Origin of the sequence: Psychromonas arctica (genome assembly GCF_038155225.1) — a bacterium.
Classification (GTDB): Bacteria; Pseudomonadota; Gammaproteobacteria; order Enterobacterales; family Psychromonadaceae; genus Psychromonas; species Psychromonas arctica_B.
In genome coordinates, this window is the sequence record NZ_JBAKBA010000003.1 from 1 (window position 1) to 57671 (window position 57671).

Annotated in this window: 49 protein-coding genes (1 of these 49 running past the window's edge); 32 read left to right on the forward strand and 17 right to left on the reverse strand. The window is 35.4% G+C overall.

The window, feature by feature from the left end; all coding sequences use genetic code 11:
- Positions 1-525 precede the first annotated feature (525 nt).
- The 3 genes from V6255_RS02005 (at position 526) to V6255_RS02015 (ending at position 4645) form a co-directional block, all read left to right on the forward strand.
- Positions 526-1989: an O-antigen ligase family protein gene (locus V6255_RS02005; protein ID WP_341626647.1), complete on the forward strand. Its 1464-nt coding sequence runs from the start codon at positions 526-528 to the stop codon at positions 1987-1989.
- A gap of 79 nt (positions 1990-2068) precedes the next feature.
- Positions 2069-3784 (forward strand): right-handed parallel beta-helix repeat-containing protein, encoded by a 1716-nt coding sequence (locus V6255_RS02010; protein WP_341626648.1) that lies wholly within the window; start codon positions 2069-2071, stop codon positions 3782-3784.
- A gap of 45 nt (positions 3785-3829) precedes the next feature.
- A complete protein-coding gene (locus tag V6255_RS02015) occupies positions 3830-4645 on the forward strand; it encodes a polysaccharide pyruvyl transferase family protein (RefSeq protein ID WP_341626649.1) in 816 nt (271 codons plus the stop codon).
- Here the strand turns inward: V6255_RS02015 and V6255_RS02020 are convergent.
- From V6255_RS02020 to V6255_RS02035, 4 genes are read right to left on the reverse strand one after another with little or no spacing between them, the layout of a single operon-like run.
- Positions 4632-5759 carry a glycosyltransferase family 4 protein gene (locus V6255_RS02020; RefSeq protein ID WP_341626650.1) on the reverse strand — a complete coding sequence of 376 codons (1128 nt, stop codon included), beginning with the start codon at positions 5757-5759 and terminating at the stop codon, positions 4632-4634. The genes V6255_RS02015 and V6255_RS02020 overlap by 14 nt on opposite strands.
- Positions 5760-5764: 5 nt before the next feature.
- The gene (locus V6255_RS02025; protein ID WP_341626651.1) at positions 5765-6901 is read right to left on the reverse strand and encodes a glycosyltransferase; all 1137 of its coding nucleotides are present in this window, start codon (positions 6899-6901) and stop codon (positions 5765-5767) included.
- Entirely contained in the window at positions 6902-8803 is a 1902-nt protein-coding gene (locus V6255_RS02030; RefSeq protein WP_341626652.1) for a glycosyltransferase, read from the reverse strand. It lies immediately after the preceding gene.
- A 10-nt stretch (positions 8804-8813) separates the two neighbouring features.
- A complete protein-coding gene (locus V6255_RS02035) occupies positions 8814-9866 on the reverse strand; it encodes a polysaccharide deacetylase family protein (RefSeq protein WP_341626653.1) in 1053 nt (350 codons plus the stop codon).
- Positions 9867-10259: 393 nt separating this feature from the next.
- Between V6255_RS02035 and V6255_RS02040 the strand changes: the two genes are divergently transcribed.
- Together V6255_RS02040 and V6255_RS02045 are read left to right on the forward strand one after the other, a co-directional pair.
- A complete protein-coding gene (locus V6255_RS02040; protein WP_341626654.1) occupies positions 10260-11765 on the forward strand; it encodes an exosortase C-terminal domain/associated protein EpsI in 1506 nt (501 codons plus the stop codon).
- 58 nt (positions 11766-11823) lie between these two features.
- The gene (locus tag V6255_RS02045; protein ID WP_341626655.1) at positions 11824-13791 is read left to right on the forward strand and encodes an alginate lyase family protein; all 1968 of its coding nucleotides are present in this window, start codon (positions 11824-11826) and stop codon (positions 13789-13791) included.
- Positions 13792-13894: 103 nt separating this feature from the next.
- Here the strand turns inward: V6255_RS02045 and V6255_RS02050 are convergent, their stop codons facing one another.
- A complete protein-coding gene (locus tag V6255_RS02050; RefSeq protein ID WP_341626656.1) occupies positions 13895-15013 on the reverse strand; it encodes a GNAT family N-acetyltransferase in 1119 nt (372 codons plus the stop codon).
- A gap of 203 nt (positions 15014-15216) precedes the next feature.
- Here V6255_RS02050 and V6255_RS02055 point away from each other — a divergent pair, with 203 nt between their 5' ends.
- Both V6255_RS02055 and tyrA read left to right on the forward strand, forming a co-directional pair.
- Positions 15217-16284, forward strand: a complete 1068-nt coding sequence (locus V6255_RS02055) for a 3-deoxy-7-phosphoheptulonate synthase (protein WP_341626657.1) — start codon at positions 15217-15219, stop codon at positions 16282-16284.
- A 10-nt stretch (positions 16285-16294) separates the two neighbouring features.
- The gene (gene tyrA / locus V6255_RS02060; RefSeq protein ID WP_037050809.1) at positions 16295-17422 is read left to right on the forward strand and encodes a bifunctional chorismate mutase/prephenate dehydrogenase; all 1128 of its coding nucleotides are present in this window, start codon (positions 16295-16297) and stop codon (positions 17420-17422) included.
- A 162-nt stretch (positions 17423-17584) separates the two neighbouring features.
- Here tyrA and hpf read toward each other — a convergent pair whose 3' ends face one another.
- A complete protein-coding gene (gene hpf, locus V6255_RS02065; RefSeq protein WP_025566070.1) occupies positions 17585-17995 on the reverse strand; it encodes a ribosome hibernation-promoting factor, HPF/YfiA family in 411 nt (136 codons plus the stop codon).
- 370 nt (positions 17996-18365) lie between these two features.
- Between hpf and V6255_RS02070 the strand changes: the two genes are divergently transcribed.
- Genes V6255_RS02070 through V6255_RS02090 form a run of 5 tightly spaced genes read left to right on the forward strand, consistent with a single transcriptional unit; the run spans position 18366 to position 25820 of the window.
- Positions 18366-20138 carry an extracellular solute-binding protein gene (locus V6255_RS02070; RefSeq protein WP_341626658.1) on the forward strand — a complete coding sequence of 591 codons (1773 nt, stop codon included), beginning with the start codon at positions 18366-18368 and terminating at the stop codon, positions 20136-20138.
- Entirely contained in the window at positions 20138-21220 is a 1083-nt protein-coding gene (locus V6255_RS02075; protein WP_341626659.1) for a microcin C ABC transporter permease YejB, read from the forward strand. The genes V6255_RS02070 and V6255_RS02075 overlap by 1 nt, the downstream gene beginning before the upstream one ends.
- Positions 21220-22269, forward strand: coding sequence for an ABC transporter permease (locus tag V6255_RS02080; protein ID WP_425355896.1), 1050 nt, complete (start codon positions 21220-21222; stop codon positions 22267-22269). The genes V6255_RS02075 and V6255_RS02080 overlap by 1 nt, the downstream gene beginning before the upstream one ends.
- A complete protein-coding gene (locus V6255_RS02085; RefSeq protein WP_341626660.1) occupies positions 22266-23858 on the forward strand; it encodes an ABC transporter ATP-binding protein in 1593 nt (530 codons plus the stop codon). Before V6255_RS02080 ends, V6255_RS02085 begins: the two co-directional genes overlap by 4 nt.
- A 39-nt stretch (positions 23859-23897) precedes the next feature.
- Positions 23898-25820 (forward strand): transglycosylase SLT domain-containing protein, encoded by a 1923-nt coding sequence (locus tag V6255_RS02090; RefSeq protein WP_341626661.1) that lies wholly within the window; start codon positions 23898-23900, stop codon positions 25818-25820.
- A gap of 121 nt (positions 25821-25941) precedes the next feature.
- Here V6255_RS02090 and V6255_RS02095 read toward each other — a convergent pair whose 3' ends face one another.
- Entirely contained in the window at positions 25942-26370 is a 429-nt protein-coding gene (locus tag V6255_RS02095) for a type IV pilin protein (protein WP_341626662.1), read from the reverse strand.
- A 510-nt stretch (positions 26371-26880) separates the two neighbouring features.
- Positions 26881-27333, reverse strand: coding sequence for a transcriptional regulator ArgR (argR, locus tag V6255_RS02100; protein WP_160060398.1), 453 nt, complete (start codon positions 27331-27333; stop codon positions 26881-26883).
- A 197-nt stretch (positions 27334-27530) separates the two neighbouring features.
- Between argR and V6255_RS02105 the strand changes: the two genes are divergently transcribed.
- From V6255_RS02105 to cysG, 4 genes are all read left to right on the forward strand, one after another.
- On the forward strand, positions 27531-28286 hold the full coding sequence (locus V6255_RS02105; RefSeq protein WP_341626663.1) for a transporter substrate-binding domain-containing protein: 756 nt from the start codon (positions 27531-27533) through the stop codon (positions 28284-28286).
- 169 nt (positions 28287-28455) lie between these two features.
- On the forward strand, positions 28456-29391 hold the full coding sequence (gene mdh / locus V6255_RS02110; protein ID WP_341626664.1) for a malate dehydrogenase: 936 nt from the start codon (positions 28456-28458) through the stop codon (positions 29389-29391).
- Positions 29392-29492: 101 nt separating this feature from the next.
- Entirely contained in the window at positions 29493-29888 is a 396-nt protein-coding gene (locus tag V6255_RS02115; protein ID WP_160060401.1) for a CBS domain-containing protein, read from the forward strand.
- Positions 29889-30123: 235 nt separating this feature from the next.
- On the forward strand, positions 30124-31542 hold the full coding sequence (gene cysG, locus V6255_RS02120; protein WP_341626665.1) for a siroheme synthase CysG: 1419 nt from the start codon (positions 30124-30126) through the stop codon (positions 31540-31542).
- A gap of 139 nt (positions 31543-31681) precedes the next feature.
- Here cysG and glgA read toward each other — a convergent pair whose 3' ends face one another.
- The 4 genes from glgA to rsmC all read right to left on the reverse strand — a co-directional run bounded on the left by glgA (position 31682) and on the right by rsmC (position 36925).
- Positions 31682-33160, reverse strand: coding sequence for a glycogen synthase GlgA (gene glgA, locus V6255_RS02125; protein WP_160060403.1), 1479 nt, complete (start codon positions 33158-33160; stop codon positions 31682-31684).
- A gap of 76 nt (positions 33161-33236) precedes the next feature.
- The gene (gene glgC / locus V6255_RS02130) at positions 33237-34460 is read right to left on the reverse strand and encodes a glucose-1-phosphate adenylyltransferase (protein ID WP_341626666.1); all 1224 of its coding nucleotides are present in this window, start codon (positions 34458-34460) and stop codon (positions 33237-33239) included.
- Positions 34461-34515: 55 nt separating this feature from the next.
- A complete protein-coding gene (gene glgC, locus V6255_RS02135; RefSeq protein WP_341626667.1) occupies positions 34516-35742 on the reverse strand; it encodes a glucose-1-phosphate adenylyltransferase in 1227 nt (408 codons plus the stop codon).
- A 133-nt stretch (positions 35743-35875) separates the two neighbouring features.
- Positions 35876-36925 (reverse strand): 16S rRNA (guanine(1207)-N(2))-methyltransferase RsmC, encoded by a 1050-nt coding sequence (gene rsmC, locus V6255_RS02140; RefSeq protein WP_341626668.1) that lies wholly within the window; start codon positions 36923-36925, stop codon positions 35876-35878.
- 172 nt (positions 36926-37097) lie between these two features.
- On the opposite strand from rsmC, the gene V6255_RS02145 reads away from it, so the two are divergent.
- The gene (locus V6255_RS02145; RefSeq protein ID WP_341626669.1) at positions 37098-39011 is read left to right on the forward strand and encodes an EAL domain-containing protein; all 1914 of its coding nucleotides are present in this window, start codon (positions 37098-37100) and stop codon (positions 39009-39011) included.
- Positions 39012-39080: 69 nt separating this feature from the next.
- On the opposite strand, the gene V6255_RS02150 is transcribed toward V6255_RS02145, so the two are convergent.
- Complete coding sequence (locus tag V6255_RS02150; RefSeq protein WP_341626670.1) at positions 39081-40022, reverse strand: 1-aminocyclopropane-1-carboxylate deaminase/D-cysteine desulfhydrase; 942 nt, start codon at positions 40020-40022, stop codon at positions 39081-39083.
- 285 nt (positions 40023-40307) lie between these two features.
- Here V6255_RS02150 and V6255_RS02155 point away from each other — a divergent pair, with 285 nt between their 5' ends.
- The 5 genes from V6255_RS02155 (at position 40308) to V6255_RS02175 (ending at position 44359) form a co-directional block, all read left to right on the forward strand.
- Complete coding sequence (locus tag V6255_RS02155) at positions 40308-40640, forward strand: YnfA family protein (RefSeq protein WP_341626671.1); 333 nt, start codon at positions 40308-40310, stop codon at positions 40638-40640.
- A gap of 19 nt (positions 40641-40659) precedes the next feature.
- The gene (locus V6255_RS02160) at positions 40660-40878 is read left to right on the forward strand and encodes a DUF6500 family protein (protein WP_341626672.1); all 219 of its coding nucleotides are present in this window, start codon (positions 40660-40662) and stop codon (positions 40876-40878) included.
- 525 nt (positions 40879-41403) lie between these two features.
- A complete protein-coding gene (locus tag V6255_RS02165) occupies positions 41404-42483 on the forward strand; it encodes a TRAP transporter substrate-binding protein (protein ID WP_341626673.1) in 1080 nt (359 codons plus the stop codon).
- A gap of 67 nt (positions 42484-42550) precedes the next feature.
- Positions 42551-43054 carry a TRAP transporter small permease subunit gene (locus V6255_RS02170; RefSeq protein WP_341626674.1) on the forward strand — a complete coding sequence of 168 codons (504 nt, stop codon included), beginning with the start codon at positions 42551-42553 and terminating at the stop codon, positions 43052-43054.
- Positions 43055-43066: 12 nt separating this feature from the next.
- Positions 43067-44359, forward strand: coding sequence for a TRAP transporter large permease subunit (locus V6255_RS02175; RefSeq protein WP_341626675.1), 1293 nt, complete (start codon positions 43067-43069; stop codon positions 44357-44359).
- A 690-nt stretch (positions 44360-45049) separates the two neighbouring features.
- On the opposite strand, the gene lipA is transcribed toward V6255_RS02175, so the two are convergent.
- From lipA to V6255_RS02195, 4 genes are all read right to left on the reverse strand, one after another.
- Complete coding sequence (gene lipA, locus V6255_RS02180; RefSeq protein ID WP_137297521.1) at positions 45050-46018, reverse strand: lipoyl synthase; 969 nt, start codon at positions 46016-46018, stop codon at positions 45050-45052.
- On the reverse strand, positions 46008-46661 hold the full coding sequence (gene lipB / locus V6255_RS02185) for a lipoyl(octanoyl) transferase LipB (protein WP_341626676.1): 654 nt from the start codon (positions 46659-46661) through the stop codon (positions 46008-46010). The genes lipA and lipB overlap by 11 nt, the downstream gene beginning before the upstream one ends.
- A gap of 25 nt (positions 46662-46686) precedes the next feature.
- The gene (gene ybeD, locus V6255_RS02190; protein WP_341626677.1) at positions 46687-46956 is read right to left on the reverse strand and encodes a DUF493 family protein YbeD; all 270 of its coding nucleotides are present in this window, start codon (positions 46954-46956) and stop codon (positions 46687-46689) included.
- 113 nt (positions 46957-47069) lie between these two features.
- Positions 47070-48227, reverse strand: a complete 1158-nt coding sequence (locus V6255_RS02195; protein ID WP_160060415.1) for a D-alanyl-D-alanine carboxypeptidase family protein — start codon at positions 48225-48227, stop codon at positions 47070-47072.
- 387 nt (positions 48228-48614) lie between these two features.
- Here V6255_RS02195 and V6255_RS02200 point away from each other — a divergent pair, with 387 nt between their 5' ends.
- The 10 genes from V6255_RS02200 to V6255_RS02245 all read left to right on the forward strand — a co-directional run.
- Positions 48615-48953, forward strand: a complete 339-nt coding sequence (locus V6255_RS02200) for a P-II family nitrogen regulator (RefSeq protein WP_160062322.1) — start codon at positions 48615-48617, stop codon at positions 48951-48953.
- 30 nt (positions 48954-48983) lie between these two features.
- Positions 48984-50201 (forward strand): ammonium transporter, encoded by a 1218-nt coding sequence (locus tag V6255_RS02205; RefSeq protein ID WP_160060416.1) that lies wholly within the window; start codon positions 48984-48986, stop codon positions 50199-50201.
- A 163-nt stretch (positions 50202-50364) separates the two neighbouring features.
- Positions 50365-50943, forward strand: coding sequence for a hypothetical protein (locus tag V6255_RS02210; protein ID WP_341626678.1), 579 nt, complete (start codon positions 50365-50367; stop codon positions 50941-50943).
- A 224-nt stretch (positions 50944-51167) separates the two neighbouring features.
- Entirely contained in the window at positions 51168-51494 is a 327-nt protein-coding gene (gene fliE / locus V6255_RS02215) for a flagellar hook-basal body complex protein FliE (RefSeq protein WP_341626679.1), read from the forward strand.
- A 40-nt stretch (positions 51495-51534) separates the two neighbouring features.
- Positions 51535-53244: a flagellar basal-body MS-ring/collar protein FliF gene (gene fliF / locus V6255_RS02220; protein ID WP_341626680.1), complete on the forward strand. Its 1710-nt coding sequence runs from the start codon at positions 51535-51537 to the stop codon at positions 53242-53244.
- Entirely contained in the window at positions 53237-54286 is a 1050-nt protein-coding gene (gene fliG / locus V6255_RS02225; protein ID WP_341626681.1) for a flagellar motor switch protein FliG, read from the forward strand. The genes fliF and fliG overlap by 8 nt, the downstream gene beginning before the upstream one ends.
- Positions 54287-54353: 67 nt before the next feature.
- Positions 54354-55412 carry a flagellar assembly protein FliH gene (fliH, locus tag V6255_RS02230; protein WP_341626682.1) on the forward strand — a complete coding sequence of 353 codons (1059 nt, stop codon included), beginning with the start codon at positions 54354-54356 and terminating at the stop codon, positions 55410-55412.
- 1 nt (position 55413) lies between these two features.
- On the forward strand, positions 55414-56745 hold the full coding sequence (gene fliI / locus V6255_RS02235) for a flagellar protein export ATPase FliI (protein WP_341626683.1): 1332 nt from the start codon (positions 55414-55416) through the stop codon (positions 56743-56745).
- A 12-nt stretch (positions 56746-56757) separates the two neighbouring features.
- Positions 56758-57213, forward strand: coding sequence for a flagellar export protein FliJ (gene fliJ / locus V6255_RS02240; RefSeq protein ID WP_160060423.1), 456 nt, complete (start codon positions 56758-56760; stop codon positions 57211-57213).
- A gap of 199 nt (positions 57214-57412) precedes the next feature.
- Positions 57413-57671: the 5' end (the start) of a flagellar hook-length control protein FliK gene (locus V6255_RS02245; RefSeq protein WP_341626684.1), read on the forward strand. The gene runs 1367 nt beyond the window's last position; the window shows 259 of its 1626 coding nt (coding positions 1-259); the start codon lies at positions 57413-57415; its stop codon lies off the right edge, out of view.

The following is a 57671-nucleotide window of genomic DNA, read 5'->3' on the forward strand; positions in this document are numbered from 1 at the left end:
GTGGCCCCCTATACATGCTGAGTAATTATTGAGCATCAAAGATCAACACGCCCTAGTAAGTAAGATGAAATTTTATTGTAAAGTGACGACATTAACAAAAAATTAAAAGTGATTTCTAATGTTTTTTAAGGGGGAGTTATCTCAAATAATTTTTTAGGGCTTTTTGTGATGTGATTTTTTATTTTTATAAAAAGCAGATGTTTGAACGTTCAGTCATTTAAGTTAATAAATTGGTTTTAGTGTGGTATATAATTGGAAATTAAATAGATATGTAGGAATATTATTTTTTCATGTTTTTTAGCATGCCGGTTTGCCTTATATTTCTGTCGATGAATATCGATTTAATACAAATATTTACTTGTTACTTTGATTTTTAATGCGACATCTAATGTTTTTTATTTAAATCAATATTAAGTGTTTTTAAAATCTTTTGTAACTGATTTAATTAAGCATGAATTTTAAACCAAAAAGTGTTTTCATCTTTACTTTGGTGGAGCACATTTTGTCAAAAAATGGAGAAAACCATTGATTCGAATTACTTTATTAACACTACTTATTATGTATTTATCTGCTTTTGCTTGGAAAGACTGGTTTAAGGCTGCCTGTTGGCTAGTGTTATTAATGGCTATTTTTCAACATCCTGATACGCCAAAATCAATCGCAGGGGTACCTGGTTTAAATCATTGGAATTTTTTATTTTTAAATGTCGTAATGTCTTGGCTTGTTAATCGTAAAAAAGAACAACTAACTTGGGAAATGCCTAAACATTTGAATTTTTTATTGTTTTTTTATGCCTTTTTTATTGTATTAAGCGTTATTCGATATTTAAGTGACCCGTCTGGAGTGCTTGAGTTAGATGCCACTTTTGGTGTTTCTTATGACCTTGGGGTCTCTGCAATCAATGAATATTTAATTAATTGTTTTAAATGGGTGCTTCCTGCTTTAATTGTTTTCGATGGTTGTAAGACTCGGAAGCAATATAATTTTTCCGTTGTGATGCTTGCCTTAATGTTTGTTTTGTTAGCTTTACAAGTGATTAAATCAATGAAATTTGGCTCATTAGGAATGAGTGGTGAACAGCTACAAAGGCGAGCATTGAAGGTTATTTCTCGAAGTGTTGGTTATCATCGTGTGAATATGTCAATGATGATGAGTGGAGCATTTTGGTTAGTATTTTGTTTGAAAGAGTTTGTTAGCAATAAAGTTCATTTTTATATAATAATACCTTCATGCATTAGCATATTATTAGCGATGGCAATGACAGGAGGAAGAACTGGTTATGCAACATGGGCAATACTTGGTGTTGTTTATTGTTTATTTAAATGGAAAAAGTATTTGTGGTTTGCACCTTTAGTACTAGGCTTAGTTTTAGTTATAGCACCTTCCGCTATTGAGCGGTTAACTCAAGGTATTGTATCTCAGCCCGATAATGAGATTGTAAATGAACAAATTGATTTTTCTACCAGTGATGATGTCGATCTTCAATCGGTAACGTCAGGGCGAGTAATTGCTTGGCCTCTTGTATGGGAATCTATAAAGAACGCACCTTTTTTAGGTTATGGTCGAGAGGCAATGAAAAATATTGGTATTACACAACAAATCATGATCGAACATGGAATTGGTGAGACTTTTCCCCACCCTCATAATTTATATTTACAGTGGTTGCAAGATAATGGTTTTATTGGAGCCCTCCCTGTTTTTATATTTTATTTTTTAATGGTTAAATATTCATGGAATTTATATAGAGATAATACTGAACGCATTTATGTCGTAACTGGTGGCATGTCTTTAGCCTTAATACTTGCTTTTTTAATTGCAGGGATGGGGAGCCAAACTTTTTACCCACGAGAAGGCGCAGTTGGAATGTGGGTTGCTATGTTTTTAATGCTAAGAGTTAAATTAGAAAGAGATAAAGTAAATAAAGGTTTGATAAGTGATTTAATTACCCCTAATGATAAGTATAAAAGTAAATATTTTGTTTTTAAGTAAATTATTTAGGGAATATGTAGTGGTTTTGGAGACTGCTACTCAAATAGATACGATATAAATATTAAAAAGGATAAATATAATGCGTGTTCTTAATTGTCTAAACATCATAAAAATGATGTCTTTTATTTTTGTAAGTACAAGCTTTACTGTTTGTGCGTATGAATTACCAAATGGTGTGCCAAATCCTATTGATAATTGGGGGACAAGCGACACTGGAGAAATTGTCAATCCTATATCAGGTGAAGCACCAGAGTCTTGGGAGGTAGCTAGTGAGTCAGGTTTACCTGCTTATTATATTGATTCTAGTTCTTCTAATGCGACAAACTCTAATAATACTTATGGTAGCCCAGACAAACCACGCAGTACTATTCCTGAAATAACTTATGAAGCTGGTTCATATATTGAAATACACGGAGGTCCTTATAACGGGGGAGGACAAATCATATTTAATGCAAATGGGGCTCCTGAAAAACCTATTTGGATACGAGGTCTATCTTCTAGTGAGCTCGGTAATATATCTGGTGAAATGATCGTTAAAGGACAATATGTTATTTTAGAGAATTTAAATTTTATAAAACAAAAACTAGGATTCCGTTCTAATAATAGTAGCTATGTACATCATGCAACAATAAGAAATAGCTTCTTTGAAGGTACAGGTGAAGTAGCAAATAGTTCATCTGCAGTTATTGCTGTAGAGGGGCGTAAAGACAAAAGATTTCATGATATTATTATATATAACAATACTATACATAGTTATGGGAAAAGTTTTATAGATTCAGACCCTTCACTTGGAGAAAGTATTGAAAATGATTATCATGGTGTAAAAGTGACTAAAAATTCCGATCGAATTTGGGTTGTAAAAAATGAGATCTATAACCTTGGTGGTGATTCTGTTCAAATAGGTAATGCAACAGTAAATGATGGAGAAAGAAGTAAGGGCGTCTATATTACCGATAATGATTTTTATGAAAATTTAGAAAATGGTGTTGATATTAAAGCTGCTGATGATACTTTAATTATTAATAATCGCATATGGGGCTTTGTGAGACACAAGAATAATAGCTCATCAGGCGGTGGGATTATTATTCATAGTAAAGCATCTAATACTTGGGTTGTAAATAATGAGATATTTAATAGTGCCGGTGGTATTGCTGCTACAGATAGTTCATTGAACACTTGGGTAATTGGTAATGTAATTAAGAATATACAACATCCTGAGTGGGATACAGATTGGGCTGGAGGCTTATATGATAGTGGAAGTGCTATTCATTTCCGAGGAGGATCCTCAGGCGGCGCAATCAATAATACCATTATAAATTATGATAAAGGAATAGAAGCTGCATCGGGTGAATATGTGTTCTTAAATAACATACTGTTTAATCGAAATAATGAAGCTGGAAATGATTTGTTTGTAGAGTCCACTGATAATGATGTTTTAGTTAAAAGTAATTTGGTTTTTTCAGAATCAAGCTCATTAAAAGAAAATAATGTTAATTGCTTGTTATGCTTATATCAAAACCCTGATTTTTCTGATTTGTTAGTAGATGAAGCTCTTTCTTCTGATTCAGCTGCACTTGCATCCGGTTATGATATGCAAAGTTACTTAGATCAATACCAAGACGTTTTTGAAACTGTTTTAAATAAGGATATATATAATAATAACAGGTTTGTAGGTAGCATAGACGTAGGTGCTGTAGAAAATCAGTTTTCATCGGAAATAAAAGATGCAGGAGTTGGATTGCCAAACGCAGCTGAAATTCTTGATATTAAAGTAATTAATACAAATAATGAATAAACAAGGAGAATGCAGATAATTTAAATTTATCTGTACTAATGTGCGATGAAAGAAATATATGTAAAATGGTTTCAAAGAAAAAGTAAATTAGCATTATTTGGTATTAAGCCTAAAAATTTTGGTGATGATTTAAACCCTGTATTAATTGAAAAAATATCAGGGAAAAAGGCTGTTCGTTTAGATAAAATACCTAAAAAAAATCATAAGCCTTGTCATCTAGTTGTTGGTAGTATTTTACATTGGGCTGATGGAAATACGCTTGTTTGGGGAGCTGGTTTTGCTACAGAAGGTAGTAAAGTTATTACTCCACCGTTAGGTATTCATGCAGTAAGAGGGCCATTATCAAGGCAAGAGCTAATAAAGTCAGGATTGAAATGCCCAGAGGTTTATGGTGATCCTGCTTTGTTACATAAACGTTTGTTTAATGTGTCGGCCACTAAAAAATATAAACTAGGTATCATTGCTCATTATGCAGAAGCTAAAAATGTCTTTTTTAAAGAATGGTTAATGGCCCAAGTGAATCATCTTGATGATGTTAAAATTATTAGTGTGGCGGATTCTGTTGATAATGTTATTCACCATATTAATGAATGTGATTATATTGCATCGAGTTCATTGCATGGAATTATAATTGCTGATAGTTATAATATACCTAATGTTCATGTTAATTTTAATGGGTTTGTTCCTCATACTCAATTTAAATTTTATGATTACTACCAATCAATAAATAAACGTTATTCTGGTCCGTTTATTGTCGAAAGAGAAACGACAATAAATAATATAGTTGATCAGGCGAACGGTGATGAAATAAAAATAGATTTAGACTTATTGATGGAAAGTTGTCCTTTTATCGCAAATTGACCTTATTTAAATGATGTATGATTTCTTCATGCATCATCTTACCTGTGTTTTCCCACGTATAATTATCTTTAATTAAGTTGTAACCGGCTTCTCCATACTGTTTGCATTTTTCTGGGGAAGATAATAATTCGATAAGGCGAGAGGCAAGACTCTTTATATCATCAGGGTTAACTGTATATCCACTTTTTCCTTCGCTAACAAAGTCCGGAATCGCGCCAATATTGGAAGCAATTACAGGTAACTTATTGCTAAAGGCTTCAATAAAAACAATGCCAAATGGCTCTAATCTGGTTGGTAAACAAAATACGCTTGCTTGGCTATAAAATTGATTCACCTCATTTAAGGAAACACGTCCTACAATAGTACAATTTTCTATGTTTATTTTAGGAGTACATCCTACAATTGTTAATGTCGCATTAGGTAAACTGCGTCTTACTATTTTAAATGCCTCAACTAATTGAGGACCTCCTTTTCTTTCCCATGCAACCCCTAAAAATAAAATATTCTGTCGGTTATAACGTGAGTCATTGTACTTGTTTTCAGTTACTTTTGAGTTGCTGCCTACGTATACATTTTTTATTTGTTGTGGAGGACAATTATAATGTTCTGCCATAGAGCGAGAGACATGGTTACTCATTGTGAAATTGATAGTTGCATTAGCGTAAACACTTTTTTCAAGCTCAATCCACTTATTGGGATAAAGCTTATTAGGATTAAATGCGGGGTAATATTTATTGGCTAAATGCGTATGATCTGTGTACAGGAAATTAGGAATACCAGGAAAGCTTACATCAAAAAACGATTGAGTTTGAAATGTAAAAATATATTTTTTTTCTTGAATTAATTGATGTGCTCTTTTTCTTACTAAATTAAAGAAAAACTTAGTTCGGTAAACACTATCTATAAAGGTTCGTCTTTTAAGTAAATCAGGAATCAAATAATCTTTTGCACAAGATAACCAAAGCATAGGATTTTTGATATTAATCAAGTCCTCCCATATATCAATAACTTCTAGTTCATATTCTGGGAAATTATTGATTAAAATGTCTTTTACTTTGTTATTTGTATGAGAAAAACTTCCCATTTTAAAAAATGCAATTTTTTTCTTTGCCATACTTATTACCTGCACATCGCATTTTTGTAAATATTACACATGTTTTCTGCTAGTTTTACTGAAGAGAACTTATTAATCATAACATCTCGCGCATTCTGAGAGAAAATCTGTAACTGAACTGGATCATTTAGAAGCTGATGCATATAGGCTGTTAGTGCTTTTATATCATCAAGCTCCACAATATAACCTGAATGCCCATGTTCGATAATTCGGTTATTATCTGATACGTTAGTTGCAATGCATGGAATACCACATGCCATTGATTCGAGTACTACATTAGGTGTACCTTCAAACAGCGATGGCAATACAGTAAAGTCACACGCAGGGTATATGTCTTCAATATTATCTTTATTGCCTAAAAAAATAACATCTTCAGCAAAACTCGAGTTAGCAATTTCATTTTTAACGCGCTCAGTATAGTCATCTGAACCATGTAACCCTCCATGTAACATATCACCAACTAATAACAGCTTAAAGTGATTACCTTGTTGTTTTAGTTGTTCTAAAGCTGCAATTAAAAAAGGATGATTCTTTTGTAGTTTAAAGCTCGCAAACATCCCTATTAATTTAGTGTTTATATCAATGCCTAAGTTCTCTCTGATATGCTTTTTATCACTTATATTAAATCTAGTTGTATCAACCCCGTTATAAACCACATGGTACTTATTTTTAGGTTGTTGTGTCTGACTGGCATTATAATCTGCGCCACTTTGAGAGTTCGCTATAATATTTGAAACTAAGTTTTTGGTAAGAAAGTAAGCCTTTTTCTGTATTGGTTTTAAAGTATAATTGGCATTTCTTTCTGAGCCAATCACTGTAACTCCTGTATTAGAAAGCTTGGCCGCTAATCGGGATGCAATTTCAGCATCAAATAAATAACTATGGATAACATCAAAACGTTGCTTTCTGATTAATTTAGTCAATTTACAAACGACAGAAAAGTCAAACTTACTCTTCTTATGTATGATATGCAAAGACGTTCCTTGCTTGAATTGTTCAGCAAGTGGAGCGTAATTAGATAAAGAACAAACGTGTAATTCAAATTTATTCCTATCTACATTATTGACTAATTCAACGATCTGACGTTGTGCACCACCAAATTCCATATTACTGATGACAATTAATACTTTTATTTTTTCCATTTACTGGCTCTTGTTTTCTATTTTATTTGCTAGAACTATTGTTGAATGAGCTAAATACTTAGCTAAGAAACTTTGTGACATTATTTTTTCATTTAACTTTTCACATAATGAAATGTTGAGACGCATATTAACTAATTTAGGGTTTAAAAAACCGTAACTAAAGTAGTTGATATTTTGAATTAAAAAACCGTTTTTTTCTAAATCATTAAACAACTCATCCATTTTCCATTGCTTATGATATTCTTGCTCAGTGATGTGGTTTGGAGTACTGAAAACTCTCTTTATAGGCCTGACAATTTTTTTACCAAAAGTTCGTAGTTTTCTGAAAATAGAGTGTTGGTTTGGTACAGATAATATTAATTTACCATCGACTTTTATTACTCTGTTAAATTCTGAAAATGCTCTTTGATATTGCGGAATATATTCCACTGTACCTAAGGAGACAAGTGCTTCTGCAGATTCGCTATAAAATGGTAAAGATGTTGCGTCTGCGACCTGGAAATTTATGTTATGAGAGCCTAGATTCTTAGCGTGGTTTATCATTTCTTCAGCAAAATCAACCCCAAGGATTTTTGCTCCTGTTATTTTTTGAAATATACGTGTTGCATCGCCCGTCCCGCATCCTACGTCTATCAATGTATTTTCTTTGCATAATTGTATTGAATCTAGATATTGACTAGCAAACTTAGATCTTACTTGTAAATCTAAATGGGATATAGAAGATCCTTCGTGATTATAATAATCAGCCCAATTTATACTCATTTCATTAAAATGTTGTTGTGTTCTTGCGTTATACGATAACTTTAAAAATTCTTTTTCAAATTGCTTTTGTACCATTTCCATTTCATGGTTTTTTAAATAATACTGGTAGCTATTTTGAGAGCATTGTAACCAATAATTTTGATCTTCTAGTAAGTCTTTAATGGCTGCTATTAATTGCTGTTGTTCTGAGGATGAAAATCCCAGTTTATTGTTGGTTATGACATTATCTGGATCGACTGTGCTAATAACTGGGACTCCATAACTCCAAGCTTCTAAAAAAGTATTTGGGAAACCTTCGTAGAAAGATGTGTTTAATAAAGCTGAAGCTCCTTTATAAACACTTGGCATATTTTCTCGGCTTATTTTTCCTAGGAACTTAATGTTTTTTAGAACATCAGCCCTTGGAAGAATATTATCGGTATATTTAGCATTATGATTATCAGGGCCGACAACTTCAAAGGAAATATCAGGCAAAGCCTCTGCAATATCAATTAGCCATTCTATGCGCTTTACTTGCTGAATTCTTCCTACCCAGATTATTTTCTTTGCTGAAAATTGTTGTTCGGGGATTGCTTGGCCTTGTGGGGGGGTTGAAGGCATTGGAATGACTTTAGAGTCTAATTGGAAATTGTTTTTTAATAATTCTAATTGTTTATAAGTTTGACATATAATTTGATTCGCATTTTTCAACCCATATAAAAACAGAAACCTATCTCTTTTAGTTTGTAATTTAGGAAAACTTTTCTCGCAATCAGCATCACTTGCTACAGTATAAATAAACGCTTTATTATTGTTTTTTGCCCAAAATGCCACCTGCCCTGTTACATATTCAGCACAGTTATGATAGTAAAGCTCTGCATCCGCTTGTTTCAGTGCTTTAACTAAAGAGCTCCAACGTGGAGTAAAAAATCGTAAAATCGGAAAGCCATCTTCTACATTACAAAGTTTTATTATTTTTATTTTATTGACGACTTGAACTTTTTCTCCTCCTTCATCCCAAGTTATAACAGTGACGTCATGGCCATTATTAACTAACCATTCACTTAATAAAGCAGTTTGCCTTTCAACTCCACCAATATGTCCTGAACCTTCGCCAGTTAAAGCCCCATAAGCATAATGTGCAACGATGCATATTTTCATAAAACAATAATTATCCTAAAATAGTATTTTGAAGAGACAGTTTAAGTGCAGATATCTTATACAAAATCTTATATTGATTTGTACCTGTTGGGAGATTCATGCGTTTGAATTGTATCATGTTGTCACCAACTTTATTAAGTCCAGGGTCGGTGGTTAAAGCACATTGATAGTATTTTTTTACTAAGGTTTCTGCTGTATCTTTATAACTGTTATCTGGGTAGCAAAATGTGTTGCAGGCTAGCTGTAATTTATATTCTATTGTTCGTTTTGAATGGGATAATTCAATGTCTATGTCATTCTCATTTAGCAGTCCTATACGAGCATGGTTAATTGTATGGCTACCTATTTCGAAATTAAATCTTTCAGTCGCGCTTTTAAGTTCTTTCCATGATGCTATTTGTGCATAAATATCGTCATTAATAACGTCTTTTAAGGCTTTACCAGTGTGCATCTCTATCGATGTTGATAATGTATCCAAATAATTGCGCATTATTTGATCGTCATTGAATTGCAATTTTATCCGACGACGAAAGTCGCTATAACTTGTAGTTAGCCTTTTACGAGAAGTACAATCAAACATAAACGATTCTCCAAGAATTTGAGTTGAAAAACCATCTTCTTTAATTTGTTGTAATGCATAATCTAGCCTATCGAACCAAAAGGGGATGTTTTTTTCTGTATGTTCAGAAGAAACAAAAATAGCCGGATGAATATTAAACTTTGAAAAAATAGGCCCTGAAGCTTTGATATTATTTAAATACCCATCGTCTAAGGTGATTACTAGTGCATTATTAATAGGTTTTATTTCTTTTTTAAGTATTTTAATCGCTGTTGATAAAGATATAAATTGGTATCTTTTGCTTAACGTTGAGAGTGTAAACGTTAGTTCATCGGTGTTATGTTGAGTTCGTAGAGGTTGCCATAAACTTGAATTAATATCGCTGCTTTTTACGATACTATGAGCATAAAGAATGGTGATCTTTTTGCGATGAATGTAATGGAAGAATGAAAAAATACCAAGATTAAAAATAAGCCTTAGAATTATAGTCTTTAGTATAGGCATTTTTTGTTAGCTGTACTAACAGCCCCTTTTATTTAGTTAATGATGAAAATAATATCTTTTTATCATTAAATTCACAATGTTTAAGATTTTAGCTTAGACATTGCTGTTAAAAAATATAGAATCCTATTTTAAATTTATAGCTAATCTAGTTCATTAGTTTTGTGCTTATGACAATATTTTTCTTCTAACCTGATATTTTTCAATTATTTAATTAATATTGGTATTTTAACAAACTCTGACTTGTCGAAAAAGATGCATGATAAAGCTAAAAAATTAGCGCTTGATCTGTATCACTCTGAGCGTGTCGCAGAAAGAACAGTTGCAGTCTATAAAGAAATATTGATGTAGTTTGATGCAGTATTACAGTCACTAATTGGCTAAAAGGATAGTATTTTGTTTAAGCGTATTTCAGGCCATTTTTTATTTATTGCTTCTTTGATTTTACTGTCAACGGTTAACGTATCAGTATTATTGAGCATTTTTGATGAATGGAATAGTGATGGACCTTACAGTCACGGTTTTTTAGGCATTCTAGTTGTTTGTTATGTCTTTTATTTACAGCGTAAAAATCTAACTGCTACCACTTTATCAAAACAACAATATGGTTTTGGTTTATGTTGTTTAGTGGCGTGTCTCCTGATTGCATTAGTTGCTCAACTATCTAGTATTCAACAGTTACAACAGTTGGCTTTTTTCAGCTCAATGCTCTCTTTAATTTTCTGTTTTTATGGCTGGAGTGTTGTTAAGTCTTTCTTTGTGCCTTTATTGATGTTGCTACTTATTTTACCTGTTTGGAACGTTTTACAGTTTCCTTTACGAGAGCTATCGACACAAGCAGGGCAGTGGGGGCCTGAGTTAATTGGTATTGCTGTAGATCGCGATCATTTTAGATTATCTACCGCTGGTGGGATGTTTGATGTTGAGCCTGCTTGTTCTGGTTTAGGCTTTTTTATGGTATCTGCTCTGTTGGCTTTTTGCGTTGGGTATTTCAATAAATTAAGTACTAAAAAAACACTTTGGTTTTTGTTCATTTGTTTGGCTATTGCCATTATAGCCAATTGGTTACGTATCATTATTATCATTGTGGTGGGTACTTACACTGAAATGAATCACTTTATTGTGCATGATCATCTAACCTTCGGTTGGATTGTTTTTGCTATTTGTTTATTGCCGCTTATTTATATCGCACGCACCTATTTTGATGACTCTCAAAAAGAGCCGAATCAAAGCATTGCTAATGGAACGAATGAGATATTAGATGCTGCATCTTCCCCGATTAACAAAATTAATAAACCTCAAACTATAGCGACTTTTTCTATTTTAATTTTATTCGTTGGTGCTTCACATTGGATCCCTTCTCGATATGACGAAAACTACGCATTAACAGTACCTAATGTAAAAAACTATGAGATGGTGAGTAGTAATAAAAGTAATAGCCCCAATTGGAAGCCTTATTCACAAGGAGTCACTAAAGAGCGCTTCTTTTATTACACTAAGGACGCATTAGGCTTTCAAGTTTATCTTGCTGACTATATTAAACAGGAACAAGCAAGTGAGATGATTTATGTGGAAAATTATCTTTTTGATAAGCAATTTTGGGATCGAATTGAAGATAAAAAATTAGCACTGCTAAATAGTCGAAACCTACAAGAAACTAATTTTTTACTCTTAAAAAAATCTTCTCATCGATATCGAATGATTGCTTCTTGGTATGTCATTAATGGTGTACTAACAAGTGATAAAAAAATAGCTAAACTGGCCGAAGTGAAATCTGCATTACAAGGGCAACCTGGGGCAACATTAATTGCTATTAGCCTTGATTTTGATGGTAAAGCTATAGCTGTCGCTGAAATGCAGTTAAGTAAATTTATTTATGCTTACCTTCATCCATCTGAATAACAATTTACGAGACTAAATAATTATGCAATCCCTTACTTGGTATATTAAACGAATTCAAATGATGTCTGTCAGTGAGATAAAATGGCGAGTGACTTCATTAAGTGATGCCTGGGCTGAACGAGCACGCGTTCAATTTAATAAAGTGCCTAAAGCTGAATTTGTTGATACCTATGATGCTGAATCTAGCTTTGAACCTGGGTTTAGTGTTTTTGAAGGGCAAGTCGAACATTATAATGAGCAATGGTTAACGCCTTTATTAACTCATGCTGAGTCTATTATGGAGCATAAGCTTAGTTATTTTGATTTAAAAGATCACCACTTAGAATCACCTATTAATTGGCATAAAGATCATAGTGCAGGTATCTATTCAAAACTTGGTCATATACTTTCAGTTAATTACCGAGATTTTAAAAATAACGGTGATTGTAAATTAGTATGGGAACCAAATCGTCATCATCAAATGGTGGTGTTAGCGCGAGCATATAAAGTATCTGATGATATTAAGTACGCACAAGCAGCCGTAGAACAAATGACGCATTGGTTAGATGAAAATCCATACGGTAAAGGGATGAATTGGCGTAGCCCATTAGAATTGGCTATTCGTTTAATTAGCTGGGTATGGACAATCGATTTAATCAAAGATTCTGGATTATTTACTGGTGATTTTAAACAACGATTATTAGAAAGTGTTTTTTTACATTGTCGTGACGTGAGTGGGAAGTTTTCACAAGGTACTTCTGCAAATAATCATTTAGTGGGCGAAGCCGCAGGCGTTTATATTGCTGCTTGTTACTTTTCAATGCTTAAAGATGCCAAGCAATGGCAAGAGCAAAGTAAGAAAGTATTAGAAAAAGAGATACAAGCACAAACCTTTGCTGATGGTTGTACTAAAGAACATGCCTTTAGTTATCAGTTTTTTGTATTTCAATTTTACTTATTAACTGGTTTAACCGGGAAGTGGAGTGATGATTCGTTTTCTCCTGCTTATTGGCAAACGCTTAATCGTTTAAGTCATTTTATTGCAACGATTGCAGAAGGTGGCCAACATTACCCTATGTTAGGCGATCAAGATGATGGTTATGTTTTAGATCTTGGTGACCATGTGCATGATATCAATGCACTGTGTGATGTTGTGAGTCATTTATATGATGACACCATCTTTACACAAGGTTTAAAGCAAGCAAGTGAGTCTTCATTTTGGCTGTTTAATAACAGACAACAACCTATTAATCAGATTAACCCAAATGAAAGAGAATTAAGCCCCGTCGCCTTTACAGACTCTGGGTATTATTTGTTACAAGCTGGTAAATTGAGTGATAAAAACCAGGCCAGCATTTTAATGGATGTCGCTGAACTAGGTTATACAGCAATAGCTGCTCATGGACATGCAGATGCATTGAGTTGTGTTGTTCGTATTAATCAACAGGATTTATTTGTTGATACGGGCACTTATGATTACTTTAGCTTTCCACAATGGCGTAACCATTTCCGAAAAACAAGAGCGCATAATACTATCGAGATTGATGGCCTTGACCAATCTGTAATGACAGGGCCTTTTATGTGGGAGTCACATGCACAGTCAGTGTGTTCAATTTGGTCTCCTACTGAATTTGGCGGTAAAATTGTCGCCGAACATGATGGTTACAAACGTTTAGGTTCTCCAGTAAATCATCAACGTAGTATCGATTTAGATGTGCAGAAAAAACAAATTAATATTGTAGATTCATTAGCAACACAAGGTCAGCATGATGCTGTTATTTATTTCCACTTTTCAGAAGATTGTCAAAATATAGAAATCAAAGAAGGGATTTGTACTTTAACGTTAGCTGAAAATTTAGTGGTTATTAAATTGCCTGAAAAAATGCAAGCTACGTTAATCAAAGGTGAAGTATCAGATGATCAACAAACCCCATCATTAGGATGGTTGAGTCGCGGATATCATCAAAAAGTGCCGATTATTACCTTAGCGTTATCTGCACATATCAGTGAAGATAAAGAGTTCATTACCGCTATCTCTTGGAGTTAGTGTTTATTTATAACTGTGAAAGCTAATTTGAAAGCTAATTTGAAAGGTTAGATATTTTTAAACGTTAAATATTAATAAAGTGGCTAAAAGTGCCTTTCAAATACTATATTTTTTGAGGTTTAAAATATTTACCGGTTGGCCAAATAGTCATTAATTTAAACAATACGTTTTTGATTTTATTTGGCCAAATAAGTAAATTTTGCCCTTCTCGTTTTTGTGCTAACCAACGTCTTTTATGATTAGTATACACGCCTAAAAAGTCATAATCGCTGAGTTGTTCTTTTAAACATTGCTGAAAAACATGATAACGTAAAACTTGCCCGATACCATTCTGAAAATCAGCATTAAACCCTTCTTGTAATGCAAAAAACTGACTTTGATAAACGTAACCGATTTGCATTGCTTGCGTGACACCTTCACATTGTAATTTGGCTAATCGTAACCAACCTTGCTGTAGTGCTTTAACTGCAAAGTCTTGATAAAAAGCGGCCATCTCAGGGCGTCTTTCAAATGAACCTTGTAAGCCTGCATTTTGCCAACGTAAATTATGCAATTCAAATAGTCGATTTAACTCTTTTTCAAGTAATGACGGATCATCACAAAAGCTCACCTGCCAATCACCTTGTCGACTTAAATAATTTTGTGTTTGTTTTATGTTGGTGCGTAAGCTTTTAGATAGCGAAGGTAATACTTGTTCTGATACGTTTTTGAGTTCAGTATTCGCAAATTCTACAACGCGAGATTTCATATTTAGCTGTGGCGTCTTTTGCAGTGAAGTCAGTAACGTTTCTCCTCCTTTAGTCCAGCTGGCTACGTTACTATACCAAATAAGATCCCACTGTGATGCTTGAACGCTAGTTAATAAGGTTGACCACAATAAAGCTTTTAATTGAATTGTCTGTTCTTGTTTGACGATGAAATTAGAATATTCAGAGCCGATACCTTGATCTCCAGCAAACCTTAATACTTGATAAGTAAAAAATTTGAATAAACGATAAGGCTGAATATAAAAGGGAGCAATAGCGACAACTTGCTGTGCTTGTTTTAGTACCACAAAAAATGGCTTGGTATTAGGTGAGCAAGTCTTCTTCCAACTCTCTATCCATTGCCATGTTAAGAAAATATTATCTGCATCAGATTGTTGTAATAACGGGTTCCAATCTTCCTTTAGTTTTTCTATTTCAGACCATGACGTCATAATATGGGGAGTAATTGTCTGCATCTTGATATTAAACACCTTTGGTTATGAACGTTAGTAGAGATAACTAAATAAACGATTTCTGTGCTTTATTGTAAAACAAAGCGCGATAATTTAGGTGTTAATTTGATTAAAACTGCATTTATTTAACCACTATCGCTTAATCGCATGATCTATTATTTTGCTATGCTATTATGTTTTCACTATTAATTGTCAATGAGAGTAAAATGACTACGCAAACAAATGAAAATATCCACATCGAATCAGAAACCGTTTTAATCACACCTGCAGAGCTTAAAGCGTCTTTGCCCGCTTCTGATAGTGTGTATCAATTCATTAACGAATCTCGTCAAACTATATCTAATATCGTGCACAAAAAAGACCCTCGTTTTTTAGTGATCTGCGGTCCTTGTTCAATTCATGATATCGAAGCTGCTAAAGATTATGCAACGCGTTTGAAAGAGTTACGTGATCAATATAAAGATACTTTATATATTGTAATGCGAGTTTATTTTGAAAAACCACGTACCACTGTTGGTTGGAAAGGTTTAATTAATGACCCTCATATGGATGATTCATTCGATATCGAAACAGGTCTTAAAAGAGCACGTGAATTATTGTTATGGATTGCTGAATTAGGCTTACCTATTGCTACTGAAGCATTAGACCCAATTAGCCCACAATACATCGGTGATTTATTTAGTTGGGCAGCGATTGGTGCTCGTACGACAGAATCTCAAACACACCGTGAAATGGCGAGTGGCTTATCAATGCCAGTTGGCTTTAAAAATGGTACTGACGGTAGCCTATCTACTGCAGTTAATGCAATGCAATCAGCTTCTGCACCACATCGTTTTATGGGCATTAACCAAGCTGGGCAAAGTGCTTTATTACAAACTGCTGGTAATAAAGATGGTCACGTTATTTTACGTGGCGGTGGTGGTAAACCAAACTACGATTCAATCAATGTCGCATTAGCTGAGCAAGCTTTAGTTAAAGCTAAAATGGAAAGCATTCTTATTGTTGATTGTAGTCATGAGAACTCTAATAAGAATCATGAACTACAACCATTAGTAGCAAAAAATGTATTCCGCCAAGTAGTTGATGGCAATACATCTATCATCGGTATTATGCTAGAAAGTCATATTAATGCGGGTAATCAACCTGCGTCATTACCTGCTGATAAACTGCAATACGGTGTATCAGTAACGGATGCGTGTATTGATTGGCAAACGACCTGTGAATTATTAGAGCAAGCGGCCGTATTATTAAAAGATACTGTCCAGAACAAATAAGAAGTAAATTATGCCTTTAAGTAAATTAAGAGATCAGATTGATGCTGTAGACCAGCAAATAATTGATTTATTAGCAGAGCGTTTACGCCTAGTAGGTGAAGTTGGCGAAGTGAAAACTAAGCATGGCTTGCCTATTTATGTGCCTGAACGTGAAGCTGCGATGTTAGCTAAGCGCCGTGAAGAAGCTGAAAAGAAAGGCGTACCTGCAAACCTGATTGAAGATATCTTACGTCGTACTATGCGTGAATCTTATGCTAGTGAAAATGAGACAGGTTTCAAAACAGTTAACCCTGCGATGAAACGTATTGTTATTATTGGTGGTAATGGTTTATTAGGTCAGCGTTTTGTTGAAATGTTTAAATTATCTGGTTATGACGTCGATATTTTAGGTCGTGCAAACTGGGACCAAGCTGAAGCTATTTGTAGTAAAGCTGGATTAGTTATTGTTGGTTCGCCAATTGATGTGACTGTTGATGTGATTAAGCAACTTACTTTCTTACCTGAAGATTGTATTTTAACGGATATTACTAGCATCAAAGACGCTCCTTTAACTGAGATGTTAGCGGTACATAAAGGTCCTGTCGTCGGTTTACACCCTATGTTTGGTCCTGATATCTCAAGCTTTGCAAAACAAGTTATTGTTTACTGTGATGGACGTAATCCTGAAAAGTACCAATGGTTAATTGATCAAATGAAAATTTGGGGCGCCCATTTATACCCTGTGGCAGCACCAACGCATGATGAGTCAATGACCTTGATTCAAGCATTACGTCACTTTACGAGCTTTGTTTACGGTGTGCATTTACAAGAAGTCGATGCAGACTTAGAACAGTTGTTAGACCTAAGCTCGCCTATTTATCGCTTAGAACTAGCAATGGTAGGGCGTTTATTTGCACAAGAGCCTGCTTTATATGCTGACATTATCTTATCGCAAAAAAATAACCTAACCATGATAAAGCGTTACCATAAACACTTTGCTGATGCGATTGAACTGTTAGAAAACAACAATCGTGAAGAGTTTATTGCTCGCTTTAAGTCTGTGACGAATTGGATGGGAGATTACTCGGAGTTATTCTTAAATGAAAGTCGAGTAATGTTGCAACAAGTGCATGACAATCGCCATTACGAAGAGAAGTAATCTAGTTATTTAGTGCTTTGTGAAGGGCACTAAATAACTACTTTCTCAAAGGCAGGTTTTCGTAAAAGGCAGGATCAAAAAAGGAGGTTATTAACCTCCTTTTTTCTTTACGAGCAGTTATTTATGAACCGTTATCTAAGTGCTCTAGTGAGTAGCAAATGGCTAAGCCACAAACTCTTTATTTAATTTGATCTCAGCATCTGATTCAATTTCAATTTCTGGCTCTTCAATAGCCTCTCCTGAAATTTCTCCGTTACGACATAAGTCTTTACCATTATTCTTGGCACGGTTTGCTTCATCTTTATGGGTATGTTTATTTAGCTGACGTTCGATTTTTGAGAATAACTGATTGATTCCCACATATAAGTCATCATGCTCAGCATGAGCAAAAACTTTACCGTTTGGAACGCCAATAGTACCTTCTATTTTTACGCCTTTAGGTTCTTTAGTGATAATGAAATGGGGATTGATTAATGAAATTTGAAGTTTCTGTAGTTTCTCGAAACGTTCTTCTACTTTTGCGCGCATTGTGTCTGTGATAGTAATTTGTTTGCTAGTAATTTCAATTCTCATATAGGACACCTTTTTGTTATACACTTTATCGTGTTCATTAATAGACTAGGCTTTTCGAAGTGATTTACAAGTGATCTAGATCACATTAATTAAGCCTTTTAGATAAACAGATTTATTTTTTGAACTAGCTATATTTTCTTAAAAATATTTCAACTTTTACTTGTTGAATGCTACTAATTAGTCCATTTTAGTGGTGATAAGTTCCGTGCTTTTTATTACTTCTTCTTTATATCTCCTTTTTATATTTAAAAACCTTTTATTAACTTAAGCATTTGTTATCTTTACTTCTCTTCTATTTTTTAAGTCTGACTTGAGTTTTATTATTATGAATATAATTAAGTGTATACGCATTTTGATATTTTGCGCTCTATTGCCAATAAGTTTCTTTGCTAATAGTGAATCTTGGCGTGATGCTATTAGTATGTATGGTGATCTCAAATATAAAAATAATTTTAAATATTTTGAATATGCGAACCCAGATGCACCTAAAGGAGGGGCTTTCAAACAAGCGAGTATAGGGAGTTTTGACTCACTAAACCCTTTTATTGTAAAGGGTAATGCAGCGACTGGTATTACACGTATTTACGATACGTTATTAGAACAATCTACTGATGAGCCTTTTAGTTTATATGCATTGATTGCTGAAAAAGTAAAAGTTGCAGATGACTATAGTGCAGTTAGTTTTTTAATTAATCCAGATGCTAAATTTCATGATGGTGTAGCGATAACGGCTGATGATGTTAAGTTTAGTTTTGATTTGTTGGTAGATGAAGGTGCACCGCACTTTCGCTCATATTATTCAGGGGTTGAAGAAGTCACGGTAGACTCATTACTGAAAGTGACTTTTCATTTTAAAGAAATCGGTAATCGTGAATTACCTTTAATTATTGGGCAAATCCCTATTTTACCAAAGCACTTTTGGAAGGGAAAAGAGTTTGCTAAAAGTGGTTTGGTGGTTCCATTAGGTTCTGGTCCATACCAAGTAAAAAGCTTTGATGCAGGTAAGCAAATTATATATGAGCGAGTAGCTGATTATTGGGCAAAAGATCTTGGGGTGAATAAAGGACGCCATAATTTTGATCAGATCATTATTGATTATTATCGTGATGATGCTGTTGCATTTGAAGCGTTTAAATCCGGTGCTTTTGATTACCGATTCGAAAGCTCCTCAAAGCGTTGGTCGACCGGTTATGTTGGCGATCAATTTAAGACTAATGACATTATATTAGAGACCATTGCGGATAAAAATCCTCAAGGTATGCAAGGCTTTTGGTTTAATTTACGTCGAGATAAATTTAAAGACCCTAAAGTACGTGAAGCGATCTCATTATTGTTTGATTTTGAGTGGGCTAACAAAACTTTGTTTTATGGCGCTTATACACGCATAGATAGTTTTTATTCTGGATCTGAATTATCAACTGAAGCAAATATCAGCGAAGCAGAAAAAGAAATATTATTACCTTATAAAGATCGGCTTCCAGCATCTGTTTTTAAACCGATAGAAAGTAATAAAACATCGGGTAATGGCAATGTAAGAGAACAAATGCGACAAGCGGTTACACTATTATCAGAGGCAGGATACGAGTTAAAAGACAGTAAAATGCAAAATAAACAGGGTGAGCAATTAAACTTTGAATTTTTATTGTATAGCAAAGACTTTGAACGGGTTATTCATCCATTTCGTCGTAACCTTCAACGGATAGGCATTAAAACTGATATTCGTTTGGTCGATGTGTCTCAATTTATTAATCGATTAAACAATTTTGAGTTCGATATGTTGTCATTACGTAAAGGTCAGTCTATTTCACCTGGCAATGAGCAAGCTTCTTTTTGGGGGTGTGATACTGCCAATCAGGTCGGCACTTCAAATTGGGCTGGGATTTGTTCTCCGGTTATTGATGAATTAACGAAACAATTAATAACCGCATCAACGCGAGAGCAGTTAGTGAATGTAACTAAAGCATTAGATCGTGTTTTATTATCTGAACATATAGTGATCCCTCAATGGTACTTACCCGCTTATCGTATTGCGTATTGGGATAAGTTCTCTCGACCTAAAGTATCGCCTTATTATGATATAGGCTTAGATACTTGGTGGAGTAAACAACCAGAAAAATCAGTTACTGAACAAGAGAGTCAATAATGCATCAATATATTTTAAAGAGGCTGTTACTGATTATTCCAACCTTAATTGGCATCATGACGCTCAACTTTTTTATTGTCCAAGTCGCACCAGGTGGCCCTGTTGAACAAGCCATTGCCAAATATCAAGGTATTGATTCTGAAGCGACGTCTCGAGTGACGTCGAGTACGAGTAGTGAGATAAAACAAGGCTCAAATAGTGGTAGTCAATATCGTGGTGCACAGGGAGTCGACCCTGAATATATCGCCAGATTAGAAAAGTTATATGGCTTTGATAAACCCCTCGTAGAACGTTACTTTTCAATGCTATGGCGTTATATTAACTTTGATTTTGGTGATAGTTTTTACCGAGATAAGAGCGTAATTGATTTGATTTACGAAAAAATGCCTGTGTCTATTTCTTTAGGTTTATGGACGACGTTACTCGCCTATTTAATTTCTATTCCGTTAGGCATCAAAAAAGCCACGGCGCATGGTACTAAATTTGATGTTTGGACTAGTACCATTGTCACCATAGGTTATGCGATACCTGCCTTTATTTTTGCGATTATTTTAGTGGTGTTATTTGCTGGTGGATCTTATGTTAGTTGGTTTCCATTACGAGGATTAACGTCTGACAACTTTGACCAATTATCTTTATTTGGGCAAATAAAAGATTATTTTTGGCATTTAGTTTTACCGATATTAGCAAGTGTATTAGCAAGCTTTGCAACACTCACCATGTTAACTAAAAACTCCTTTCTAGATGAAATCAATAAACAATACGTCATTACTGCTCGGGCTAAAGGTTGTTCAAAAAATCGTGTTTTATATGGTCATATTTTCCGTAATGCAATGTTATTAGTTTTAGCTGGTTTGCCTGCGGCATTAATTGGTATTTTCTTTACTGGCTCGATGTTGATTGAAGTTATTTTCTCATTAGATGGATTAGGTTTACTGAGTTTTGAATCAGTAATTACGCGAGACTACCCGGTTATTTTTGGTTCTCTTTATATCTTTACGTTAGTTGGTTTAGTGCTTAAGTTAATCAGTGATGTTACCTATACCTTAATCGATCCACGCATTACATTCGAGGGTCAATAATGTCGTTATTACTTACTTGGCAACGCATCAAAAAAAATCCAAGCAACCATCAACGATGGGCACAGTTTAAAGCGAATAAACGCGGTTATTATTCGTTATGGATTTTTAGCATTTTATTTTTACTCAGTTTAATCGGGGAAGTATGGGTAAATGACAAGCCGATTATGGTGTCTTATCAATCGAATTGGTATTTCCCAATTATACAAGATATTCCGGAAGATCAATTGGGTGGTGATTTTGATATCAATACGGATTATCGAGACCCTTATATGGTGCAACAAATTAATAAAGACGGGTGGATGATTTGGCCGCTCATTCCATTTTATTACGACTCCATTAATTATGAATTAACCAGTGCCGCACCTTCGGCGCCAGATGCAGTGAATTGGCTCGGTACAGATGACCAAGGGCGAGATGTAGTTGCTCGTTTAGTCTATGGGTTTCGTATTTCAGTTGTTTTTGCATTATCGCTCACCATAGTAAGTTCAATTATTGGCGTCATTGTCGGCGCCATACAAGGTTATTATGGCGGTAAAATCGATTTAATTGGGCAACGTTTACTAGAAATATGGGAAGGGCTGCCAATGCTCTTTATGTTGATTATTTTAGCAAGCTTTGTAGAGCCTACCTTCACTTGGTTATTAGGGTTAATGATTCTCTTTAGCTGGCCTAGTTTAGTGAGCGTGGTGCGTGCTGAGTTTTTGCGTGGGCGCCATTTAGAATATGTAAAAGCGGCAAAAGCGTTAGGTGTAAAAGACAGTAAAATTATGTTCAAACATATTCTCCCTAACGCAATGATTGCAACCTTAACCTTCATGCCTTATTTATTTACTGGTGCATTAACCACGTTAACATCATTGGACTTTTTAGGATTTGGGTTACCGCTGGGCTCAGCTTCTTTAGGTGAAATGATTTCCCAAGGTAAAGAAAACTTACATGCGCCTTGGTTAGCGATTACTGCTTTTATCTCTTTATCGAGTATTTTAGTGTTATTAGTCTTTATTGGTGAAGCCGCGCGTGATGCTTTTGACCCGAGGAAAACATTATGAGTGAACAATCGTGTCTTTTAAAAGTCGATAATTTAGCGGTTAGCTTTGCAGATCAAAATATCTTATCTGGTGTTAGCTTTAGTTTAGAGCAAGGTAAAACATTAGCTATTGTTGGTGAAAGTGGATCTGGAAAATCATTGACGGCACTCTCAATACTGCAATTATTACCTTACCCACATGCACATCATCCTAGTGGCGATATTATCTTTGAAGGTGAGTCTCTGATGGCGAAGTCAGATGCTGTCTTAGAAGCGGTTCGCGGTAATAAAATAAGTATGATTTTTCAAGAACCAATGACGTCGTTAAATCCATTACATAGTATTGAGAAACAGATCGAAGAGACGTTGTTATTACATAAAGGGTTAACGGGTAAAAAGGCACAATTACGTACCCTTGAGTTATTAGAGTTAGTGGGGATAGACAATCCTGCTTCACGTTTAAAAGCTTATCCTCATGAATTATCTGGAGGGCAACGTCAACGTGTCATGATTGCGATGGCACTTGCTAATGAACCTAATCTATTAATTGCTGACGAACCAACAACGGCTTTAGATGCAACGATTCAAAAACAAATTCTAACGTTATTAAGATCATTACAGCAACGTTTAAATATGGCGATTTTGTTGATCACTCATGACCTTAATATTGTTCAGCAATTTTCGGATCATGTATTAGTGATGTGTAAAGGTCAGCAAGTGGAGTATCAAGCAACACAGGCGCTTTTTGATTCACCTGACCACCAATATACTAAGAAATTGTTAAACGCGGTTCCAACAGGGAAAATGGCTTCTCTCGTTGATCCTAAAGTGATTCTTGAAGCAGAAAATATGAATGTAAGCTTTCCTGTCAAAAAGAATTTTTGGGGGAAAACAACAAAATCATTAGATGTGGTTAAAAATGTTTCATTAAAAATACATGAAGCAGAAACATTAGCGTTAGTGGGTGAAAGTGGTTCAGGTAAAAGTACTTTAGCCCAAGCATTATTATATTTGAATAAGCATACTGGTCAGGTTGTCTATCTAGGTCAAAGTATTAACACATTGGCAAAAGATGATTTACAAGCACTTCGTCAGGAGTTGCAAATTGTATTTCAAGATCCTTACGCCAGCTTGAGCCCGAGAATGTCAGTGCAAGATATCATTGCAGAAGGTGTACATGTATTTAATACCGATAGAGCCTTAAGTGACCAAGATATTAATGAGCAAGTTTCACAGGTACTGATTAAAGTTGGTTTAGATGAAAGTGCCGCTAATCGATACCCGCACCAATTTTCAGGCGGGCAGCGTCAGCGAATTGCTATTGCAAGAGCCTTGATATTAAAACCAAAGCTTATTGTATTAGATGAACCAACATCTGCCTTAGATAGAAGTATTCAAAAACAAATTATTGAATTATTAAAAGCATTACAAAAAGAATTTTCATTAAGCTATTTATTTATCAGCCATGACCTATCAGTGGTTAAAGCGGTGAGTCATCGAGTGCTGGTAATGAAGGCGGGTGAAATAGTTGAACAAGGTTTTACCTCAGCTATATTTGAAAATGCACAACATCCTTATACACAAGAGTTGCTATCATCGACCATTTTGTGAAATGATGTTTAAATTATCTATTATTTACATTAGGAACTTATGAGAAAATTAATTTTAGGCTGCTTGCTGTTTTCTGCATCAGGCATGAGTAGTGCATTAAGTTTAGATGTTCAGCGTGAAATTTTTACTGATACTTTAGATTTACAAGAAAAAAAAGAATGGCAAAAAGCCAACCAAAATATTGAGAAAATAACTGATTATCCACTTGCTTATATTGCAGAATATAATTATTTAAAAGCGAATATTGACGAAGTTAGCGATCAAGAAGTATTAAGTTTCATCAAAAATAATAAAGGTAAAGTCGTTACTGATGATTTACAACGTAGTTATTTGTTTTCTCTTTCTAAACAGAAAAATTGGTCACAATTCTTAACTGCTTTCCCTAGAATGCCAAATAATAAAACGTTGAAATGCCATTATTTACAAGCTTCTATCGCAACAGGCAAAAGCCAGCAAGCTTGGTCTGATGCTCAACAATATTGGCTGTCTAGTACTTCATTACCTAATGCTTGTGATGATGTGTTTGTGTTTTACCAGAATGATAAGCAATTAACTAAACAACATATATGGCAGCGTTTTCAATTAGCCTATGTGAAAAACAAGCAAGGTTTAATGCGTTTTTTAATCGCCCGAATGGATAAAAAAACGGCAGCAGTGGCTACTGAATTATACGAACTTCAACAAAATCCAAAAAATGTATTAAATAGCCAACTATTCTCTTCTCGTAAAGAGGCTAGTTTTGGTTTCTTGGTGCCAACAATTCAACGTTTAGCGAAGATCGATATTGATTTAGCGATGCAAGCTTATGCTAAATTTGATAAACAAGTACCTTTCACTGCTGCTGAGAATAAACGCATTAAAACTCAATTTGCTAGTGTTGTTGTGCAACGTAATAAAAGCAAATATTTTTCATGGTTAGATAAAGAATTAGGCGCGTTAGGTAATGTTTCGTTAATCGAACAACGTATTCGTTATGCTATTAAACGTGGAGATTGGAAAAATATCGAGTTTTGGATTTCTCAATTACCTAAATCAGAACGTAATTCATCTGCATGGAAATACTGGCAAGCACGTGTTTTAGAGCAATCAGGAGAAACAGATAAAGCTAAAGTGTTATATCAACAAGTCGCGAAGAATCGTAACTTTCATGGATTTATGGCCTCTCAAAAGTTAGGTGTTAATTTCTCACTTAATGAACAAGTTATTAAAGAGGAAGTTAATGGTTTAACTGCTTTAAAAGGTGATTTAGCCGTTATTAAAGAGATGTTATTTCACAACCTAAATAAACAAGCGAAAGGGCAGTGGTACCGTATTCTTAGTAAGCAAAGCGTAGCAAAACAACAGCAATTAGGGTTGTATGCTTTTAATAATAACTGGCCGTATTTATCTGTATTAGCAAGTATTAGCTCTAAAAGTTGGAATGCACTGGGTATCCGTTTCCCTAATGCTAAAAAAGAATTATTTGTTGGTGCAGCTAAGCAATATAATATAGAAGAAACGTATATTTATGCCATTACGCGTAGAGAAAGTAGTTTTGATCAACATGCTAAATCTCCTGTAGGCGCAAGTGGTTATATGCAATTAATGCCTAAAACTGCAGAAGAAACGGCTAAAAAAATTGGGCTAACGTCGTACAAAGATATTTCTCAACTTGACCAAGGTAAAATTAATGTTCAGTTAGGAGCTGGTTACTTTAATGAATTATTAGAGCGTTACGATGGTAATCGTGTTCTAGCAACGGCTGCTTATAATGCAGGGCCTCATCGAGTAGACAGATGGGTTAGTGCTGGGAAGAAGAAAGGTAATAAAGGTATCGAAATTGATAGTTGGGTAGACACTATTCCTTTTTATGAAACACGTGCTTATGTACAAAATGTATTAGCTTACAATGTTATTTATCAGCATGTTTTAGGTAAACCTTTACAGTTTCTTAAAAATGAAGAGCTTTTAGGCGATTATTAAACCTTTATTTCTATTTAAGAAATAATGATTAGCTCTGTTGACTATATCTATCGGTATGCTAGTCAATGATGGACAAGCTTTTTGTTGTGAATTGTAGATAGCTTTGTTTTACAAAGACTAACTATTGATGCCAACAAAAAGCATTGTCTTGACTACCATCACTGGTTTTAACATTATTCTGATCAATAAATAGTGCCTTACATGCGGCTTTATCATTATTTTGAGAACTACTTATTTTAGCGACTGCCTTCATAACATAGGTATGTGCGGCCGCTGAAACAATACTAAATGTATAATATTCGCTATTTACCGGTAAGCCTGCAGAGGCTGGGTTACTAATGTAAATTGGCTGTAGAATACGGTAGCTGCTTTGCTCCATTTGAGCCTTTATTAATTCAGTTTGTGCATCTCCTCGTCGTGTTGTTATCACAAAACTTTGGTAAGAGGGGTAAGCAATACCGGCTAATATCCCAATAACTACAAGACAAACAAGCAATTCAATTAAAGTAAAACCGTGAAGTTTATTCTCTCTAAAGTCTAGTTTATTCATATCAGCCTCATCTATTTAACTTTATATTCAATTTAACTCATTAAATATGTAATCAAATATTGGTGAAATGGTCGCTTGCTTTAACCTGTAACCTGTTCGATTAATTAGTTAACCTCAGTTCTGGATAAGCAAAGCGATACAACACCGCTATTTCTGCGGATTTCTGCGTTAAATTATCTCTCAATAACCAGTTATTGCTTCAATAATTCGCCTTGAACGATGCAAAACTAACGGCACTGTAGAGTAAAAAATATAACCTTATGATTTTAAATGTAATTCCACTTTCATTAACCAGAATTGAGGTTAGTTATTTAATGAGAGCGTTATTAAGTATAGAAAAGCATTTCTAAATTTCATTATTTCTAATTAAATGATATTGCTTACGTGTATGAAGGATCTATAGCCATTAGGAATGTATTACATTAAGTTCATCAGTAAGAGAGCATTATCATTCGCTCTCATATCACTGATATATTAGATTAATTTGGAAGGGACGGAACTTGAGGGAGGTTAATCAAATAGTTTATGCACAACTGCTAGTGTTGCTTCAATTTCTTGAGTATTACTGGGGGCAATATAAATAGTATCATCTCCTGCGATAGTACCTAAAATTCCTTCTGCTTTACCCATCGAATCTAATAAGCGAGCTATCAATTGCGCCGCTCCAGGGCTGGTACGTATGACGATTAAACTATCATTTCTATCTATATCTACCACTAAGTTTTTAAGCGGGCTGGTGGTTGCTGGTATACCTAACTCGGCAGGTAAACAATAAACCATTTCACCTGTGGCATTTCGTGTTCTAACTGCGCCTGTTTTACTTAACATGCGTGACACTTTAGATTGGTTGATATGCGTAAATCCAGCTTCTATTAAAGCATCGACAATCTCACTTTGTGAGCTCAAATGCTCTTCTTTAAGAAGGCATTTAAAAAAGTCCATTAGTTCAGAAGTCTGTCGCATTGGTGATCCCATAGATAAATTATTATAAAGCTCGTATCTTAATCTAAATCATCGTTACGTTAATAGATTAAATGTCACTTTTTTTGCATATTTATTCGTTTTTTTATAAATAAGTGTATTTGTATAAGCATCGCTACTTTCTTTAATGCAGTTCTGGTAAAATTTTAGAGAAATTAATATTATCAGGATGATTCATTATGATTTCTTTTTCTCGTCACCTCGCACTTATATTTCTCTTATTATCAACTTCATTGAGTGCAAACACTCTAAAACAACTGCAAGTTAAGTTTGCGACTGATGCTAATTATTTCCCTTTTGAATATTTGTCTGAGAAGAAAGAAATTCAAGGCTTTGACATTGATATTGCTAAAGCGATCTGTGAGCAAGCCAATTTAAAGTGTAGCTTTGAACATCATCGTTTTGATGGTTTGTTACTTACCTTACCTTTTGGGCGTTATGATGCAGTCATTGCAGCATTAGATATTACCAGTGAGCGATTAGAGAAAGTCGACTTCAGTGATAGCTACTATAAAGCACCGCCGGTTTTTATCAGTAAAGAGCAATTACAAGGGGAGTTTTCATTAGCAGGTAAATTTATTGGCGTTCAGGCAAATACGTCGAATCAAAGTTATCTTATTCAATTTGCAAAAGAAAACAGTTATATCGTGCCTTACTATTCATCCCAGGCGGCTTTTAAGGATTTGAAACTACAAAGAATTGATGCGGTGTTTGCTGATTTTGCTGTTGTAAATGACTTTTTAAGTAAGCAGAAACAAGATAACTCGTTGGTGATTAGTAGAACTGAAGCTGTCTTTATTGAGCAGTTTTCTAAAGGCTATGGTATTGCCGTTAAGAAAAATAATCACATTTTACGTCAACGTTTAAACCTCGGTTTGAAGCGGATTGTTGAAAATGGTACCTATGCAAAGATTTTTCAGGAATATTTCCCTTAAAATAGTTCTTAAAACGACTCACAAAGTAGTGGTAATCATTCCTTAAAATAAGCTACTATTTTACATTCATCACAATTATTTAACATTTTTCACACATGCGTATTTATTCACTTTAGAATGCATACGGTTATTCTTAAATACTTAAAATTTTATTTCATTGGAGAAAAATATGAAAGTTGCTGTTCTTGGTGCTGCAGGTGGTATTGGTCAAGCGTTGTCATTATTATTAAAAACTCAACTACCAGCTGGTTCTGAATTAGCATTATATGACGTTGCTCCAGTTGTTCCTGGTGTTGCTGTTGATTTATCTCACATCCCAACCGCTGTTAAAGTTGAAGGTTTTGGTGCTGACGCGTTAGGTGCTGCATTAACTGGTGCTGATATCGTAATCATCCCAGCGGGTATGCCACGTAAGCCGGGCATGGATCGTGCTGATTTATTCGCAGTTAATGCTGGTATTATCAAAACGTTAGCTGAAGGCATTGTTGCTAACTGTCCTAAAGCATTAGTTGGTGTTATCACTAACCCAGTAAACGGTACTGTTCCAATCGTTGCTGAAGTGTTCAAAAAAGCGGGCGTTTACGATAAAAACCGTATATTTGGTGTAACAACGCTTGATGTTATCCGTAGTGAAGCATTTGTTGCTGAACTTAAAGGGCTCAACGTTGCTGACGTTAAAGTGCCAGTCATTGGTGGTCACTCAGGTACAACTATTTTACCACTTCTTTCTCAAGTTGAAGGTGTAACATTCACTGAAGAAGAAGTGGCTGCATTAACACCACGTATCCAAAATGCCGGTACTGAAGTTGTAAATGCTAAAGCTGGTGGCGGTTCTGCTACTTTATCTATGGGTGCTGCTGCTGCTCGTTTTTGTTTATCTTTAGTTAAAGGTTTACAAGGCGAAGACGTTGTAGATTACGCATACGTTGATATTGATGGTGGCGATGCTCCTTACTTCGCTCATCCGGTACGCTTGGGTGTTAACGGTGTAGTTGAAATTTTATCATACGGTAAATTATCAGCTTTTGAAGAAAAAGCTAAAAACGATATGTTAGTAACACTTAACAAAGACATCCAAGAAGGTGTCGATTTTATAAATAGCTAATCTACTTTTAGTTTTTTTGTAAATTATTGATAAGGTCAGCTATGCTGACCTTTTTTGTGTCTATAATAAAACATGAATTCATTTTGTGTATAGGGAGTGATATGAAAGTATTAGAGGCAATGACTTCAAGAGTTGTCACCGTTGATATGGATGACCGCATGCCAGTTCTTCAAAATATTTTATCACAAGCTGGTTTCCATCATTTATTGGTGGTGGAGGAGGGGAAGTTACAAGGTGTTATTAGTGATCGTGATTTATTACGGACATTAAGCCCTTTTTTAAATACAGAAACAGAATCTGTACGTGATTCAGAAACTGCACAACGACCCGCTCATCAAATAATGACCCGGTCTCCCATTACCATAGAGCCAAATACTTTAGTTAAAGATGCATTAACCTTAATGTTGACGCATGATATTAGTTGTTTACCTGTGCTCGATGGCGATAATATTGTTGGTATATTTACTATTCATGATGGAGTAAGGTCGCTTATTTAATAAGAACTAGCGTATAATTACTCCAATATCTTCGTTAAATACATTGATGATATTGCTATCCTTTGTGCCCCCTATTTTATTACTGCCTCATTTTATTTGTTAAAAAGGATTGTTTAATGAATAAAATAGACAGGATTGATATGCATAAACGTGATAAATAATGTGCTTTAAATCTTTTATATTGCACCTGTTATTCTTTATAGTGTCGACCTAGACTAGTTAAACTGAGATATATATGGATTATCTTCCTATTTTTACCAAATTAAAAAATCGTCATTGCCTTGTGGTTGGTGGTGGTGATATTGCTGCACGTAAAGTACATTTATTATTAAAAGCAAATGCATCAATCACTATTTGTGCTCCTGATATTTGTGATTCATTATTAGAAAAAGCTAAAAATAATCAGCTTACAATCATTAATGAAGCGTTTAGTGATGAATTGATCGAAGGTAAATGGTTAGTTGTTGCTGCAACTAATCAACATCATATTAATGAACATATTGCACAACTAGCTGAACAAAAACAGATTCTAGTTAATGTAGTTGATGAGCCTAAGTTATGTAGTTTCATTATGCCTTCAATTGTTGATCGCTCTCCAATCGTCGTTGCTATCTCTAGTGGCGGTAAAGCACCTGTACTAGCGCGTTTAATACGTGAGCGTTTAGAAGCCTTATTACCAATGCATCTCGGACGTTTGGCAAAAATTTCAGGTGAGTTTAGACACCGCGTCAAACAAGTGATTACTAAAGAGTCTTTACGTCGCCGATACTGGGAAAAGTTGTTTGGTAATGGAGATTTAGCAAGTCTATTACAGAAAGGACAAATTGAACAAGCGCAACAGTTCATGGAAGATAACTTAACTGAAGAAGTTGCTCAAGGGGATGTTGCTCTGGTTGGAGCAGGTCCTGGAGACCCCTCTTTATTGACGTTAAAAGCATTGCAACTGATGCAACAAGCAGATGTTGTTTTATATGACCGCTTAGTCTCTAAAGATATATTAGACTTAGTACGTCGTGATGCAGATTTAATTTCGGTGGGTAAAGCGGCTGGTAAACATGAAGTTGAGCAGTCTCGTACCAACCAAATGCTGGTTGAATTAGCACAGCAAGGTAAAAAAGTGGTGCGTCTAAAAGGCGGTGATTCTTTTATCTTTGGCCGTGGTGGTGAAGAGCTTGAGGAGCTAGTTGAAGCGGGTGTTGCTTTCCAAGTTGTTCCTGGTATTACATCGGCTTCAGGCTGTAGTACTTATGCAGGTATACCATTAACGCATAGAGATTATGCTCAATCAGTCACCTTTGTCACTGGCCATAGAAAACAAGACGGTAAAGCATTAGATTGGAAATCCTTAGCTACACCACACCAAACATTAGTTGTTTATATGGGGCTGATGCGGGCACAAGAGATCCAAACTAATTTATTAATTAATGGACGAGATCAAAATACACCTGTCGCGTTAATCAATAAAGGCACAACAAATGAGCAGCAAGTTATTACTGGGACATTATCTGAGTTATCTACATTAGGTGGTGGCTTAGAAGGGCCGACGATAATGATTATTGGTGAAGTGGTTCATCTATCCTCTAAGCTTGCTTGGTTTAAAGGTGAGAATAATAAGAAACTATCACGTGACCCGTTTTTAGTTAACTTATCTTAGATTATTTATAACCTCCAAATATTCTACCAATAAAAAAGCCTGATTTATCATCAGGCTTTTTAGTTTTTAAGCATTTAAACTATATTGTTAGGTGTCGTTTTTAAAGATCGCTTTTAAACCTATTTTTTAAGTGGAAAGCTTAATTTTCCCAATGTTGGTCTAAGTGTAATGCATCTTGATATAAACGTTCATAGTGCTTAGCAGAGTCAGACCAATAGAAGTGAGATTTCATTGCTTGTTTTTGTAAGCGCAACATTTCTTCTGGTTGCTCAATATAAAGTAATAAAGCGCGACGAAGTATATTTAATAACTGGTTGGGATTAGGATCATAAAACATAAAGCCATTGGCATTATCTGGATCTTGGTCGTAGTCAATGACGGTATCTTTTAATCCTCCCACTGCACGTACAATAGGCAAGGTACCATAAGCTAAACTATAGAGTTGGTTCAAACCACAAGGTTCGAATATAGATGGCATCATAAAGAAGTCTGAGCCTGCTTCAATCAAATGTGATAATTCATTACTGTAAGCATCAATGAATTTAAATTTATCTTTATAATGGCTAGCTAGTGCTGTTAAATGGCCTGTAATGCTAGGATCTCCAGATCCAACAATGATCAATTGTACGTTATGTTTCAAAAAACGATCTAGGATAGGAATAATTAAGCCAAAGCCTTTTTGATCTGTTAAACGACAAACCATCCCATATACAGGAACATCTATCGCTTCCAGTCCAACTTCTTTTTGTAATGCTGCTTTACATTTATCTTTACCTGAAAGATCATTACTATCGAAATTAAATGGTATTAATTTATCTGTCTCAGGACTCCAATCGTTATAATCACAGCCATTTAATATTCCTTGAAAGTCATGAATGCGTTCAATAAAGTGATTTGACATACCGTGAGAGCCTAAGGTTGTTAGTAACTCACTGGCATAGTTTGGACTTACAGTATTGACTTTATCTGCATAAAGAACGCCTACTTTTAAAAAGTTAATATAGCTATAATTTTCTAATACACGTTCATCCATACATGCGCTTACTTCAGGAATAAGGTTTAATTGAGATTTTTCAAAAATACCTTGAAACGCTGAGTTATGACTAGTGATAACTGTTTTGCTGTTAGTAAAGAAAGAGTTGTTATAAAAACGCGTTTTTAATAAATAGGGAACTAATCCAGTATGCCAATCATTACAATGGATAATATCTGGTGAAAAATCTTCAGCTAAAGTGGTCAGTAAAGCGGCTAAACTAAAAAATGCAAAACGTTCACCGTTATCAGGATAAGCATTGTTGTCTTCACCATATAGACCAGGACGATCAAAATAATGTGCGTTATCAATGCCTAATACTTTGATACCATCTAATGAGAGTTCTTGTACTGAAAATTGAATATCTGGGCGTGAGCTATCGGTATGCAAGTTTAATAAATGAGTTTGTTGGGCGTGTTCTCTGTGATTAAGTGTTCGATAAAATGGAGTCACAATAACTATTTCGTGACCTAAATTACGAAGCTCAAGTGGAAGAGACTTTGCTACATCCGCAAGACCACCTGTTTTAGAGAAACCCTCAACTTCAGATGAGATAAATAAAATTTTCAATTTATGAGAATCCATTGGAAACTCCTTTGACTAAGAATATGAGCAACAAAAAAGCTACTTAATGCAGTAGCTTTTAAAATTAAGTTAATAATTAGAAGCCGATTCTGGAACCTTTGGGTATAACGACTATTCCTTCATCAGAAACAGTAAACCGTTTTTTATCATTTTCTAGATTAACGCCAATCTTTACACCATCGGCTATTTCAACATCTTTATCAATAATTGTTTTGATTATTTCACAATCTTTACCGATTTTAGTATCACCTAATAGAACAGATTTATAAACATTACTACGTTGACCAACAAAGCAATTAAAGCCTAATACTGATTTTTTGATTGTAGCGCCAATGATTAAAGCACCGTCGGAGATGAGGGAGCGTCTGATTGAACAAGTGATATCACCATCATTCTGAAAGTTTGCTGCTGGTAACGCAGGGTAGTGGGTATGCATCGGCCATGCTCTATTATAAAAAGAGATTGGAGGAGCTGATTTGATTAGATCCATATTAGCTTCCCAATACGACTCTATAGTGCCCACATCACGCCAATAAGCCTCACCATCTTCATTTAGTATTTTATTAGTAGTGAAGTCATATACAAACACTTTACCCGTTGGCATTAGGTGCGGAATAATATCTTTACCGAAATCATGACTTGATGCTTCATCGGCTGCATCTCGAATTAATTCTCTTTGTAGCTCTTGAGAATTAAAAACATAGTTACCCATTGACGCTAATACATTATCAGGATCACCTGGAATCGTCTTTGCGTCTTCTACTGAAGGCTTTTCAACAAAACCGATCATACGTCCGTCAGTATCTACTTCAATAATGCCAAAATGGTAAGCTTGTTCTTTAGGCAAACGAATAGCTGATACCGTTAAAATAGCGTCTTTTTCTTTGTGGTAGCTAATCTTCTGACGTATGTCCATTTTGTATATATGATCACTACCAAAAATACACACTATTGGAGCATCATCAGCTTCAATAAATTGTAAGTTTTGATAAATTGCATCGGCAGTGCCACTATACCAATGTTTCCCTGTACGCATTTGCGCAGGAATAGCATCAATAAAAGTATCAGTGAAGCTGTTTAATTCCCAAGCTTGGCGTAAATGAGAGTTGAGCGATTGAGATTTAAACTGTGTTAATACATAAATCCTCAATAAATCAGAGTTAACAAAGTTATTAAGTACACAGTCGATAAGACGGTAACTTCCCCCAAATGGAACAGAAGGTTTGGTACGAGACTGTGTTAAGGGGTAAAGGCGTGAACCTTCACCACCTGCTAAAATCATAGAGAGAACTTTTGCCATTATAAAAACCCACCTAAATAATATGAAAACTCATCATTAGTAACCGTTAAAAAGTTTACTCAAACCCCACTCGACTTCCTTTTGCAATGACAACAATACCTTTTTCTGAAACGGTAAAGTGTTTGCGATCTTCTTCTAAATTTTCACCAATAATAGTATTCGGTGCAATTTCAACATTTTTATCGAGAATGACATTGGTTAAACGTGAACCTTTACCAACCTTTGCATTGCCTAAAAATACACAGCCTTTCACTTTTACATGAGTACATAGATGACTTCTAAAACCTAAAATAGAGTTTTCTATAGTCGCGCCGTTAATATAAGAGCCTGCCCCAATATGAGATTTAGACACACTGGTTTCTGAGTCACCTTGATCTCTAAAGGTTGCTGGCGGGAGCGGTGGATGGTAAGTGTGTAATGGCCAATGTTTGTTATATAAAGAAATAGGTTGGTCATCATTTAATAAATCCATATGCGCTTCCCAATAAGAATCGATTGTTCCTACATCACGCCAATATGCATGTTCTGGTTCGCCTGGTATTTTATTTTCACTAAAGTTGTATACATAGACTTTTCCCTGCGGAAATAGTTTAGGGATGATATCTTTACCAAAATCATGACTAGAATTTTCTTCGAAGGCATCTTTTTCTAGTTCTTCGATTAATGTATCTGCTTTAAAAATGTAGTTCCCCATAGAAGCAAGCACATGTTCTGGGTCACCTGGAATGGTTTTAGCTTCTTCAATAGAAGGTTTTTCGGTAAAGCCAATCATGTGGCCTGTTTCATTGATTTCTATAATACCGAAGTGGTGAGCTTGGCTTTTTTGTACTCTAATCGCTGCAACTGTTAATGCTCCACCCATTTTTTTATGGTAATCAACCATTTGTTGAACATCCATTTTATAGATGTGGTCACTACCAAAAATGCATACGTGATCCGCTTTGCTTTTTTCAATAAAACGATAATTTTGATAAATTGCATCAGCCGTACCTGAGTACCAATTTTTGTTGACGCGTTGTTGTGCTGGAATAGCTTCAATAAAGCGATCTGAAATGCCTGATAAACGCCATGCGCGACGTAAATGAATATTGAGGGATTGGGATTTGAATTGGGTCAGAACATAAATTTTCATTAAGTCTGCATTGACGAAGTTATTTAATGCAAAATCTACTAATCTATAATTACCACCAAAAGGAACTGCGGGTTTGGTTCGGTTCTGGGTTAACGGAAAAAGCCGAGACCCTTCACCTCCCGCAAGAATCATAGCTAAAATACCAGACATAGAGCCTCCACATTTTTATATTAGAAAGCTATGTTTACGTTACATAGCTTTTATTCCATTGATGAGTTGATTTTTAAATACCTTCCTTTGACCCTAACAATAAAGTGAAAATTATGACACGTTTACTTGATGGTTATTTGAGGCAGCTCAATACTTTAAACTTATTGTTTTGAGCATCTTCAAAGAATTTTTTATAAGTAACCGTTAAAAGTGGTTCATAACGTAAAAACTTATTAGCCACAATTGTTAATTTCCCTTTTTTCTTCAAAAAGTTAACTGACTTGCTGATGAACTCTTCTGCAGCATCATAGTTCGTTTTTTGACCAGAATGAAATGGAGGGTTTGAAAGTAATAAATCATATTCTTTATTTACATTAGAGAACACGTCCGATGCAAACACATTTGCCTGTAGTGCATTTTTTTCCAAAGTGAGTTTTGCGCTTTCTAAAGCATAGACATTTACATCAATTAAATCTAGTTGTAATTGTTGATGTTTTTTCAGGAGGTAACAAGAAAGCACTCCTGCGCCACAACCAAAATCTAAACCTTGTCCACTTAGATCATCAGGTAAATTGTTTAATAATAACTCGCTACCTTTATCTAATTCGCCAAAACTAAATACACCAGGTAAGGAACGAATTGTAAGTGAAATGTCATTAATATTAAGCTGATAGTCTTTTATCCATTGTTGTTGGTTAAAAGTCGCCACAGGTTTACTTAATTGAGCATAAATAACACTGCAATGTCGAGCTGAGTCGATCGCATTACTATATTCTGAGTAAGGGACTAATAACGGTGCAACGCTTTTGATACCACATTTTTTTTCACCGACTAGAATGATATCTGCATTTTCTTTAAGGTGAGGGGTGAGGTTGGCAAGTAAATATTCAATTTCGTTTTTTGCTTTAGGGATATAAACTAATAATAAGTCGAATTTTTCTTGGTTTTCTTTTCCTTGGTAATCTGCTGTGAAGTGAACATCAGATGACGTTAATTTATCTTTTAGTTTGTCGTAATAACGAAAATCATTAAAACAAAAGCAGCTTGATGATGCTATTCTTTCAAGGTTAATTGGATAACTGTCGTCGATATTACCTGCGACTAAGATAGACTTTCCTGTAAATAACGCTTCATTACGCTGTAAAACTTGGCTCGGATTTGAAAATACTTGATTAAGTGCCATTATAAATTCCTGTTACAGCTTATTATTCGAAGCTTAAATGATGATGCAAAGTGCAAGGAAAAGCATTATACCAATCGTAATTAGTATATGAGCTAATATTTCGATAGGTATTATATTGTTATTTTAGCGATTACTCACCTACACATGAAAAATAGTTTGTCACAAGGATGTTATGAAGTTCACTAATAAATTTACGTTTATTACTAGTGCTATTGTGTTGACCTGTATTACTTTGGTATTAATCGGTGGTATGGTAAGTTTGCGATCACTATCATTAAAACATCACCAACAGCTTATTGACAGTGTTATTGAAGTGATTGAAAAGCAAATTGATAAGCAAACTGTTGAAACTCAATTTGACTCTTGGTTACCCGATTTACTTGATGCATCAGGTATTGTTCGTTTACAAGTTAAGCGTGGTGATGTGACGGTATATCAAAACTATTATGCCAGTCGCCAATATTATCCAATGAGATTGTTGCTTCGTTACTCCTACGAATTAGATAAATACCCCGATGTTCGCTTGATACTGCACACCCGCCAGCCTTTTTCTGAACTGAAATTCACCTTTTGGCCTCTCGCAGGGGTTGGTACTGCCATCTTGTTGAGTTTAAGTTTGTTGTATTTTGCATTACGTTGGATAAAAAAATCGTTTTATGGTGCCGAACTATTAGAGCGCCGTGCTCATTATTTATTACAAAACAACCCGACAGCACGCTTTGCCCAAAAAGGAGAGTGGCCTAAAGCGGCAAGCCAAGCTCTGGATGTACTATCAGAGCGATTAGAAAACAGCCTTAAAGAGCGTAGTATTTTTGATATCCATATCAGAGGAAAGGCTTTTTTAGACGAAGATACTGGGCTTGGTAACCGTTTAGCATTTGATAATATGTTAGATACAGTGACGAACGATGAAAGTTATGCCTCAAATACATTAATATTAATCAGCTTGACTGAATTAAGTACTTTGAAGTACCAGTTTGGTGCTGAACAAGCCGATAAAGTCATTCAGCAAATGGTTGATTTATTGAAAAGTTTTTGTAGTCGCTATGATGATAGTTTTTATGGCAGTGTTAAGAAGCCTGAATTTGTTATTTTATTGCCACAAATGGCCTACGAAGAAACAAAAGTAGTAGCAAAACAATTAACAAAAGCTTTATATCAATTACAGCTCCCAGATCCCTCTCTTATTGATACTTTTTTTCATATCGGAGTAGTTAATTTCCCCTTTGGCAAAGAGGTAAGTCATATTATTGATGATGCGAATCGTGCTTTATTGGTAGCTGAACATCAAAAAATAAGTGGATGGCATTTATCTGAGGAAAACTTAAAGAAAAATGTGATCAGTAAGGGGACCGTTCATTGGCGAGGGTTATTAACAGATGTTTTAAACAAAGACGCGTTGTTATTATATCGACAACATGTTGTAAAGCGTGATCCTGCTAATACCTTATATTCAGAGTTATGGTCTCGGATTATAGGCTATGATAAAGAAGTTATTGCTGCAGGTACGTTTATGCCAATGGCTGAAAAGTGTGGGTTGTGTGGTCAAATAGATAAGCAAATGTTAGAAAAAGTGTTGGCATTGTTAGTGGTTCGAGGTGAGTCTTGTAAACCCATTGGTATTAATTTAGGTTCTCGATTTTTAATGAATAAAGAAAATCGTAAATGGTTGATGTTTGAATTAATGCAAAAAACTAAAAAGATTCGTAATAACTTAGTCATTGAAATATCTGAACATTTAATTGATCAACATTATTCAGCTATGCGTTTTGCTTTGATTGCCTTACAAAAAATAGGCTGCAAAATAGCGGTCGATAATGTTGGTAAATCTGTTGTTAATACTCAATATATACTCGATTTTAATATTGATTATTTAAAGCTACATGCAAGCTTAATTAGAGATATTCATCTTCGCAGTACTAACCAAGTAGCAATACAAAGTTTAATGGCAAGTTGTTTAAATAGTCATGCTCAAGTTATTGCTGTTGGTATTGAAACCGAAGAGGAATGGAAGTGTTTACTTCGCTTGGGCATTTGTGGGGGGCAAGGGACTTTGTTCTCAACGCCAAAACAAATGAAAGTTTAAATGAACCGTGCTAAGGGGGGCACAATAGAAATGTTATCTAAAAAGTAGTCATTGATAGCTCAAGGCGTGTTAAAATTTTTTTTGCTCTTTTAACCCAGCCAAGCCTTGTAAACCGCCTGTATGTAACGCAACAATGTGGGTACCAGCTGGGAAATAGTCTTGCTTGATTAATTTCCATAATGCATAAAACATTTTACCGCTATAAATCGGCTCAATAGGAATGTTGGTATCTAATGTAAATTGTCGACAAAATTCAGCTAATGTTAACGATACTTTTCCATAACCACCCTCATGAAAGCCAGTATGTAAATGCCAATTTATTTGACTCTCTTCTTGTACAAAACCTTTAACCGTTTCTTCTAAATATTGTGCATTTTTGAGTACCGCAATACCATGAACAATCGTCATCGGGCTGTATTTAAGTGCCCCGCTAATAAGACCTGCTAAAGTTCCTGCGCTTCCTGTTGCTGTAAAAATATGACCAATTGGTTGTTTGCATTGCTGCGTTAATTCTTTTATGACTTCTTCTACGCCTGGTATCGCTAAATTATTACTGCCTCCTTCTGGGATAATATAAGCAGTGGGGTACTGTTTCTGTAACATAGCTAAATATTCATCTTGTTCTTTTAATCGATAGGTTTTTCTATCTATAAATTGTAATTCCATACCCCATTTTTGGACCTGAGATAAAGTAGGGTTCGATGCATAATGTACCTCGCCTCTAATAATACCTGTTGCTTGAAACTTAAAATGATTACATGCTGCCGCTAAAGCGTGAATGTGATTTGAAAATGCCCCCCCAAAGCTAACTAGGTGGTTTTTATTATTAGCTTCTGCATAAAGTAAGTTATATTTTAATTTTCGCCATTTGTTCCCTGAAATATCTGGATGTAATAAATCATCACGTTTAACGGAGACTGTAATAGATTTTTCAGTAAGCAGCGGGTGAGTAAGTACTTGCAAGGGACTGTGCCCCATTGTTTGATATAAAGTGCTTTCTATAAAACTCATCTCTCTTCCTGCTGTATTTAAAGTGGCTATTTTTCCTTATATTTTACCTTATAGTTTAATATAGTTAGTTTTTATTTATTCAGAGTCGATTTTGTTATTGCTGTTTAAGTAAGACGCTAAGCTTGTAACAATGATGAAAGACTAAGACTAAGACTAAGACTAAGACTATAATTTGTAACAATGCTTAAAATTAAAAAATTAAAAAATTAAAAAATTAAAAAATTAAAAAATTAAAAAATTAAAAAATTTAAACTGCGTGTCATTTAGCGATACTTAAGGAATATTATGTTTGAATTTAAAACCATCGCATTATTTATAATGACGGCCGTTGCTGAAATAGTGGGGTGTTATTTACCTTACCTTTGGCTTAAGCAAGAAAAAAGTATTTTGCTTTTGATCCCTGCTGCCTTCAGTCTCGCTTTATTTGCTTGGTTATTATCCTTACATCCAGCAGCTTCTGGCCGGGTCTATGCGGCATACGGTGGTGTTTATATATTTGTTGCGATGGTATGGCTTTGGGCTGTTGATGGCGTTAAACCTACTTTATGGGACATGGTAGGTGCATCGATTGCGCTTATAGGCATGGCTATTATTATGTTTGCACCAAAAAGTTCATAGAGATAATTAGGAGTACAGAGTGAGAGAGCAATTAAGAACGAAAATAATTGATGTCTGTGATAAAAAGATAAGCGTCAAAGGTGATGGCGTTGGCGTTTCATTTTACGCTTTCTTTGCAAATAAAAATGATGATCCTGATTTGTTGATGGAGGCTGCAACATGGTGGATTCAAACCCATAAATTAGATCATTTTGTTAAAGCGAAGGTTATTAAAGAAATGGTTGAAAGAGGTTTGTAATGATCTCTTAGCAAAAGAATAAGTATTGTTCATTTATTTAATTTCATATTTGACGTTAAGAGTTCGTTAAAAATTTAACGGTATTTGGATCTTTTTATCGTCATTTTTACTTTTGATTACCCGCTAATTATTTCCTCGCACTTTTGTAAGACCTCCTCGATTATATTGTAAATATATAATCGCTCAGTTGATAAATAGGTATTTATTTTCATTTTTAATTTATGTTTTATGCGCTTAGAACATCATGCCACCTCACTTTTACCTTTAAATATTAATGGACCTTTTTTCTTTTTTATTGCGCAACCACACTTTAATGATTAAAAAAAAAGAGAGCTTGTGATGTAAGTTACAAATTAATAATTAAAGAAATTTTTATTTTTGCGTGTATGGCAGTCTGTTAACAACTTAGCAACAACAAAAAGTAAGTATTTGAAACTTATTTGACTTATTTAATTGGTCGTTTCACCTCTTAGTTTATTGCTTAGATAACAAATCATTCAATCCTAACCTTACATGGAGTTTAAAATGCTGAAGTCCTTTTATAAAAGTACCTTAATAGCCGCTGTAGTCATGGTGACAAGTGCTAACGCTTTTGCAGCCGATAAAGTTTACCGATTAAAACTAGCTGAAACGTGGGGGCCAAATTTCCCAGTGTTTGGTGATTCTGTTAAAAATATGGTCAAAATGGCTGAAGAAATGTCTAATGGCCGTTTAAAAATTCGCGTTGATTCAGCTAACAAACATAAATCACCTTTTGGTGTGTTTGATATGGTTAAAATCGGGCAATACGATATCGGGCATTCTGCAAGTTATTATTATAACGGCAAAGTACCTAATACTTTATATTTTACAACGATGCCATTCGGTATGACCGCTAGTGAGCAATATGCTTGGTTCCAATATGGTGGTGGTCAAGAGTTAATGGATGAAGTGTATAGCGCTCATAATCTAGTCCCTTTTCCTGGCGGTAACACTGGCGTACAAATGGGTGGTTGGTTCCGAAAAGAAATTAATACTGTCGAAGACCTTAAAAACTTAAAAATGCGTATACCTGGTTTTGCTGGGGAAGTGTTAGCTAAATTAGGTGCTACACCGGTAAATATTCCACCAGGTGAGCTCTATACTTCACTAGAACGTAATACAATCGATGCATTAGAGTGGGTAGGTCCATCATTAGATTTACGTATGGGCTTTCATAAAATAGCACCTATTTATTACATGGGGTGGCATGAACCTGCAACAGAGTTAATGTTCATTGTTAATAAAAAGAAACTAGAAACACTTCCTGCCGATTTACAAGCAATCTTAAAAGTAGCAATGCGTAAAGCGTCATACGATATGTATGTGCAGTCTTATGCATTAAGTGCTGAAAACTGGGCTGTAATGAAAACTGAATTCCCTGATATTCAAGTTAAAACATTCCCGCCTGCTGTGTTAAGTGCGATGAAAAAAGCCAATGATGAAATTCTTGAAGAGAAAGCAAGTAACGACCCAATGGCAGCCAAGATCATCAAGTCACAACAAGACTATTTAAAACTAGTACGAGTTTGGACCGATATATCTGAATATGGTTATATTAAAAGCACCAAAGAGCTAGCTAAATAGCAATACAAAGGCTACTTATCGTAGCCTTTTTCTTTTCTCGCCTGTCTACTAGAAGGAATTATCTTAAATGGAAAGTCTGCAAAACGTCTTCGATCGCTTTTCTGATGTTATAGGTAAAATAACCGCTACATTGATGATTTTATTATTAATCAATGTTTTTTATGATGTGGTTGCACGTTACTTTTTCAAATCTAGCTCTATCGCTTTTCAAGAATTGGAATGGCATATATTTGCCTCTATGTTTTTACTGGGTATCGCTTATACATTAAAAGAAGAAGGGCACGTGCGTGTTGATATTCTTTATGAAAAGCTCAGTGATAAAAATAAAGCTTGGATTAATAGTCTCGGTTGTATTTTCTTCCTTTTACCTTTCTGTGGTCTTGTCATTTGGTATGGCTATGACTTTACTCTGGAATCTTATAGTTTGAATGAAGTGAGTGGTGACCCTGGTGGTTTATCGCATCGCTGGCTAATTAAAGCAATGATCCCTCTTTCTGCCCTTGCACTTATTTTTAGTGGTTTAGGTATGTTGATAAAAAATCTGCGCTGTATTTTTGAAAAAGATATTTAAAAGGGAGTTTTTATGATTGGCATTATTATGTTTGGTGTAGCACTCGTGCTATTACTGACAGGTTTTCCCGTCGCATTTGTATTTGCAGGTGTTGCATTAATTTTTGGTGTGTTTGCTGAAGGTTTTGAATTATTTGCCTTTATGCCATACCGTATTATGAGCATCATGGAAAATTCAATCATGATGGCAGTTCCTATGTTTATTTTCATGGGGAACGTATTACAAAAAACCAAGTTAGCCGAGCAATTGTTAGAGGCAATGGGGCAGTTATTTGGCCGCGTTAGAGGTGGTGTTGCTGTTTCTACTATTCTAGTAGGTTGTTTATTAGCAGCCTCAACGGGTGTTGTTGGAGCCTCTGTTGTTGCAATGGGGGTTATCTCTCTACCTGTTATGCTCAAATACAATTATGATAAAAAACTAGCGACAGGGGTTATTTGTGCGTCTGGTACATTAGGACAAATCATACCACCTTCTATTATCTTAATTATTCTTGGCGATGTAATGGGGGTACCTGTTGGTGATCTATTTAGAGCTGCGGTGTTACCTGGGGCAATATTAGTTGGTGCGTTTATATTATATGTTCTAATTTACGCTTACTTTAAACCAGAAGCTGCGCCTGCGTTACCAGAGTCTGAGTTTTCTGGTCCTGGGGGATTTGCACCTTATTTGGTTGCGTTTAAAGCTATTGCGCCACCTTTAGTGCTGATTTTCTCCGTGTTAGGTTCAATCTTTTACGGCATTGCTACACCAACAGAGTCGTCTGCTATTGGTGGTGCGGGGGCTATTTTATTAGCTCTTTTATATAAACAATGCTCATGGAAGATCTTGTGGGAATCCTCGATTGAAACTGTCAAAGTGACTGCGATGGTATTTGCTATCTTTATTGGGGCAACTGCTTTTTCAATGGTATTTTCTTACACGGGTGGTGAGGAGTTAATTGAAGAGTTAATGTTTAGTTTACCTGGTGAGAAATGGGGCTTTTTAATTATTACCATGTTGGTTATTTTAGTACTTGGTTTCTTTATCGATTTTGTAGAGATTTCATTTATTGTCGTTCCTATGTTGTACCCAATCGCTGAAATGATGGGCATTGATTTAACGTGGTTTGCTATCTTAATCGCAATGAATCTACAAACATCTTTCTTAACGCCCCCCTTTGGCTTTAGTCTCTTTTATCTAAAAGGGGTCGCCCCGCCCGAAGTTAAAACGATGGATATTTACAAAGGTGTTATTCCGTTCATTGGATTACAGTTATTAGTATTAGCTTCAATTGTTGTTTTCCCAGGCTTTTATGGCTTCGAATAATAAGGTGAAGTTGACTAAAGTATAAAGGGATTTAATGCATAAGCGATTATGATCACAATAATCTATTAATAACTGATAAAGCCTCTCTCGCAGAGGCTTTATTTATTCTCATTAAATATTTTCTTAATATATTTTAAAGTCTATTTTAAAGCCAACTTCTAAGGCTACTGATAAAATGTTTCTATAAAGCCATTATCTGAACATTCTTAATGATACCTTTAAGTACCGTTTTATAACGTTGATCAGAGTTGTAAGTCTATCCACCAATAGTAGCCTTAAACGCTATGTGCTGAACCTAATAGTAACCCTATGGATACGTGTAATTGATACTATATCAATCTGGATAAATAAATGGTCTATTTAGGCTTTAGGAAAAATGGATGATAGTAAGACGTTGATTACAGTAACTAGTTATTCTCATTACAAAATTAACAACGAAGCTAGGTTTCATTTTAACAAGCATAAATGATTAGATAATTACTTAGATTGGTATTAGTAGAGAGGTTGACAGTAAGGCTCTAAGCATCATAAGTTAAGCATCTAAAACATTAAGGTTATTTGCGTAAATGTTTTATTGGAAGGGACTATTTAAATTGGAAGATATTGCGTTAAAGCATTTATATTTATGAGGAGTCAATAATAAAAAAGCCTGGCTAAAACAGGCTTTTTATAATGATACGTTCATCTATCTTATTTTACTTCTTTACCTGATGCTTGTAAGTCAGCATGGTATGAAGAACGTACTAATGGACCGCAAGCAGCATGTTCAAAACCCACTGATTTTGCCATCTCACCTAAGGCATCAAACTCTGCTGGTGGAACGTAACGTTCAACAGCAAGATGTTGTAAGCTAGGTTGTAAATATTGACCTAATGTTAGCATCGTCACGCCGTGAGCCGCTAAATCTTTGATCACGACTTCTATATGTTCATTCGTTTCACCCAGCCCCATCATCACACCTGATTTAGTCGGGATGGTAGGATGTTGTTCTTTAAATTTTTGTAACAGTTGTAATGACCATTTGTAATCAGCGCCTGGACGTACTTGTTTGTACAAGTGTGGTGCGGTTTCTAAGTTATGGTTAAATACATCTGGTACGTCTTTTTCAAAACAAGCTAATGCTTTATCCATACGGCCTTTAAAGTCAGGCACTAGGATTTCAATTTTAATGGCAGGATTCAATAGACGAATTTCACGAATACAGTCAGCAAAATGTTGCGCTCCACCATCACGTAAATCATCACGGTCAACTGAAGTAATAACCACATATTTTAGCTTCATGTCTTTTATTGTTTCAGCTAATTTCTTAGGCTCATTTTCATCAACAGCAAGTGGTTTACCATGGCCAACATCACAGAAAGGGCAACGACGTGTACAGATATCCCCTAAAATCATAAAGGTCGCTGTACCGTGGTTAAAACACTCATTTAAGTTAGGACAAGACGCTTCTTCACATACTGAATGTAATTTATTCTTTCGTAACGCAGCTTTAATTTCGTTAACGCGAGTGTTATCCGCAGCCAGCTTTATCTTCATCCAAGATGGTTTCTTTAAGATAGTACCTTTATCAGATGGAATTACTTTAATTGGAATATGAGACATTTTATCTGCATCACGCAGTTTGTTGCCGGCTGTTAATTGGCTTGGCTTAGTGTTCATTAATGAAGCTCTCTATCTGTGTGTATTGTAAATTCTGATTTAATTTTTCAATCAATAACGGCGATAATTCTGCGACAGAAGATGTTATTCCTAGATCGCGACACTGGGTCATTTCTAATCCAGCATAACCACATGGGTTAATTTGTAAAAAAGGTGAAAGGTCCATGTCCACATTTAACGCTAAACCATGAAATGAACAGCCTTTACGGATTTTTAATCCTAATGAAGCTATTTTTCTACCATCAACATAAACACCAGGCGCATCAGGCTTGGCAATTGCGGTGACATTGTGATCGGATAAAACATCAATAATTGCTTGTTCGATAATGGTCACTAGGCTACGTACATTAAAATCTTTGCGACGAATATTAATCAGTAAGTATGCAATTAATTGGCCGGGAGCGTGGTAGGTGATTTGTCCTCCACGATCACTTTTTACGACAGGTATGTTGCTATTAGTCAGTAAATGTTCAGCTTTTCCTGCTAACCCTTGAGTAAATACAGGTGAATGCTCAACTAGCCATATTTCATCGATAGTATTTTGATCACGTTGTTCAGTGAAATTACTCATCGCTTGCCACGTGTCTTGGTAAGGAGTAATCCCTAAATAGCGAATGATTAATTTATCTTGGATTGCTGTCATTATGTTGGCTTATAAAGATGCTGGTTTATAAAATAAAACGAACATGTTCAAGTTTATTTAATTCGGTATAAATCTCTTCTATATGTTCTTTGCTATTTACAATAACTGGAACAGCTAAAGAGTGGTAAGTACCTTTAGAACTGGGCTTTATAGTCGGTGAGTAATCACCTGGCGCTATTAGCTGAATAACGCTTATAACGTCAGGAACCAGTTGTGGGTGAGCTACACCCATTACTTTAAATGACAAACTACATGGAAATTCTAATAATTCATCAAATTTAGTATTTAATGCCATGCTTGCCTCCTGAGCAAAATAGACTTTGAAACTAAAAAGTGAGGTTTAACCTCACTTCAGATTATTTGGTTAATGCTATACCATAAACACTATAGGTATATATGGGGACTTTTTTAACCAAACCAACCAATAAATAATAATTTAACATAATCAATAATACGACTAAAAATCCCACCTTCTTCTACTGTTTCTAGTGCAATTAAGTCGTAAGTAGCAATAGCTTCATCACCTAAAGTATAATTTACTTGACCAACTTTATCGCCTTTTTGAATAGGGGCGCGTAGTTCATTGTTAATAACGAAGTCAGCTTTTAAATTTTGAGATTGATTACGCGGTAAGGTTAATGGTGTATCTACAGGAACACCTAAACGAATATTTGCTTGTGTACCCATCCAGATGCGCTCACTCGCTAATTGATCATTTGCTTTATATGGCGTAATTGTTTCGAAAAAACGGAAACCCCAGTTAAGTAATTTTTTACTTTCCACTTTACGTGAGTCATCAGAACGAGTACCCATAACAACACTGATCAAACGCATACCATCTTTTGTTGCAGATGATACTAAGCTGTAACCTGCGGCACTAGTGTGACCTGTTTTCATACCATCTACATTTAAACTTTTGTCCCATAATAAACCGTTACGGTTGTATTGTACGATACCATTGTATTTAAATGATTTTTCGCTATAAATTTTATACTCGTTTGGGACGTCAGTAATAATTGCTTTGGCTAATGTCGCCATGTCTTTCGCAGTGGTATGGTGTCCATCTGCGTGTAAACCGTGGCTATTTACAAAGTGCGTATCATTCATGCCTAGCTGTAATGCCCAAGAATTCATTAAATCTGCGAAAGCAGGCTCACTACCAGCAATATGTTCAGCCATTGCAACACATGCGTCATTACCTGATTGGATAATAATGCCGCGGTTTAAATCTTCGACTGTTACTTCTTTACCAATTTCGATAAACATTTTTGAAGAATCAGGAAAATTCTTTGACCATGCATTATTAGAAATAGTGACTTTATCAGTCAGTTTGAGGTTTCCTGATTTCAGCTCTTGTCCAATGATATAGCTAGTCATCATTTTAGTTAATGAGGCAGGCTCTAGTGTTTCTTCACTATTATTTTCAGATAGTACTTTTCCAGAGTCAAAGTCGATCAGTAAATACCCTTTTGCTGCAATTGATGGGGCTTTAGGGATGATCATCGGAGCGGCAAACACATTAATGCTAAATAGGAAAGTGATAAGCAGTAGGCTTATTTTTTTCATGTTACATACCTTCAAGGTTGTTAAGTCGAAAAATTGTTACGCACTATAGCAGATGAAGCTTTATTTGCTAAGGGGCTAAGTAGATTAGTTGGTTAATTTTAATGCCTTTTATATTTTTAAATAATTGTTTGGTCATTTTTATTGGCATAACAGGTTTAGGCAAACAAATATTGATTAAGTTCTATCTTAGTTTGGGAGAAGAACATTTAATTGTTACATATCAGTGCGTTCTAATTATGAACTTCGCACCAAGTTGGTGCGATAAAATTAATGTAAATTATAAATTTAAATGTAAGCTATTGTTATTTAAAGTTTATATTTTTTGGCACGTTAGTTGTTAATAGATACACATAAACTAACGTTAATTACACCTTGAAGGAATATATGATGAAAATGTTAACCGCAATTATTAAACCATTTAAATTAGATGAAGTACGCGAAGCTGTAATGAGTATCGGCATAGCGGGTGTGACGGTTTCTGAAGTTAAAGGTTTTGGTCGTCAAAAAGGGCACACTGAGTTATACCGTGGTGCTGAGTACCAAGTTGATTTTTTACCAAAAGTAAAATTAGAAATTGCGGTTAAAGATGACGATATCGAACGTTTAGTTGAAGCTATTATCAGCGCAGCTAATACAGGGAAAGTAGGTGATGGTAAAATTTTCATTCAGCCATTAGAGCAAGTTGTTCGTATTCGTACTGGCGAATTCGACGAAGAAGCACTTTAAACCAAATTTAATAAGTTAAGGATTACTATTATGGAAACAACAGTTACAGAACTACGATTTGCGTTGGATACCTTTTATTTTTTAATATCAGGTGTCCTTGTTATGTGGATGGCAGCAGGTTTTGCCATGTTAGAAGCAGGTTTAGTTCGCTCTAAAAATACCACTGAAATACTAACTAAAAATATCGTATTATATGCAATCGCTTGTACGATGTTTTTATTAGTGGGTTATAACATTATGTATGTTGATAACAGTGCAGGCGGTTGGTTACCTTCTTTAGGTTCTTTAATCGGTACACAAGCTGAAGGTGCAGATCATTCTTTAGAGTCTGATTTCTTTTTCCAAGTGGTATTCGTTGCAACGGCAATGTCTATTGTATCTGGTGCAGTGGCTGAACGTATGAAGCTATGGGCATTCTTAGTGTTTACAGTATTCCTAACTGGCTTTATTTACCCAATGGAAGGTTACTGGACTTGGGGTGGTGGTTTCTTAAGCGAAGCTGGTTTTAGTGATTTCGCTGGTTCAGGTATTGTTCATATGGCAGGTGCTGCAGCAGCATTAGCAGCGGTACTATTACTAGGCGCACGTCGCGGTAAATACGGTAAAGACGGTAGTGTTCATCCAATTCCTGGTTCAAACATGCCTCTTGCTACATTAGGTACATTTATTCTATGGATGGGTTGGTTTGGTTTCAACGGTGGTTCTCAACTACTAATTTCTGACGCTGAAAACGCATCAGCTGTAGGCCTTATCTTCCTTAACACTAACGCGGCAGCAGCAACAGGTGCAATCGCAGCATTGTTAGTAAGTAAATTCAAATGGGGTAAAGCAGATTTAACAATGATTCTTAATGGTGCATTAGCAGGTTTAGTTGCTATCACAGCAGATCCTCTATCTCCATCGCCACTATTTGCAGCATTGATTGGCGCAGTTGCTGGTGTGATTGTTGTTTACAGCATCATTACTTTTGATAAATTGAAAATTGATGATCCAGTAGGTGCTTTATCTGTACACGGTGTATGTGGTCTATTTGGTTTGTTAGTTGTTCCAATGTCAAATGACGGTGCATCATTATCAGCTCAGTTATACGGTGCAGCAGTCATCTTCGGATTCGTATTCGCAGCATCTTGGATTGTTTGGTATGTAATTAAAGTAACAATGGGTATCCGTGTTACTGCTGAACAAGAAGACGCAGGTATGGATTTACACGATTGTGGTGTTGAAGCTTACCCTGAATTTAAAGACTAATTACAACTTATAACTCATACCTTAACAGTGTGAGTAAATTGTAAATCAAATAAAAATCCCTATCTTATTCATTAAGGTAGGGATTTTTTTATATTAAATTTTTATGAATCAATCTAAACTGGTTTTGTTGAGTGCGTACTTTTATTTTAATTAAGGAATGATTATGTCTAAAAAGTTTCATTTATTAAGTCTTTCTACGATCGTATTGTTGAGTGCGTGTTCTAGCAGCGAACCAATGCAAGAAACAGTTGTTGGTGACATCCCAAGCTGGATACTAAACCCCCAAGTTGAAGATGGTATTGCAGTCTCTGAGTGTGTTTTATGGTCTGGTAATATGTCTATTGATAAGCAACAAGCTATTGCCAATGCCCGTACATCATTAGCGCAGCGTATCGAAATACGAGTTAATGGAATGGACAAAACGTATCGAGATAAAATAGAAGTGACTTCAGGGTCTGAATCTGGTTCCTCTTTTTCTAGTGTATCTAAGCAGGTTACGCAACAAACACTAATTGGTACAAGTCCACTTAAAACAGATATCGTTAAAATCGCAGACAAAAATAACTTATGTGTATTAGTTGGTGTTGGCCAAGAGTCGACTAAAGCTATTTTTGAAGGTTTAGTTAACGCTTCTGGACGCCCTATGAATTCAGGTCAAAAAGATTTTTTATATCAGGAATTCAAAGCACAACGTGCAGATCTTCAACTTGATAAAGAATTAGAAAAAGTTAACGCAAAATAAATATTCTTTATAACCACTGTATTTTTCAAAAGGCATTAACAGTTGTTAATGTCTTTTTTTAATTATTTTTCAGATAAAATACAAGGTACCACTTTAGAGGTATTGATGTATTTTTTGTAATAGACTCATTCAAGTCTGAAAAAAGTCAACTGGCATAGTTATTGCTATTTCTGGCATAGTTATTGCTATTTATTACTATCAGTGTCAAAAATAGGTTAAATACAATGAATATCAATGCTGCATCAATGTTTCAAGAGTTACAAACACAAAGCCTAGAAGCAAAAGGCTTAAATAATGAGTTAAGCACTAAAGCGACCAACCCTGCTCCTGCTGACTTTTCTGCTATGCTTAAGCAAGCAATTGATAATGTTAATGGCTTACAGCAAAGTTCGTCAACACTGCGTAATAGTTTTGAGATGGGAGATCAGAACGTTAGTTTATCAGACGTCATGATTGCTTCTAACAAATCAGGTTTAGCATTTGATGCGACAGTACAAGTTCGTAACAAAATGGTTGAAGCCTATAAAGAAGTAATGAGCATGCCAGTTTAATCCCCTATGACTTTAAACATAATCGCCAAAAGGAAGCTCTGTGTCTGATACAGAAAATAATGCAAACTTATTGTTAGATAATAATGATAGTGCCTCAACAGCACCACAAAAAGGAGCGATATCGACGTTTTTCTCTAATGTGGATGTGTTGAGACAAATCAGTATGATTATTGGCTTATTGATTGTGTTAGCTATCGTTGTCATTATCTGGTCTTGGGGTAAAGAAGCGGATTATCGCCCTTTAGGAACCTACCAAACAGATGAGCTTATTTCTACGTTAGATTTTTTAGACCAACAAAAAATCCCTTATAAGCTAGAAGGGAATAATATTTCGGTTATGTCAGATCAATATCAAAAAGTTAAATTGCTAATGACACGAGCCGGCTTGGTAAATGATAATACTGAAAATGGCGATGATATTTTATTACAAGACATGGGGTTTGGTGTAAGTCAACGCGTTGAAAAGGAAAGATTAAAACTAAGTCGTGAACGCCAATTAGCATTAGCAATCAAAGAAATGAAAAATGTCACTAATGCTCAAGTTTTATTAGCTATTCCAAAAGAAAGTGTATTTGCACGAAAAGAACGTCAAGCCAGTGCGACTGTTGTTGTTACTACAGCGCGATCGTATGCATTATCAGGTCAAGAAGTTGATTCTATCGTTGATTTAGTTGCTTCAGCGGTACAAGGGTTATCCCCAAATAGTGTAACAGTAACCGATCAACGTGGTCGTTTATTGCATTCAGGAAGTAGTACTGGAAACTCTGCGCAAACAAGTAAAGAATTTAGTATGCAACGTGAGCGTGAAGAAGAGTATAAATCAAAAATAGACGCTATTTTAATCCCTGTTTTAGGCATTGCAAATTATGCATCTGAAGTTGATTTAGCCATGGATTTTACTGTTGTTGAAGAAACGAAAAAGACCTTTAATCCTTCTAACCAAGCAATACGCAGTGAAATGCTAATTGAGGATACCTCATCATTATCATCGTCTTTTGGCTCTGTTCCAGGTGCATTATCTAACCAACCACCAGCTAATGGTGCCATTCCTGAAGAGTTGGAAGCTGCGCAAGAAAGTACGAATAATAACAATAATGGTAGCTCTCGTACTGAGTCAACACGAAACTATGAAGTGGATACGACTATTACGCATACAAAACATAAAGTTGGAAAGGTAGATCGCCTCGCTGTTTCTGTGGCGCTCGATTATATTAAATCAGTCAATGATGCTGGTGAAGTCGTTTATTCGCCAAGGAGTGTTGAAGAAGTAGAAAATATTAAACAATTATTGTTAGGTGGATTAGGTATTAATGTAGAGCGTGGCGATATTTTGGCACTGGCTTCTGTTAGCTTTAATCGCCCTGAAATGGAAGCTGTGGCTGAAGAAGCTTTTTGGGAGACGGAAACATTTCAAGGTTACGTAAGATTTGGCGGTAGCTTGTTTGTCATTATTTTGACTTTGTTATTAATTGTTCGTCCAATAATGAAAAAACTACTATATCCAGATGCGATTGAAAAAGCTGAAGATTATGAATTAGGTGGTGCAATTGGCTCAGTAGGAAATGATAATTTACAGTTATTGTCTGATGAAAATAACGAAAGTCTTGATTTCGGGATTAGTAATGGGCAAATACAATTACCTGATTTGCATAAAGATGAAGATTTATTAAAAGCCGTTAGAGCCTTAGTTGCAAATGAGCCAGGGTTGTCAGCACAAGTTATTAGAGAATGGTTGGTAGAAGATGAGTGATAACGATAAAAAGAAAGAGTCAACTGAGGTAGTTACCTTTGATGTTACTGAATTAAGTGGAGTAGAGAAATCTGCGTTATTAATGTTGAGTTTAACACCTGCAGATGCAGCCCAAATTTTTAGAAACTTAGAGCCTAAGCAAGTACAGAAATTAGGTATGAAAATGGCATCTTTGGAAGACTCATCACAAGCTAAGGTTAGTAGTGTCCATCGTGCTTTTATCGAGGACATTCAAAAATTCAGCAACATTGGTTTAGACAGTGAAAACTTTGTTCGTACTTCATTGATTGAGGCTTTAGGTGAAGATAAAGCGGGTAACTTAGTCGATCAAATTATTCTTGGTAGTGGCTCTAAAGGTCTAGATTCGTTGAAATGGATGGACGCTCGTCAAGTTGCCAGCATCATTCTTAATGAGCATCCACAGATTCAAACTATTGTTTTATCTTATTTAGATCCAGAGCAATCTGCTGAAATTTTAACGCAATTCCCAGAAAAAGTACGTTTAGACTTAATGATGCGTATTGCTGATTTAGAAGAAGTTCAACCTGCCGCGTTACAAGAACTAAATGAAATTATGGAAAAACAATTTGCTGGGCAAGCTGGCGCACAAGCTGCGAAAATGGGTGGTGCTAAAGCTGCTGCTAATATCATGAACTATTTAGATACGGCTATCGAAGGACCTTTAATGGACTCTATACGTGAGTCTGATGAAGATATGAGCCAACAAATACAAGATCTTATGTTTGTATTTGATAATCTTATTGATGTTGATGATCGAGGAATTCAAACATTATTACGAGAAGTGCCACCAGATCAATTGCAATTAGCATTGAAAGGGGCTGATGAGCTACTTAAAAATAAAGTATTGGCTAATATGTCTAAACGTGCTGCTGAAATGTTGGCCGATGATATTGAAGCAATGGGACCCATTAGAATTAGTGAAGTGGAAGGTGCACAAAAAGAGATCCTCACCATTGCTCGCCGGTTATCTGATGCGGGAGAGTTAATGTTAAGCGGCGGTGGTGGAGATGAATTTTTATAATCTAACGCTTTAATAAATATTGAATTACTATTTTTAAAGCATCACTTTAATGGCATAAGGTATATGAATGGCCGCTGATACAGATAAAGAATTTCAAGAATGGGTTTTACCTGATTTTGAAAACAATGACTCTCAAGATCAAGGTGAAATTGATTTATTTGGTCGGCCTGCTAGTTGGTACCACAAGCAACAACCAGAAAATATTGAATCAAATGAAGAAGCGCCAAAACCATTAACATTAGAAGATATAGAGTCAATTCGAGCATCTGCTTATGAAGATGGCTTTAATGAAGGTAAAGAATCTGGTTTTGTGAAAGGGATAGAAGACGGAAAGCTACAAGGCTTAAGTGAAGGCCATGAGCAAGGACTTGCTCAAGGTGTAGAACAAGGTTTAATGGAAGGTAAGGTAAAAGTAGAGGCGCAAACGTTACATTGGCAGCAGCTTGTTTCTAGATTACATAGCCCACTTGAAAAATTAGATGACAGTGTTGAGTTTCAATTAATTAAATTAGCGACAAATCTTGCTGAGCAAATAGCGAGATGTGAAGTGACTGTAAACCCTAAAATTATTCTACAAGCATTAAAACAAGGCGTTGAGGCATTACCTGTTAATGAACAGATCATTGTTATATCACTTAACCCAGACGATCTTATTTTTGTACAAAATGCTTTTTCTGAAGAAGAATGTAAAAAAAGAGGTTGGGACTTACGTACCGAGCCTACTTTGTTGCGTGGTGATTGTCAGATAAATACACAAGCTTCTAGTATCGATTACACCTTCTCAATGCGAATTGAACAAGTATTAAAAAACTTCCTTAAAGAAAATTATCAAAATACGCCTGAAGTTAGTAATGATGGTGATATCAATAATGATCAACCACTTGATTATGAAATGAAAACAGACGATGAGTTACAAGCGGTACTGGAAGCTGAAAAAGCTGCAAGTGATGAAAATATAGCGAATAAAACAGAACCTTCTGAATCTGATTTGACTAAGGCTGAAAATAGGCTAAATAACGGTGAAGCAGACTCCTTAGAGTCAATACCTTCTGAGTTAAATCAATCAGAAGAAACACCGGATATTGATACAGGGCTTATTGCCGATACTGATACAGTGAAACGTTAACATGAACAACTTATCGCAACGTATTGCTCAATATCAAGTTGGAGAATCCATTACCCATCCCGTTGTCGCTGGTAAGTTGGTGCGTGTAGTTGGTCTTACTTTAGAAGCGGTTGGTTGTAGCGCTGCGGTGGGCAGCATGTGTAAAGTAGAAACTAACGATGGCTATATTGATGCTGAAGTCGTTGGCTTTTCAAATGATCGGTTATTTCTAATGCCTAGTGAACGTCTAACTGGAGTATTACCTGGTGCTAAAGTCATACCTCAAACAACAGAGATAGGTATTCCAGTGGGTATGGAGTTATTAGGGCGTGTTTTAGATGGTATGGGTAACCCTATTGATGGCAAAGGAGAAATTAAAACTAACTCCATGAGTGGTTACAGTAATACACGTATTAATCCGCTTTCACGTAAAGCCATTAAACAACCACTTGATACTGGAATTAAAGCAATTAATGCCTTACTCACTGTAGGTCAAGGACAGCGTATGGGCTTATTTGCTGGTTCTGGTGTGGGTAAAAGTGTCTTGCTAGGTATGATGACTCGCGGTACTAATGCCGATGTGGTTGTGGTTGGTTTAATTGGTGAGCGTGGGCGAGAAGTAAAAGAATTCATTGAAGAAATTTTAGGTGAAGAAGGTCGTGCTCGTGCCGTTGTGATTGCTGCGCCTGCTGATGCTTCACCATTAATGCGCTTAAAGGGATGTGAAACCTCACTCACGATCGCTGAATATTTCCGAGATCAAGGCATGAATGTGTTATTGCTAATGGACTCGTTAACGCGTTTTGCTCAAGCGCAACGTGAAATTGCATTAGCGATTGGTGAGCCCCCGGCAACCAAAGGATACCCACCATCAGTGTTTGCTAAATTGCCTGCTTTAGTAGAACGCGCAGGTAATGGCAATGATAATCAAGGATCAATAAGTGCTTTTTTTACTGTATTAACTGAAGGAGACGATCTTCAGGACCCTATTGCTGACGCATCGCGAGCTATTTTAGATGGACATATCGTATTATCTCGACCGTTAGCTGACTCTGGTCATTTCCCCGCTATTGATGTTAGTAAATCAATTAGTCGAGTTATGCCAATGGTCACTTCTGATGAACACCAAACATTAGCACGTGTACTGAAACAGGCATATTCTTTATATGAAGAAAACAAAGAGCTAATAACGATCGGTGCTTATTCACGTGGCAGTGATCCTCGTATCGACAAAGCAATTCTTATTAAGCCTAGGTTGGATCACTTCTTGCAACAAGGAATGAAAGACAGTATTAGTTACAACGATTGTTTGACACAGCTTGCTGTATTAACGCAGGAGTTTGTAAATAGTTAAAGGAGTTAAGCCATGGCCGTTAATGCATTACAGCTTGTTTATGAGCAAAGAGAAAAACAGGTTGAACAAGCTTTGCATACTTATCAGCAGGCTCAAAAAGAATTGTTCGATCAGCGTAATCAATTACAAAACTTACATCAATATCGCCGTCAATATATTGCCCAATTAAGTGAAAAAGGGTCCCAAGGATTAACTATTTCTACATTAAGTAAATACCAACAATTTATTGTACAAATAGATCAAGGCTTATCCAATCAACAATCTGCTTTAGTTAAATTTGAGTATGCTGTACGTAATACCAAACGTAAATGGACAGATAGCCAAATAGCTCATAAAGCGATGGGGTTATTATTAGAAAAAAAGGCAAACGAAAAAATTAAATTAGCAGATAGAAAAGAACAACAATTATTAGATGAATTTTCCACTTTCCAGTTTTTTAGAAAAAAGCAAACAGAACAAAATTTTTAATTAATTTTTTGGACTATAAATTGCTTATTTAAAGTGATTCATTGAGTTTTATAAAAGCGGCAATAACTTACATCTCAAATGTAGTTATACATTAAGCCTTATCAGTTACTCAATAATAGGCTTATGAGCATTTTGCTTACTTAATCTTGTTACGTAATCAATATGATTAAGTAAACATAAAAATGAGAGAGAATATTTTATGGTTCAGTCCTTGTTACTAAATAATTCAACAAGCTTGAAAAATAGTGAATTGAAAACACACAAAGATAACGTCATTGTGAAGAAAAGTGAAGGTGAGACAAAGCCAAATGAACTTACGGATAAACAACAGAACTTTTCTGAAGTATTAAAAGAAAGTATTGAAAAAGAAAGTAAGGCTAATATTTCAGCGCTAGAAGAAGCATCAATTAAAGAAACCAAAAGTCTTATAATGGGCACTGAAGAAAGTATTGCCAGTG

Coding starts and splice junctions, on each gene's coding strand:
- V6255_RS02010 (WP_341626648.1), top strand. CDS start 2,069: ATGCGTGTTCTTAATTGTCTAAACATCATAAAAATGATGTCTTTTATT.
- V6255_RS02015 (WP_341626649.1), top strand. CDS start 3,830: ATGAAAGAAATATATGTAAAATGGTTTCAAAGAAAAAGTAAATTAGCA.
- V6255_RS02020 (WP_341626650.1), bottom strand. CDS start 5,759: ATGGCAAAGAAAAAAATTGCATTTTTTAAAATGGGAAGTTTTTCTCAT.
- V6255_RS02025 (WP_341626651.1), bottom strand. CDS start 6,901: ATGGAAAAAATAAAAGTATTAATTGTCATCAGTAATATGGAATTTGGT.
- V6255_RS02030 (WP_341626652.1), bottom strand. CDS start 8,803: ATGAAAATATGCATCGTTGCACATTATGCTTATGGGGCTTTAACTGGC.
- V6255_RS02035 (WP_341626653.1), bottom strand. CDS start 9,866: ATGCCTATACTAAAGACTATAATTCTAAGGCTTATTTTTAATCTTGGT.
- V6255_RS02045 (WP_341626655.1), top strand. CDS start 11,824: ATGATGTCTGTCAGTGAGATAAAATGGCGAGTGACTTCATTAAGTGAT.
- V6255_RS02050 (WP_341626656.1), bottom strand. CDS start 15,013: ATGCAGACAATTACTCCCCATATTATGACGTCATGGTCTGAAATAGAA.
- V6255_RS02055 (WP_341626657.1), top strand. CDS start 15,217: ATGACTACGCAAACAAATGAAAATATCCACATCGAATCAGAAACCGTT.
- tyrA (WP_037050809.1), top strand. CDS start 16,295: ATGCCTTTAAGTAAATTAAGAGATCAGATTGATGCTGTAGACCAGCAA.
- hpf (WP_025566070.1), bottom strand. CDS start 17,995: ATGAGAATTGAAATTACTAGCAAACAAATTACTATCACAGACACAATG.
- V6255_RS02075 (WP_341626659.1), top strand. CDS start 20,138: ATGCATCAATATATTTTAAAGAGGCTGTTACTGATTATTCCAACCTTA.
- V6255_RS02080 (WP_425355896.1), top strand. CDS start 21,220: ATGTCGTTATTACTTACTTGGCAACGCATCAAAAAAAATCCAAGCAAC.
- V6255_RS02085 (WP_341626660.1), top strand. CDS start 22,266: ATGAGTGAACAATCGTGTCTTTTAAAAGTCGATAATTTAGCGGTTAGC.
- V6255_RS02090 (WP_341626661.1), top strand. CDS start 23,898: ATGAGAAAATTAATTTTAGGCTGCTTGCTGTTTTCTGCATCAGGCATG.
- V6255_RS02095 (WP_341626662.1), bottom strand. CDS start 26,370: ATGAATAAACTAGACTTTAGAGAGAATAAACTTCACGGTTTTACTTTA.
- argR (WP_160060398.1), bottom strand. CDS start 27,333: ATGCGACAGACTTCTGAACTAATGGACTTTTTTAAATGCCTTCTTAAA.
- V6255_RS02105 (WP_341626663.1), top strand. CDS start 27,531: ATGATTTCTTTTTCTCGTCACCTCGCACTTATATTTCTCTTATTATCA.
- mdh (WP_341626664.1), top strand. CDS start 28,456: ATGAAAGTTGCTGTTCTTGGTGCTGCAGGTGGTATTGGTCAAGCGTTG.
- V6255_RS02115 (WP_160060401.1), top strand. CDS start 29,493: ATGAAAGTATTAGAGGCAATGACTTCAAGAGTTGTCACCGTTGATATG.
- cysG (WP_341626665.1), top strand. CDS start 30,124: ATGGATTATCTTCCTATTTTTACCAAATTAAAAAATCGTCATTGCCTT.
- glgA (WP_160060403.1), bottom strand. CDS start 33,160: ATGGATTCTCATAAATTGAAAATTTTATTTATCTCATCTGAAGTTGAG.
- glgC (WP_341626666.1), bottom strand. CDS start 34,460: ATGGCAAAAGTTCTCTCTATGATTTTAGCAGGTGGTGAAGGTTCACGC.
- glgC (WP_341626667.1), bottom strand. CDS start 35,742: ATGTCTGGTATTTTAGCTATGATTCTTGCGGGAGGTGAAGGGTCTCGG.
- rsmC (WP_341626668.1), bottom strand. CDS start 36,925: ATGGCACTTAATCAAGTATTTTCAAATCCGAGCCAAGTTTTACAGCGT.
- V6255_RS02145 (WP_341626669.1), top strand. CDS start 37,098: ATGAAGTTCACTAATAAATTTACGTTTATTACTAGTGCTATTGTGTTG.
- V6255_RS02150 (WP_341626670.1), bottom strand. CDS start 40,022: ATGAGTTTTATAGAAAGCACTTTATATCAAACAATGGGGCACAGTCCC.
- V6255_RS02155 (WP_341626671.1), top strand. CDS start 40,308: ATGTTTGAATTTAAAACCATCGCATTATTTATAATGACGGCCGTTGCT.
- V6255_RS02165 (WP_341626673.1), top strand. CDS start 41,404: ATGCTGAAGTCCTTTTATAAAAGTACCTTAATAGCCGCTGTAGTCATG.
- V6255_RS02170 (WP_341626674.1), top strand. CDS start 42,551: ATGGAAAGTCTGCAAAACGTCTTCGATCGCTTTTCTGATGTTATAGGT.
- V6255_RS02175 (WP_341626675.1), top strand. CDS start 43,067: ATGATTGGCATTATTATGTTTGGTGTAGCACTCGTGCTATTACTGACA.
- lipA (WP_137297521.1), bottom strand. CDS start 46,018: ATGAACACTAAGCCAAGCCAATTAACAGCCGGCAACAAACTGCGTGAT.
- lipB (WP_341626676.1), bottom strand. CDS start 46,661: ATGACAGCAATCCAAGATAAATTAATCATTCGCTATTTAGGGATTACT.
- ybeD (WP_341626677.1), bottom strand. CDS start 46,956: ATGGCATTAAATACTAAATTTGATGAATTATTAGAATTTCCATGTAGT.
- V6255_RS02195 (WP_160060415.1), bottom strand. CDS start 48,227: ATGAAAAAAATAAGCCTACTGCTTATCACTTTCCTATTTAGCATTAAT.
- V6255_RS02200 (WP_160062322.1), top strand. CDS start 48,615: ATGAAAATGTTAACCGCAATTATTAAACCATTTAAATTAGATGAAGTA.
- V6255_RS02205 (WP_160060416.1), top strand. CDS start 48,984: ATGGAAACAACAGTTACAGAACTACGATTTGCGTTGGATACCTTTTAT.
- V6255_RS02210 (WP_341626678.1), top strand. CDS start 50,365: ATGTCTAAAAAGTTTCATTTATTAAGTCTTTCTACGATCGTATTGTTG.
- fliE (WP_341626679.1), top strand. CDS start 51,168: ATGAATATCAATGCTGCATCAATGTTTCAAGAGTTACAAACACAAAGC.
- fliG (WP_341626681.1), top strand. CDS start 53,237: ATGAGTGATAACGATAAAAAGAAAGAGTCAACTGAGGTAGTTACCTTT.
- fliH (WP_341626682.1), top strand. CDS start 54,354: ATGGCCGCTGATACAGATAAAGAATTTCAAGAATGGGTTTTACCTGAT.
- fliI (WP_341626683.1), top strand. CDS start 55,414: ATGAACAACTTATCGCAACGTATTGCTCAATATCAAGTTGGAGAATCC.
- fliJ (WP_160060423.1), top strand. CDS start 56,758: ATGGCCGTTAATGCATTACAGCTTGTTTATGAGCAAAGAGAAAAACAG.